Below are 46,070 nucleotides of genomic sequence, written 5' to 3' on the forward strand. Positions count from 1 at the left end.
GGCGCGGAAGTGGGGATGGAGCGGGTCACGATGCCGCCTCCCCTACCCGCAAGCGGCAGCCATCGGAACCCTGCTTGATCGCCGCCGCGCGACGCCCTACGTGTATTGCCCGATCAACACACGAGGCTTGCCATGACCCGCCTGCTGCTCTGCGCCGCTTTGCTTGCGTTGCCGCTCACCGCCTGCGACCGTTCGGGCGAGGGCACGTCGGTGTCGATCAACGCCGACGGCGGCAACGTCCTCGGCGCGGTCGACGCCAAATCGAGTCAGGTGAAGATCGCCGTCCCCGGCTTCTCCGGCCAGATCAAGCTGCCCAAGATCCAGCTCGACGCCGACAATTTCGATCTCAACGGCGTCCACCTCTATCCCGGCTCGACGATCGACAAGCTCGACGTCGCCGGCAGGGACGAGGCGGGCAGCCTGCGCGTCCGCTTCACCAGCCCAGCCCCCGCCGATCAGGTCCGCGGCTGGTTCCAGGACCGGCTCGCCAAGGCCGGCTTCACGCTCAAGCAGGACGGCGCCGGCCTCACCGGCACCACCGACGACCACCAGCCCTTCCACCTCGACCTCGCCAACGACGGCGGCAAGGCGAAGGGCACGATCGTGGTGGGGAGCTGACGACCCAATTCCTCCCCTGCGTTAGCGGGGGAGGGATCAGGTTGCGCTACGCCCCTCGCGCCGCCGCCAGCACTGCCTCGGCATGGCCGGGCACCTTCACCTTGCGCCACGCCCGCACCAGCCGGCCGTCGGCACCGAACAGGAAGGTCGCCCGCTCGATCCCCATATAGGTCTTGCCGTACATCTGCTTCTCGCCCCACACGCCGAACGCATCGCAGGCGCTGCCGTCCTCGTCGCTCGCCAGTCCGACGGTGAGGTCGTATTTGGCGATGAACTTACCGTGTTTGGCGGGCGGGTCCTTGCTGATCCCGAGCACGCTCACCCCGGCTGCGGCGAAATCCGCCGACAGCGCCGAAAAGTCCTGTGCCTCCCGCGTGCACCCGGACGTATCGTCCTTGGGATAGAAATAGATCACCGCCGGCAACGCCAGCGCGTCCAGCCGCACCGGCGAGCCGTCGGGGGCGATCACCGTCACCGCCGGGATCGTCGCGCCGTCATCCATGTCCGTCTCCTGTCGCGTGGGTCCATGCCGCCCCGACCTCCTGCCGCGTCGCGGCCAGCGCGGCAAGCACCGCGGCCCAATCCTCCCGGCGTAGCGCCCGCGCGATCAGCTCGCGCGTCGCCGGCGGCGGCTCCGCGGCATCCGGCGCGACGAGGCGCAGCACGACCAGCAACCGCGTCAGCAGATCGTTCGCCGCCGTCAGCCCGGCGGGCAACAGCTCCTCGCCCACCAGCGCGGCGATCGCCGTGTCGAGATGCGGATCGAGCCCGGTGCGATGCCGCAGCTGCGTCAGATGCACGGTGAATTCCAGATCGACCAGCCCGCCCGGCAGCAGCTTGGCGTCGAGCGGTCCGGTCGGCGGCTTGTGCCGCGCCATCTCGGCGCGCATCGCCACCGCCTCGCCGGCGAGATCGCGCGTCGGTCGCGCGCCGGCGAGCACCTCGGCGACCACCGCCGCCGCCGCCGCCCGCGCCGCCGCCGATCCGAACACCGGCCGCGCACGGGTCAGCGCCATATGCTCCCAGGTCCACGCCTCCTCGCGCTGATACCGCGCGAAGGAATCGAGCGACACGACCAGCGGCCCCTGCGTCCCCGACGGCCGCAGCCGCGTGTCGACCGGATAGAGCGGCCCCGCCGCGGTCGGCACCGACAGCGCCGCGGTCACCCGCTGCGCCAGACGATTGTAGTAGAGCGTCGCGCCCAGCGGCTTCGCGCCATCCGATTCCGCAGTGAAATCGCCGGTGAACAGATAGACGAGGTCGAGGTCGCTGGCATGCGTCAGCGCGCCGCCGCCGAGCCGTCCGAAGGCGAGGATCAGCAGCTCGCTGCCCGGCACCCGACCATGCGCCTGCGCGAATTCGGCGACGGTCGCCTCGGCGAGCACCGCGATCGCCGCTTCGGCGAGCCGCGCATAGCCCGCCGCCGCATCCAGCGGATCGGCCGCCCCCGCCACCACCTGCGATCCCAAAGCGAAGCGTTTCTCGCCGACGATGCGGCGGACATGATCGAGCAGCGCCTGATAGTCGCGCCCCTCGCCGCGCGTCATCTCGGCGGCGAGCGTCGCGACGTCGCCGAGCGGCTCGAACGCGCCGGGGTCGATCAGCCAGTCGATCAGCTCGGGCCGCGTCGCCAGCGCCTCGGCGAGCGGCGCGGCATGGCTGAGGATCGTCGCGAGCAGGCTCGCCAGGCCGGGCCGCGCCTCGAGCAGTCGCAGGATGTTGATCGCGCTCGCCAGCCGTTCGAGCAACACGTCGAGCCGCAGCAGCGCCGCCGCCGGATCGGGAGCACCGGCGAGCGCGGGCATCAGCACCGGCAGCACCGCCTCCAGCGCCGCGCGCGCCGCCGGGCTGCGCAGCGCGGGATAGCGGCCGGCGCGCCAGCCCGCGATCCGCACGGCCGCCGCTTGGCCGTCGGGAAAGCCCGCCTCGCGCAGCCGCTCGGCGAGCGCCTGCGGCTCGTGCGGCAACCCCGTCTCGCGTCCGTCGTCGAGCGCGTCGTAGATACGCCCCGCCCGCTCCACCGGCCCGCGCAGCAGGTCGATCAGCGCACCGCCCTCGTCCAGTCCGTGCAATCGCGCCACCCGATCGAGCGCGTCGCCGGTCGGCAGGCTATGCGTCTGGCGATCGTCGATCATCTGGACGCGATGCTCGATCGTCCGCAGCAAGGCATAAGAGCCGGTCAGCGCCGCCGCCTCGTCCGCGCCGATCCACCCCGCCTCGGCGAGCCGGGCAAGCGCATCGCGCGTCGCCGGCACGCGCAACGCCGGGTCGCGGCCGCCATGGATGAGTTGGTGGATCTGCGCGAAGAACTCCGCCTCGCGGATGCCGCCGCGCCCGCGCTTGAGGTCGTAACCGGGGCCGAACGCCTGACCGCTCGCATAATGGTCGCGGATGCGCCTGGAGAGGTCGCGGATTTCGCCGATCGCGCCGAAATCCAGCCCGCGCCGCCAGACGAACGGCCGGATCGCGTCGAGGAAATACCGGCCGAGTTCGAGGTCGCCCGCCGCCGCCCGCGCCCGGATGAACGCCGCCCGCTCCCAGGTCAGCGCCTGCGATTCATAGTAACCGATCGCGCCGTCGACCGGCAACGCGATCGGCGTCGCCTCGGGCGAAGGCCGCAGCCGCAGGTCGACGCGCAGCACATAGCCATCGCCGTCGCGCGCCTGGAGCAGCTCGACGACGCGCTTGGCGATCCGCACCGCCGCCTCCTCGGGCTCCTCGCGCGCCCGGTGCGGCAGCGTCCGCGGATCGAAGATCAGGATCGGATCGATGTCGGAGGAATAATTGAGCTCGCGGCTGCCCTGTTTGCCGAGCGCGATCGCCGCGAAGCCGCGCGGCTCGGCGCCGGGGGTCCGCTCTTCGATCGCCGCGCGGATCGCCCGGTCGAGCGCGCGGTCGGCGAAGTCGCTCAGCGCCTGCGTCACCGCGGCGAGGTCCATCACCCCGGCGAGGTCGCCGATCGCAACGGTCAGCGCCAGTGCACGCCGGTCGAGGCGCAACTGCCGCGCGACCGCCATATCCGGCGTCGCCGTCGTATAGCCGAGGTCGAACCGCCCCGCCGCGAGCCGCTCCGCCAGCACCGGCTCGCGATCGAGCAACAGCGCTAGGAACGGCGCATTGGCGCGGGCGCGGTCCAGAACATCGGTGACGGGCGGCGGCATCGGCTCATCCTTGCTGTCTGGCGCAACGTTTCCGCCGGACGATCGTTCTAGCCAACATGAATACCGCCATGCACACGTCTGGGAAGGGCCGCAGCGGCGACTATGTCGTCCGCCTTCCGCGTCCGGCGGACCCGCTGGGCAATGCGCTACGCGGCGTGTTCGGCGAAACGCCGATGCCCGACGATCTCCAGGCGCTGCTCAACCGGCTCGACCGTCCCTCCCACTGAGCGGCGGCGCCGGCACGGTTTCGCGCCCCGCAGGCTCGGCCGTCAGCAACCGCCAGCCGCGCGGCAAATAGTCCGTCGACATATAGAAATAAAAGGCACAACTGCCGTCGGGCCGATAGCTGCCCCCCTTGAGGATCCCATAAGCGGTATCGCCGAGGAACACCGGACTGCCGCTGTCGCCGCTCTTGCACACCGGCCCCGCCACCGTCGTCCACGTCGGCAGGCACGCGCCGCCGCACAGATCGCCCGCCGGCGCGAAATCGGTCAGCTCGACCTGCGAACAGCTATAGCCGGTCCGCTCGCCGCGATGGCAGACGACGTCGCCCGCGCGCATCCCCGCACGCCCGCGCGCGCCGACGACCGGCCGGCTGATCGTCTTGGCGGTATCGGCGAAGAACAGCGGCGCCAGCGCCGACGCGCTCGCATTGATCTGCACGTCCTGATGCCCCCAGCCCCATTGCCCGACGAACGGCAGCGCCTGCTCGTGCCCGTCGGCGTCGCGCCCGGTCAGTTCGTCCGGACAATGCGCCGCGGTGGCGAGCCCGGTGCGCAAGCCGTCGGTGACGACGAAACCAGCGGTGCACAGATAGCGATGCGTATCGCCCGGCACCTGCCCGACCACCCGCGCGCCGCCCTGGATGCCCCCCATGTCGAGCGCCGGCTGATCGACCACGCGCAGCCGCACCGGCACATGCGTCAGCGCCGCAAGCCGCTCGGCGAGCGGCCCTGCGCCCTCGCGCGCCACGTCGCGGCCCGAGACGACCGCGACCAGCTCACCACTGCGCTGGTCGATGCCGAGGCCCGGCGGCGCGATCAGGCTGGCGCGGATCGTCGCCTGATAGGCGGTGATCGCCTGCACCAGCCCGGTATGATCGACCGCCGCGCCGGTCCGGAAGGTCACGCGCACCGCACTGCCGTCCAGATCGACGATCTGTTCGGCGACCGGCGCGTCGCCGGTCAGCGTCACGACGATCTCGAAATCGGGGCGATGCTCGACCGCGATTCCCGTCAACCGATCGGCGAAGCGATCGGCGATCGCATCGGTCACCGGCACGCTCGCCTCCTGCAAGCGGAGGTGGCGGATCGCCTCCTCCACCGTCACGCCGAGCCGCTCGGCCACCGCCGCCGCATCCTGCGCCCGCGCCGCCTCGGGCGACTGCACCGCCGCCGCAGCAACGATCGGTGGTGGCGGCGACGGCGGCGCGAGCGACTGCGCCACCGCAGGACCACCCGCCCCCAGCATAAACGCCCACAGCAAGACCCGCCGAAATCGCCCCACATGGTCCTTCTAAGGCGACAAACTGGCCCGTCGATGAATGATCATGCGCAGGCGACGCAAAAAACTCACGGCTGCCAGTTCGGCCGGTAGCTCGGGTCTAGACGCCGGTCGGTGAAATAGGCGGCGCTGATGAAGGCGAGGTGGGTGAGTGCCTGTGGGAAATTGCCGATCGGCTCGCCGCGCAGGTCGAGTTCTTCCGAGAACAGGCCGAGCGGGTTGGCATAAGCGATGCCCTTGGCGAGGATCATCTGCGCCTCGTCGAGCCGGCCGGCCCGCGCGAGGCATTCGGCGTACCAGAAGGTGCAGGTGGTGAACGCGCCTTCCGTCCCCTCCAGCCCGTCGTCGCCGCGGTAGCGATAGACGAGGCCGTCGTCGCGCAGGTGCGTGCCGATCGCGTCGAGCGTCTTGAGCCATACCGGATCGGTCGAGGAGACGAACCGCACCAGCGGCATCATCAACAACGCCGCGTCGAGTTCGGTGCCGCCGCGATCCTGGACGAAATAGCCGTGGTCGGGATGACGGAAGTTGCTCCAGATATCCTCGACGATCGCGTCGCGCGCCTCGCTCCAGGCGACCAGCGGTGCGGGCAGCGAGCGCTTCTTGGCGAGCCGGATCGCCCGGTCGAGCGCCACCCAGCACATCAGCCGCGAATGAAGGAAGTGGCGCGGCTCCGACCGCATCTCCCAGATGCCGGCATCGGGCTGGTCCCAATTAGCGATGACATAGTCGATGACGCCGCGGACGTGCTGCCAGCCGGCGTGATCGATCGCCGCGCCGTATTTGTTCGAGAGATAGACGCTGTCCATCAGCTCGCCGAAGATATCGAGCTGGCTCTGCGCGTGGGCGCCGTTGCCGATCCGCACCGGCCCGCTGTCGGCATAACCGGCGAGATGCGGCAGTTCTTCTTCGTCCACCGCCTCCGATCCGTCGATCGCATACATGATGCCGATCGGATGCTCGCGGTCGGCGGCCATCACCCGCTCGCTGGCCCAGCGGCGGAAATGCTCGGCCTCGTCGATGAAGCCCAATCGCATGAAGGCGTAGACGGTGAACGACGCGTCGCGGATCCAGGTCGCGCGATAATCCCAGTTGCGCCCCGCCCCCACCGCCTCGGGCAGCGAGAAGGTCGCCGCCGCGGCGATCGAGCCGTGGCGGTTCGAGGTGAGCAGCTTGAGGGCGAGCGCCGAGCGCATCATCTCCTCGCGCCAGCGACCCCGATAGCTCGTACGCGACAGCCAGCCGCGCCAGGCGGCCGTGGTCGCGGCGATCTCGGCGACGACGGTCGCATCGTCGGGACGCTCCAGAGCCTCCTCGCCGAACACAAACCATGCGCTTTCGCCCTCGCCGAGGGTGAAGCCCGCCTCCGCCACGCCCTCGCCGCAGATCAGCGGCACCGAGGCATGCAGGCGCAGCGTCAGGTCCCGTCCGATGAAGCGCACGCCGCCGTCCGCCGCAGCCGCCTGCGGCACCTCGCGGGCGTAATCGAAGCGTGGTCGGCAGCGTGCGGCGAAGGCGACCGTGCCGCGCGTCACCGTGACCTGGCGGATCAGGCAGCGCGCCCGATGCTCCGGATGCACGCGCGCGTCGGGATGCGGCATCAGATCGACGATCTCGACGCTGCCGTCCGTCGCCATCCAGCGCGTCGTCAGCACGTTGGTATCGGGAACGTAGATCTGGATCACCCGGGCCGCGTCGAGCGCCGGCCGGATCTCGAACGCGCCGCCGCGCTCGGCGTCGAGCAGCTCGGCGAACACGCTGGGGCTATCGAGCGACGGCCAGCATAGATAATCGATCGTCCCGTCGGCGGCGACCAGCGCCGCGGTCTCCATGTCGCCGATGATGCCGTGATCGCCGATGCGCCGGAGCGGCCCGCCCCCCGCATCATCCATTGTCGCGGAATTCGGGATAGAGCGACATGCCGCCATCGACGAACACGGTGGTGCCGGTGACGTAGTCGGCGGCGTCGGAAGCGAGCCACACCGCGGCGCGCGCGACGTCCTCGGGTTCGCCGATCCGGCCGTACGGGATCAGCTTCAGCAATTTGGTCAACGCCGCCTCCGTCTCCCACGCCTCCTTGTTGATCGGCGTGCGGATCGCGCCGGGCGCGATCGCATTGACGCGGATGCCGTCCGCCGCGACCTCCTGCGCCAGCGTGCGCGTCAGCATCCGTACCCCGCCCTTGGCGGTGGCGTAATTGACGTGGCCGGCCCAGGGGATCAGCTCGTGGACAGAGCTCATCGCGATGATCGTGCCGGCGCTGCGCGCGGGCCGGCCGTCCTGCGGCTGCGCGCGGAAGCGGCGGATCGCCTCGCGCGCGCAGAGGAATTGCCCGGTCAGGTTGATGTCGATGACCGTATTCCAGTCGGCGAGCGTCAGGTCGGCGACCGGCGCGTCCTTCTGCACGCCCGAATTGGAGACGAGCACGTCGATCCGGCCGAACGCGGCCGCCGCGGCGTCGAACAGACGGGCGACGTCCGGCTCCTGCGATACGTCGGCCTGTACCGCGATCGCCTTGCCGCCGGCGCCGGTGATCCGCTGCGCCAGTTCCTCGGCGCTCTCCTCGTCGGAGCGATAGTTGACGACGACCGCGGCGCCGGCATCGGCGAGCCCCACCGCGACGGCATGGCCGATCCCCGAGCTGGCGCCGGTGACGATGGCAGTATGACCTGCAAGGACGGACAAGGACGCATCTCCAATGGCTTCGAATCGCTCCTGAACGGTCGAGCGCGCCAGGGGATGCGTGTCAGTCGATCGGATCGCCGTAGAACAGCCCGCGCCCGTCGGTGCCGACATAGACGCGCCCGGCACGGCGCGGATCGCCGGCGACCACGCGATAGCGCCCGCCCCAAAGATGCGCGGCATCGTCGATCCGCCGCCATGACGCACCGCGGTCGGTCGAACGCCAGACGCCGCGGACACCCGCCCGGCTGCCGATCGCGAACACCGCATCCTTGCCGAGCCCGAACAGCTCGACCGCCAGCCCGCCGCTCGCCGGCACGAACGACGCGCCCCCATCCTCGCTGCGGAACAGCGCGCTGCCGACCTGCAGCCACAGCCGCCCCGTCGCGTCGGGCGCAGCGACGAGCGCGCTTTGCGATTCGCGGTTGCGCGCCTGCGCCGCGGTGAGGTCGCGCGGCAGGCCGCGTCCCGCCACCGGCGCGAAGCTCGCCCCGGCATCGCGCGACACCAGCAGCCGCCCGCCCGCCGCGTCGACCGCGTAGAAGACCGCCGGATCGAGCTTGTCGGACACCGCGCGCGTCCGCGGCGGCAGGCCGCGCACCGGCGACCACGTCCGGCCGCGGTCGCGCGTCACCTGCGGCAGCCGCGCCGCAACGATCATCGTCGCGCCGTCGGCCGATACCGTGATCGCCGCCTCGCCGTTGAGGTCGTCGCGCGCCGGCGGATTACCCTGCGGCGGCAATCGCACCGGCGTCCAGTGGCGGCCGCCGTCCTCGGAACGGGCGAGGCTCGCGTCGCGGGGGCGGTCGAGATACAGGCTGCCGCTGCGGACGATCACGTTCGGCGCCTTGCCGGCATAATCGAGCATGTTGGTGTTGGAGAGATACGGGTTCGCGAACGTCGGCTGCGGCGAGCGATCGAGATCGTCGTGGACGAAGCCGGCGAGGTCGCCGAACCCCGACACGACCGGTGCGCCACCGGTCGGCGAGATCAACGTGATCACCGCGGTCTGCTCGATCCCGCGCACCCACGGCGCCCAATGCACCGTGCCGCGTGCCGGCAGGCGCTGCGCCGTATAGACGGTCGCGCCGGTGGTATAAGCGATATGGCCCGCGTCGAACGGGTCGATCGCCAGCCCCGAGATCCAATGGCCGAAATCGGCGCCCTTGCCCTCGTGGAGCAGGAACGGCGTCGTCGAGACGTCGCGGCGGCTACGGGCGCCGACGTCGTCCCAATGCACACCGTCGTCGCGGCTCAGCCACAGCGAATCACCCGCGCGATAGCGATCGATCGTCGAGACCGCGACGGTGCCCGGCGCCGAGCGCGCCACCGCGACCCCGAGGAAGCCGCCCTCGGCCCCTGCGGCCCGCCACGCCGGCGGCGTGACGTCGCGGCCATGCCCCTGCGGGTCGTAGCGCCAAACCGCGCCGGTCTTGACGTCGCTGGGGCCGATCCCGCTGGCGAAGCCGACCCACAGCACGCCGCGTGCGTCGACCACGCCCTTGGCGGCGAACAGCGCCGGCCCCGCCACCGCGATCCAATGCACCCCGCCGTCGTCGGAGCGATACAGTGCCGGCCCGCCCGGATCGGCGATCCCGGCCCAGATGCGCTGCGAAGCGCCTGCCCTGCCGCTGGTCGGATCGATCGCGACGAAGGCGACGCCGCCGTGGCTGGTGCGCCGCGGCGGCTGGCCCAGCCCCTTGTGCGGGAAACCCGCCACCGGCGACCAGCTCTGCCCCGCATCGCGGCTCTGCCACAGGCCGTCGTGCCGCGACCCGAAGAACAGCCGCCGATGGTCATTGGGGTCGATCGCCAGCCGCTCGCCGAGGCCGCGCCCCGCTTCGTTGCCGCCCATCGCGAACGGCACCGGCACCACCCGCCACGTCCGCCCGCGATCGCCCGAGCGCAGGATCGCCGCGGGCGCGCCGGCGTTCATCCCCGCCGCCATATAGACGACGTCCGCATCGACCGGATCGGCCGCGATGCTCTCGATCCCCATATAACTGGAGACGGCGTTGCCATCCTGCAGCGGCAACCAGCGCGCCGCCGCGGCATCCCAGCGATAGGCGCCGCCCATGTCGGTGCGCAGATAGGCAAGGCCGCGCTCGACCGGGCTGAAGACGATATCGGGCGCATAGCCGCCCGCGCCGACGGTGACGTTGGTCCAGCGATAGCGCGCCGCCGGCTGCGCAGGCGACGCCGCCGGCATGGCCAGCATCGCCAAGGCCATCAGCAGCGCCCGCCCGACGCGGCTTCGTCTCCCAGCCCGTTGGCGCAACCCGCTCAATTCCCCGACGCCACCGGTTGCAGCGTCGCCAGCACCACGTCGTTGCTGCGCATCGGCAGCCGCAGCGTATAGCCGCCGTCGCGACCGACCTGCACGACGCGCGCGATCTCCGGCGTGTCGGTGGTGAGCGCCTGCAATTCGGCGATCTGCGCCGGTGTCAGCGTCTTGGGCGATCCCATCGCCAGATAGCGCGAATGCGCATCGTTGTTCTGATAGCCGGTCCGGTGCACCGTCAGCCGATACCGCCCCGGCGCGAGATGGGTCAGATGCAGGTCCGCCGCCGCGGCGGCCGTCGCCGGCAATTGCCGGGTGAAGAACGGCCGGTTGCTCAGCGTCTGCTTGGGCTGCTGCCAGTTCCAGACCAGCACGTTGGTCCGCCCGCCCTCGGTCGTCGCCAGCGCCTGCGCGTCGGCGAGCGCGATCTCAGGCCCGCTCAGCGCGTGGAGATATTTATATGCGAACCACGCCGGCTTGCGGATGCCCTCGCGGTTCATCAGCCCGAAGCCGCCGTGGAACGGCGTCGGCGGCGGCCCGGCCTCTTCGAACAGGTCGCTATAGGTCCAATAGCTCATCCCCTGCGCGATCCCGCGCGTGGCGAGCAGCTTGGTCAGGATATAAGGCGCGCTGACATAGGAATCGTGCACCGGATCGCGCGGATTGTAGCTCGCGCTCCATTCGGTGAAGTACAGCGGCAGGCCGGGGAATTTCGACGACGCGATCTCCGCGCGGACGCGGCGGACGTCGCCGACGATCGCATCGGGATTGGTCGACAGGCGATTGTCGTCCTCGCCCTTCTCGTCGAGGAAACCGCCGTCGACGCCATAGGTATGCGTCGTGACGAAATCGATCGGCACCTTACGCGCCGCGGCATAATCGAGCAGGTCGGGCACCCACGCAGCCCCCGCCGTCGCCGGCCCGCCGACGCGCAATGCCGGGTCGATCGCCTTGATCGTCCGCGCGCTCGATTCGTACAGGCTGAGATACGCCGCTTTGTCGCCCTTCTCCCAGAAGCCGGCGAGATTGGGCTCGTTCCACACCTCGAAATACCAGCTGCGCACCTCCCCGGCGCCATAACGCTGGCGCAGGTGGCGGACGTAGGCGTCGATCAGCCTGGCCCAGCCCTCGGCCTGCGGGTGCGAGGTATTGCCCTTCCAGTAGAAGATCGTCTGGTTCGAGGTCTTGAGCGCGTCCGGCGTGAAGCCCAGCTCGACGAATGGCTTGATCTTGCGCGCGAGCATCGCGTCGTAGAGCTGGTCGATCTTCGTCCAGTCGTAGACGATGCGGCCGTCGCGCATCTTCACCGTGCCGAGCGCATCGGTGAACACGTCGTGGAAGCGGACGTAACGGAAGCCGAGCTCGCGCACCGCGGTGTCGAGCTGCGCGAGGCTGTCCGGGCGGATCAGCGTCCCGGCGAAGTCCGATCCCACCGACAGATCGAAGGCGCGATCGATCGGCGCAGCCGCCCGCGCGACGTCGACCTCGATCGCCCGGACCGGCTCGGGCGCAGGTGCCGCGGACGCCGCGGCAGCAAGACAGAGCAGCGCACCGGCGCCGAAACGGAACGGGAGCGTGGTCATGGCGGTCCTTCGGATCGGGAGATGGCAGACGCCCCGCCCGCCGGTCGGCGAGCGGGGCGCTGGGTCACTAGAAAGCGAGGCTGATCCCGGTCGAGATGCGGCGATCGCTCTGGAACCAGCTACGGCCGTACAGCTTGCCGCCCGGATAGCCGCCCATCAGCGTGCGCTGCGTCGCGCCGAGGATGTTGGTGAACTGGACACCGAAGGAGAAATTGTCGGTGACCTTGAACCGCGCCCCGCCATCGACCGTGCCATAGGCGTCGCCATAGACGGGCAGCGCGATCTGGATCGCCTGCCCGGTCGCGCCCGGCGCGGAATAGTAAGTATAGGTCGGGTTGGTGCCGTTGCTGTTGGTCGTCTGCAGGTAGCGCGAGCGCCACGAATACGCGACGCGGAACGACACCGCCTGCTTCTCGTAGAGCAACGTGACGTTGGCATTATGCTTCGACAGGCCGATCAGCGGCGCGTCGGCACGCTGGACGCCGTTGATGTCGCGATACAGATCGCCCGGGTTCTTGCTGTCGATGAACGTATAGTTCGCCTCGAAGCCGAGACCTGACAGCACGCCCGGCAGCATGTCGAGGAAGGCACGACCGCCGACCTCGACGCCCTTCACCGTCGCCGCCTTGGTGGCGTTGATGTAATCGGTCGCCGCCGCACTGACGTTCTCGCTGGTGCCGTCGGTATAGACCACGGTCACCTGGCGCTGGGTCAGCGAGTAGATCGGCAGATCGGTCAGCCGCTTGTAGAACGGCGCGAGGTGGAAGGCGGTACCGGGACGCGCATAATATTCGAACGACAGATCGAAGTTGTTCGACATCGTCGGCTTGAGCAACGGATTGCCCGTGTCCGCGGTGAAGTTGGTGAAGATGTTCGGCAGGCTGCTGCCGCCGTTGACGTTGCCGGGGTTGCTCGTCGTCGCGACGCCGATGCTGCCCGACGCACGCAGCGCGTTGAACGTCGGCAGATCCATGGTGATGTTGTAACCGCCGCGGATCTTGATCTTCTCGTTCGGCGCATAGTCGACGTTGATCGACGGCAGCCAGCGGGTGAACTCCGCCTTGCCGCCACGGGCCAGGAACGTCTGCCCCAGCGTCTGCGTCTGGCCGTTGCGGATGAACGTATTGGCGTTCTGCTGGATGTAGCCGCTGCCCTCGTTCTGGATATTGACGACGCGGACGCCGACGTTGCCCGAGATGCCGCCCTCCGGCCGGCCGAAGCGCGCCAGCGCATAGGCCGCCTTGGTGATCGTCTTGTTGTCGACCTGATCGCCCGGCAGCACGAAGCCGGCAGGCCGCGTGATCGCCGAACCACCGCCATATCCGCTGCCGGCCGGGAGCGGGCCCGCGACCGAACAGTCGAACTGCGCGGTGGCGGGGCAGAAGCCCGCCGGCGGCGACGCCACCAGCCCGGTGCGATTCGCCACGAAGCGCTTCGCCAGATCCTCGCTCGCGAACATCAGATTGCCCGGCAGCACCGTCTCGCCGCGGAAGAAGTCCTTGAACGCGTGATAGGTCGTGTCGCCCGGGGCGGCATTGGCATAGGTCAGCTGCGGATCGCCGTTCCAGCCGCGGCCCAGCGCGCTCCAATTGTAACCGTTGCCGAGGTCGCGCTCGGTCCGCTCCGCCGCACGCGCGCCGACCTTGATCGCCTTCAGGAAGCTGTCGTCGAACGAATATTCGGCGTCGAGATTGGCCGAATCGAGCCGCCCCTTGTTGCGCTCGTTATGCGGCATCGACGCCGACCAAAAATAGCTGGCGGGATTGGCGAAGCCCGCCTGTGCGGCGGCAGTCGTGGTGATCTGCGGCAGGTCGTTGGTCAGGTCCATGCCGAAGCCGGTACCGAAGCTGACGTCGCGGAAGATGTCGAGACGATCGTAGATCTGGCGCGAATCGACGCGCTGCAATGCGCCCTTGAGCGACAGATGACTGTCCGTCGGCGCATAATTGAACGCCAGCGAATAGTCGCGGGTGCGCGTGTTGCTATCGACGAAGCCCTTGTTGCCCGAGCTGGTCACGGTGTTGGCGCTGGGGAGGAAGGTGGTGGTGTCGCGGTTGAACAGCGAGCTGGTCTTGGTCAGCACGCCATTGCTGTCGAAGCTGCTGCTCGCCGGATCGACCGCCAGCGTCTGCGAGCTGACCTGCGCGCCGTAATCGCTCGACTGGCTCTTGTAGCGCGACTGGAAGAAGGTGCCGCTGAACGTCAAATCGTCGGTCGGTGCCCACTGCACCGCGCCATAGATGCCGTAGCGGCGATACTGGAACGCCTCGTCGCCATAGGTGAAGCCGCCGGGGATATAGTAATCCTTGCCGCTGATGTTCGTCTTGAAATAGGGCTCGGTGCGGATGAACTGCGACAGCGAGCTGAACTGGCTGTACGCCACGTCGGCGAGGATGCCGATCTTGCCGATCGGCGTGTCGAAGGTCTTGGTCGCGAGCACCGAGGCGACGGGATCGGCCTTCTGCGCCATGTCGCCCATGCCGAGTTCGCCGGTCGCGGCCATGTGGAACTTGCCGTTGAAGTCGAACGGCATCTTGGTGCGCAGATCGATCTGGCCGCCGGTGCCGCCCTCGATCAGGTCGGCGGTGGACGCCTTGTAGACGTCGACCGCTGCCATCAGCTCGGGGGTGACGTCGCTCCACAGGATCGCGCGGCCGTTGTTGGCGCTGAAGATCTCGCGGCCGTTGAGGCGCGAGGCGACGCCGGTCAGGCCGCGCACCTGCACGCCCGAACCCTGCACCGAGAAGTGGTCGGGATCGCCGAGCGCCGCAAAGCGCACGATCGACACGCCCGAGACGCGCTGGAGCACTTCGGTGATGCTGTTGTCGGGCAGCTTGCCCGCCTCGTCGGCGACGACCGAATCGATGATCGTCTCGCTGCGGCGCTTGCGCTCGTCGGCGGCCTGCAACGCGGCGCGGCGGCCGGTGACGACGATCTCTTCGCCGCCCGGCTGGTCGCTGCTCTGGTCGCCGGCGGTGGTCGCCGCCTGGCCGGTGGTCTGGGGGATGGCGCTGGTGTCGGCCTGGCCGATGCCGGCCGCCGCCGCCGGCGATGATACCGCGATCATCCCCAGCACGAGACCCGATACGCCTGCCCGCAGGGCGGCGTTGAATGCCGGACGATATCCGTCCGTGCTCGCGATGTTCGTCATCCCCAGACCCTCTCCGCCCAAATGGCGATAAACCTTGAATTCACGCTTTATGTTAGCGCTAGCATTTTCATTAGTGGATTTTGCTATCAGCAGCAATTACCATTTTGGCACATCGACTCCGAGACGGTCGCTCTGTGACAATTGTGTAACAGTGCCGGCAACAATTTCCCTCTGCGATATTGATAGTCACTTGCAACAGCAGAGCGTCACGCTATGCGGCCAGTGAGTTCAAGGAGTTAGAGAGATGACGGCTTTCATGGCGCTGATGGCGGCCACCGCTGCAGTGACGCCGGCGAGCGACACGGGCGCCGACGATCCGCAGCGCAGCAGCGACGACATCATCGTCACCGGCCAGCGCAGCGAAGGCAGCGACGATTACGGCGTCAAGACGCAACGCACCGCGACCCGCCTGCCGCTCAGCCAGCGCGAAACGCCGCAATCGGTCAGTGTCGTCACCCGCGCGCAGATCGACGATCTTCAGCTCAACGACGTCAACGCGCTGCTCGCGACGGTGCCGGGCATCAACGTGCTCGCCGGCGAGACCGACCGCGTCTATTTCTCGGCGCGCGGCTTCGACATCCAGACCTTCCAGATCGACGGGATCGGCCAGCCCTTCTCGTTCGGCATCCAGACCGGGTCGATCGACACCGCGATCTACGACCGGGTCGAGGTGGTGCGCGGCGCGCCGGGGCTGCTATCGCCGACCGGCAACCCCTCGGCAGTGATCAACTTCATCCGCAAGCGCCCGTATCACGAGCTCAAAGTCTCGGCGAGCGCGCAATATGGCTCGTTCGACAACAAGCGGATCGACGGCGACGTCAGCGTACCGCTCACCGCCGACGGCAGCATCCGCGCCCGCGCGGTCGGCGCGTTGCTCGATACCGACAGCTATCTCGATCGCTACAGCCTGCGGCGCTGGACCGGCTATGGCATCGTCGAGGCCGATCTCGGCGCCAACACCGTGATCAGCGCCGGCTACGGCCATCAGGACCATCAGAGCCGCGGCGCGATGTGGGGCGCGACGCCGCTCTATTACACCGACGGCTCGCGCATCGATTTCGCCCGCTCCGCCAATTACGCGCCGCGCTGGTCGGGCTGGAACGTCGTCGACCGCCAGATCTTCGGCGACCTCACGCACGATTTCGGCAACGGCTGGACCGGCAAGGTGTCGGTGCTGCGCAAGGCGACGAGCGAGAACGACACGCTCTTCTACGTCTATGGCAATCCGGTGCGCGGCGCGCCGGGCGGCATCGACACGCTCGGCACGGCGACCACGGCGGACGACATCGGTATCCGCAGCTATCCCGGCGCATTCAAGGGCGAGGCGCGCAATCTGACGCTCGACGCCTATATCGGTGGCCCGGTATCGGTCGGCGGGCGCCAGCACGACGTCATGGTCGGCGTCATGCGCGGTGCCGAACGCTACCGGCAATATTCCAGCTATGACTATAGCCAAGTCGGCTTGCTGCTGCCGCTCGACACCTTCTTCGACGGAAATTTCCCGAAGACGACCTTCCCCACGCCCTACGACCTCAGCCTCGACCAGCATCGGCAGCGCGAGACGGTCTATGGCCTCGTCCGCCTCAACCTCGCCGATCCGTTCAAGGTGATGCTCGGCGGCAATTACACGCACGCGCAGAGTAACGGCACCTCCTATGGCGAAGCGACCGACTTCGACCGCACGCGCTTCCTGCCGTTCGTCGGCGCCACCTACGACCTGACGTCGACGATCAGCGCCTATGCGAGCTATGCGACGATCTTCAATCCGCAGACCGAATTCGATGCCAACAACCGCCAGCTCGCGCCGATCACCGGCGACAATCTGGAGGCGGGGCTGAAGGGCGCGTGGTTCGGCGGCCGATTCAACGCCAGCGCCGCCGTCTTCCAAGCGCGTCAGAACAACACCGCGCAGGCCGGCGCCTTCCTCAACGGCCGGCAGACCTATGACGCGGTCGACGCCACGTCGCAGGGTATCGAGATCGAGGCGAGCGGCCAGCCCGTCCCCGGCGTGCAGGTGACCGGCGGCTTCACCGTGATGCGCGTGCGCGGCGACGACGACCAGCCGGTGCGCACCTTCGTGCCGCGCAACACCGGCCGCCTCAACCTCTCCTACACGCCGCAGGGTCTGAAGGCGCTCAAGCTCGGCGCTTCGGTGCAATATCAGGGCCGCTTCTATTTCGAGCCCGGCTCGCTGTCCTCGACCACCGGCCAGCCGATCCGCATCACGCAAGGCGGGGTGGCGACGGTCGACCTGTTCGGCCGCTACGCGCTCACCGAGAATGTCTCGGTCGGCGTCAATCTGCAGAACGTCACCAACGCCAAATACCTCACCGCGCTGACCTTCGACCAGAGCCGCTACGCCGCGCCGCGTGCGATCCTCGGCACGATCAGCCTACGCTATTGAGCGACGGGGCGCAGGCGGGCGATGGCACCGCCCTCGCCCCCGGACGTTTTCATCAGCAGCAAAGGAGATGTGCATTGCCCGATGAAAACCACGAAAAGCCCGTCCTTTACATGCCCGACAGCCCCAATGTCGGCGCCGCCGATCCCGACGGCGACCCCGACGATCCCAAGCGCGCCGCCAAGGATCAGGCACGCGCCGACGATCTCGCCGCCAAGGTGGCGATCGGCGACGAATTGTCTGGCTATGAGAAGGTCGCCGGCCGCGGCGTCCCGCGCGACTGACCTTATTCCGGCGCGGCGTCCTGACGCCGCGCCACTCGCAGCACCGTATAGCCCGCGATCCCCGACAGCAGCGACCCGAGCAGCACGCCGAGCTTCGCCTCGCTCTGCAGCAGCGGCGCATCGGGAAAGGCGAGCAGCGTGATGAAGATACTCATCGTAAAGCCGATCCCGCACAACAAGGCGACGCCGAAGAGCTGACCCCGCCCGGCGTGCGCGGGCATGTCGGCGAGGCCGAGCCGGATTGCCAGCATCGCGCAGCCGAACACGCCGGCGACCTTGCCGATCACCAGCCCGCCCAGCACCCCGAGCGTCACCGGTGCGGTCAGTGCCCCGGCGGGCAGCCCGAGCAGCGGCACCGCGGCATTGGCCAGCGCGAACACCGGCACCACCAGAAACGCCACCGGCCGGTGCAGCGCGTGTTCGAGCCGGTGCAACGGGCTGGGATCGTCCGCGTCGGACCGCCCCCGGGTGGGCCGCATCGGGATGGTCAGCGCCAGCACCACCCCGGCCAGCGTCGCATGCACGCCCGAGCGCAGCACGAACACCCAGAGGATCACGCCGATCGCCAGATAGATCGACAATCGCTGCACCCCGTACCGGTTGCAGCCGACCAGCAGCGCGACCGCTACCGCCGCGCCGGCAAGATCGGGCCACGACAGGCCGGCGGTATAGAAGATCGCGATGATCAGCACCGCGCCGAGATCGTCGAGGATCGCCAGCGCCGCGAGGAACACGCGCAGCGACGCCGGCACGCGCTCGCCGAGCAGCGCGATGACGCCCAGCGCAAAGGCGATGTCGGTCGCCGCGGGGATCGCCCAGCCCGATGCCGTCGGCCCGCGGTTGACCGCGAGGAACAGCAAGGCGGGCACGATCATCCCGCCCGCGGCGGCGATGCCGGGCAGCACGCGGCGCGGCCAGGTCGACAATTGCCCGTCGACCATCTCGCGCTTGATCTCCAGCCCGACGAGCAGGAAGAAGACGGCCATCAGCGCATCGTTGATCCAATGGCCGAGCGACAGCGGGCCGATGTCGGCATGCAGCAGCGCGGCATAGCCCGGCCCGAGCGGCGAATTGGCGATGCCCAATGCGACGACCGCGGCCGCCATCAGCACCAGCCCGGCGGAGGATTGCGCGGCGAGGAAGGCGCGGATCGCGCTGGTCCGCGCACGTGTGATAGAGGTCATGCGATCATCGTCCGAAGGCGGGCGGCAGGTCCGCCCGACGCGAAACCCTGCCCGCTTCTGGACCGGCACGCCGCCGTAACCAAGCCGATTGTCGCGTTTATGAGATGCGAAGACCCGATGCCGCGGCACCGGGAGGCCGAAGTGGCTCTATCCGATCCCTCTGGGGTGGAGGGTCCTGTGACGGATAGAGCCAAATCAGAATGGTGGGCGTGGCAAGGATTGAACTTGCGACCCCTGCGATGTCAACACAGTGCTCTACCACTGAGCTACACGCCCGCCGGAGGTGCGCCATTAGCCGGGGTTTTCCGGCCTGGCAAGCGGTCAATTCAATCCGGTGGCACTTCCCGTCTCGAAAACGCGATCCACCTCGGCGACGAGGTCGCGCAGGTGGAAGGGCTTGGACAGGACGCGCGCATTGGGCATCTCGCGCCCCGCCTTCAGCGTCACCGCGGCGAAGCCGGTGATGAACATCACGCGCAGTCCCGGCACCATCTCGGCGGCGCGGCGGGCAAGTTCGATGCCGTCCATCTCGGGCATGACGATGTCGGTGAGCAGCAGGTCGAACGATTCGCTCTCCAGCAGCGGGATCGCCGCCGTGCCGCGGTCCACCGCCGCCACCGCATAGCCCGCGCGCTCCAGCGCACGGGTGAGATATTCGCGCATGACTTGATCGTCTTCGGCCAGCAGGATTCGGATCATCGCCTTGTCGGTCTCCATTCGCGCGCCGTCCTATGATCCGCAGTTGTGAAGATTTCCAGCGCGCCGAACGCGGGAACGCGATAGGACGTGCCATAGATGGACGCATCGTTCGATACGATCGGCGGGCTCGACCGCGACGGTGCGCCGCTCAGCCCGGTGGTCCTGTCGGTGCCACACGCCGGTCGCGACTATCCGACGGCGCTGCTCGGCGCGCTGCGGCTGCCGGCGACCGCACTGACGATCCTCGAAGATCGCTTCGTCGATGAGGTCGCGCACGGCGCGCGGACGCAGGAGACGATACTGGTCCAGCGTCGCGCGCGCGCCTGGATCGACCTCAACCGAGGCGAGGGCGAACGCGACCCGCGCGTCGACGAGGGCGTACGCTCGCACGGCCAGCCCGCCCCTTCCGCCAAGGTGCGCAGCGGACTGGGCCTGGTGCCGCGCCGCGCCGGGGCGGCGGGCGATCTGTGGCGGCGGCGGTTCAGCGCGGTCGAGGTCGCCGCGCGGATCGCGCAGGACTATCGCCCCTATCATGCCGCGCTCGCCGCCGCGCTCGCTGCCGCGCAGGCGCGGTTCGGCGTCGCGGTGCTGCTCGACGTGCATTCGATGCCGCCGCTCGGCGATCACGCCCGTATCGTGCTCGGCGACCGCTTCGGCCATGCCGCGGCGCAGCGCTTCGTCGCGCGGCTGGAGGCGGAGGCGGCGCACGCCGGCGTCCGCACCGCGCTCAACACGCCTTATGCAGGCGGCCATATCCTCGAACGCCATGCCGCCCCGGCGCGCGGCATCCACGCCATCCAGATCGAATTCGACCGCACGCTCTATCTCGATGCCGCGCTCGATCGTCCCGGCACCGGCCTGCCCGCGATCGTCGCGCTGCTCCGGCGGATGATCGCCGCGGCGGCGGACGAAGCGCTCACCGGCGACCGGTTCGCGCTGGCCGCGGAATGACATAAAAAAACCACCCCGTGCAAAAGCACGGAGTGGCCAAGGTTCAGGGAGGAGACACACTGAAAGTGTGTCATACGGGCTCGCGAAAGGGGGGACACGAGCGCCGTACTTTCATAAAATAGTCGAGCGCCCGATTGGTTCAACCCCCGGCCCGCCAGCCGTTCTTTTTTTCCGTTCGGTTCTTTTACTTACCCAGCACGGGCGCGATTCGTACGAGCACCGAATCGCGTAGCAGCAGATGGTGGCGCAGCGCCGCGGCGACGTGCAGCACGACCAGCGCCAGCATCAGCCAGCCGAGCAACCCGTGCGCATCATGGCCCAGATCTGAGGCGCGGCTGCCGACCGGCAACAGCGGCACGTCGAACAGCCCGAACCAGCTCAGCGGCCGCTGCGGCCCGGGGCCGGGGCCCGAGACCATCATCCAGCCGGTCAGCGGCATCGCGACCATCAGCAGATACAGCGTCCAATGCGTGGCATGCGCGACGCCCTTCTCCCACGCCGGCGTTCCAGCGGGCAGCGCCGGCGGACGATGCGTCAGCCGCCAGGCGACGCGGCCGGCGGTCAGCGCCAGTACGGTGATGCCGATCGCCTTGTGCGCCCCCATCAGCGCGCGCAGCGCGGGACTATAGTCGTGGCCGATGCCGATGATCAGATTGGCGACGACCAGCACCGCGATCGTCCAATGGAAGGCGATCGCCACCCGCGAATACCGTTCGCCGTCGGTCCGGTTCGTCATAGCGTGCAACCCCTTGCTAACCCGCGGCAACAGTCGACCGGCGCGAACGACGGGTCAAGCCATGGCGGGGCCCGGACACGACACGGGCGGGAATCGCGTCACGCGACCCCGCCCGTGCGATCGATAACGGTCGAGGGATCAGCCGAACTGCGGCTGCGGCACCTTGTTCTGCTGCGCCTGGCGACCGAAGATCTCGCGCATCAGCGACAGCGAGAACAGATGCGCGTAGAGCAGCGGCAGCATGCCCGACTGCGACATCTTGCGCAGCTGGTCGCCGCGCAGCCCGGCGAGCTTTTCTTCGTTGATCATCTGGAAGCCGCGATAGACGAACGGCTGCTGGTTCTCGTCGATCTGGATGGTGACCTCGCCGTCCATCAGCAATTCCTGCTCGCGCAGCTCGTTCATGAACGCCTGCGTGCGGGCGCCGGCCTGTTCGAACTGCTCGGCGAAGTCGAGGATCGCCTTGGTCACCTGGCTCGGCTGGCCGTTCTCGAACAAGGGCTCGCCGTCGTCATAGGCGCCGAGCGCCTCCGAGGTCGGGTCGAAGCACAGCGACAGCTCCTCGGCGTCGGGACGCAGCCGCGCGAGCATATAGGGGTAGCGGCGGACATAGGCCGGGACGTAGAAATTGGTCTCGGTCAGCTTGCCGTCGTCGCCCATGAAGACGTTGACGCCCTCGTTGAGGCCCATCAGCGCGAGCGGGATCGCATCGTCGCCGACCGAGAAGACGATCGGCATGTGACGCTGCACCAGCGGAAATTCGTCGGTGGTGATCGGAATCGCATGCTGGCCGACGAGGAACGGCGCGCTGTCCTGCTGGCGGACACGCCAATCGGCATGCGTCTCGCTCGAGAGCGGCTCGAGGCCGTTGTAGAACAAAGGAAGCGGCGCACTGGCCATGGGAACTCTCTCCGTGGTGGATAGTTTGCGGCGCAGCCGCTCGCTGGGCGCTGCTCTATTGGGCCACAGCCGAGGGTGCAAGCGCCACGAGCTTGCCGGGGTTGAGGATGCCGAGCGGGTCCATCGCCGCCTTCACCGCGCGCAACGCCATCAGCCGCGCGGGCGACGACAGCCGTTCCAGCTCGTCGCGTTTCATCTGACCGATGCCGTGTTCGGCGGCGATCGAGCCCCCCGCCGCGATCACCAGATCGTCGACGAAGCGCGTCACCACCGGCACTTGCTCGGCATACCAATGCGCTGGATCGGTGCCCGGCGCGGCGCGCACGTGGAAATGGACGTTGCCGTCGCCGAGATGACCGAAGCCGCTCGCGTGGCAACCGGGGAAGCGCGCCTCGCACGCCGCCGCCGCCTCGATCATGAAGGCGGGCATCGCATCGACCGGCACCGACAGATCGTGCTGCGACGCCGGCCCGAGCGCGCGCTCCGAATCGGAGATCGATTCGCGGATACGCCAGAAATCCGCCGCCTGCGCCGCGCTCGCCGCCAGCGTCGCATCCGCGATCAGCCCGTCGGCGAGCGCATCATCCAGCACCCGCTCCATGAGCGCGTCGCCCGCCGGATCGGTATGTTCGATCAGCAGATGCCACGCCGCCGCCCCCGCCACCGGCGCGCGCAGGCCGGGCACATAGGCGAGCACCGCGGCGAGCGATTCGCGCGGCAGGATCTCGAAACTTTCCAGCGCCTCGGTCGCCGCCTGGAAGCGGCGGAGCAGCGCCAGCGCCGCGGCCGGATCGCGCACCGCCGCCCAGGCGGTCGAGCGCGTCGTCGGCACCGCCACCAGCCGCAGCGTCGCCGCGGTGACCACGCCCAACGTCCCCTCCGCGCCGACCAGCAATTGCGTCAGATCGTAACCGCGATTGTCCTTCTTGAGCGGCGCCAGCCCGTCGTGGACGCTGCCGTCGGCGAGCACCACCTCGACCCCCGCGACCAGCCCGCGCATCGAGCCGAAGCGCAGCACCTGCGTGCCGCCGGCGTTGGTCGAGACGAGCCCGCCGATCGTCGCATTGCCCTTGGCGCCGAGCGTCAGCGGAAAGCGCCGGTCGACGGCGAGCGCGGCGTCGTGCAGGTCGGACAGGATCACCCCCGCCTCCGCCACCGCCAGCCCCGCGGCGGCATCGACGCGGCGGATCGCGGTCATCCGCCGCAGCGACAGGATCAGCGCCGAGCCGTCGGCGGGCGGCGTCGCGCCGCCGACCATCGAGCTGTTGCCGCCCTGCGGAACCAGCGCCACGCGATGCCGCGCCGCGGCGGCGACTACCGCGGCGACCTCCGCGGTAGAGGCGGGGGCGAGGATCGCCGGCGCTGCGCCGTGGAAGCGCCGCCGCCAGTCGACCAGCCACGGCGCGATCGCGGCGGGATCGGTGACGATCCCCTTTCGTCCCAATACGGGAGCGAGCGCGTCGAGCATGGCGGTCTGCGCAGGTGTCATGCCGCGTCCGCTAGGCCAAGTTCATCGCGCGTTCAACGATCCGGGCTAAGGGGCGAGGTCTGACATGCTGCATCCCGCGCTTCCCATCCTGCTGATCGCCGTCGCGGCGCCCGCCGTCGCGGCGCTCGGCGACGGCGCGGGCCAGCGTGACGGCACGCTTTTCGCGCAGATGACGATCCACGAGCGCGTCATCATCCGCCTGCCGCGCATGGGCCCGGCGGCGCGCGCGCCGATCCCCGCGCCGATCCGCTACAAGGAGAAGAAGGGGCCGAAATGCGTCGCCGCCGCCAATCTCGGCGGTGCGCTGATCCAGGAACCCGGCGCGGTCGATCTGGTGATGAGCGGCGGCAAGCGGCTGCGCGCCCGGCTCGACAAGGATTGCGGCCCGCTCGATTATTACGGCGGCTTCTACCTGCGCCCCGCCGCCGACGGCCAGGTCTGCGCCGGCCGCGACGTGATCCGCATGCGCTCCGGTGCGAGCTGCGGCATCGCGACGTTCAAGACGCTGGTCCCCGCGAAATAGCCAAAGCCGCCGGTTCGAGCGGAGTAAATAAGTCCTCCCCCGCCAGGGGGAGGTGGCACGGCAAAGCCGTGACGGAGGGGGAGGACAGGGCGGGAGCCCGGTAACGAAGCTCCCGCCCTGTCCTCCCCCTCCACCACTCGGCTTGCGCCGAGCGCCCCCCTTCCCCCTGTCGGGGGAGGACTTGGCGCACCAATTCTTGACTTTTGCGACCAAATCCGCAAGCGCCGGCGACAATGGTCTCGCACGCGCGCGAGGTCGTGCTTATCCGGACCTTTGCATGAGCCTTATGGCATGAGCTTCGCCGACCTCGGCCTCTCCGACGAACTGCTGAAGGCGGTCACCGACGCCGGCTATACCGAGCCGACGCCGATCCAGGCGTCGGCGATCCCGTCGGTGCTGATGATGCGCGACCTGATCGGCATCGCGCAGACGGGGACGGGCAAGACCGCCGCCTTCGTGCTGCCGATGATCGACATCCTGTCGCACGGCCGCAGCCGCGCGCGCATGCCGCGCTCGCTGATCCTCGAGCCGACGCGCGAACTCGCCGCGCAGGTCGCCGAGAATTTCGAGAAATACGGCGCCGGCACCAAGCTGTCGATGGCGCTGCTGATCGGCGGCGTGTCGATGGGCGACCAGATCAAGGCGCTCGAAAAGGGCGTCGACGTGCTGATCGCGACGCCGGGGCGCCTCATGGACCTGTTCGGCCGCGGCAACATCCTGCTCACCGGCTGTTCGATGCTGGTCATCGACGAGGCGGACCGGATGCTCGACATGGGGTTCATCCCCGACATCGAGGAAATCTGCACCAAGCTGCCGAAACAGCGCCAGACTTTGCTCTTCTCGGCGACGATGCCGGCGCCGATCAAGCGGCTCGCCGACAAGTTCCTCGACAATCCCAAGATGATCGAGGTGTCGCGCCCCGCCTCGACCAACCTCAACATCAAGCAGTTCCTCGTCCCCGTCTCCGGCAATGCGATGAAGAAGCGCGAGGGGCTGCGCCAGTTGCTCGGCCAGGACGAGGTGCGCAACGCGATCATTTTCTGCAACCGCAAGACGACGGTGCGCGAGCTCAACAAGAGCCTCAAGAAGCACGGCTTCAAGTCGGGCGAGATCCATGGCGACATGGAACAGGCGCAGCGTATCGCCGAGCTCGACCTGTTCAAGGACGGCAAGATCAACATCCTCGTCGCCTCCGACGTCGCCGCGCGCGGGCTCGACATCAAGGGCGTCAGCCACGTCTTCAACTTCGACGCGCCGTGGCATCCCGACGATTACGTCCACCGCATCGGCCGCACCGGCCGCGGCGGCGCGACCGGCATCGCCTATACGCTGATCACCAGCGAGGATGCCGAGAACATCCAGAATATCGAGAAGCTGACCGGCCAGAAGATCGACCGCCTCGATCTCGGCGCCGCGCCCGAGGCGGAGGCGCCCGCCGCCGCCGCCGCGCCCGCCGGCGAGGAACCACGCCGCGGTCGCCGCGACCGCACGACGCGCGGCGAGGGCCGCCGCGACCGCCCCGCGCGCGCGCCGGTGGTGGCGGAAGCCGCGCCCGAGCCTGTCGAGGCGCCCGCCGCCGTCGAAGAACCGCGCCGCCAGCCCCGTCAGGAGCGCCGCCCGGAACCGGAATTCGCTCCCCCGCCCCGCCGCGACATCCGCCCCGACGGCGGCCGTCGTCCGCGCCGCGACGAGCGCGACGACGGCCCCGACGACGGCTGGAACGGCCCGATCCCGGAGTTCCTGAAGGCGGTGATCGGGGGCTAGCTCTTAAGTCCTCCCTCGCTTTAGCGGGAGCGCAAGGTTGGATTGCCCCCGGCAATCCAAGATCATGCCGGGGGCATGATCGACCTTGCGCTGGGGACCGCCCGCGTCAGCGGGTGGTGGAGGGGGCGTCTCCGCATACGGCGCATTCACCGTATCCTCCCCCTCCGTCAGTGCTTCGCACTGCCACCTCCCCCTGGCGGGGGAGGAATAGAATGTCCTCGGCTCTTGAACGTGCGCTTTCGCGCCCCCTCAAGCCGCCGCCGCGATCGCCGCGTCATCCAGCGCCGCCGCACGCCGATACCCCTCGCGCGCCGTCAACCGCGCGACATAATCCTCGAACGCCCCGCGCTTCGGCAGCGAGCCGAATTGCTGCCCGAACATCACCTGCGATCCGACATAGACGTCCGCCGCGGTGAAGCGGTCGCCCGCGATGAAGTCGTGCGCCGCCACCGCCTGCTCCAGCACATCGACGACCCGATCGTAATCGCCATAGCCGACCATCCGCTGCTGCGCCTCGCTCGGCACCACGCCCAGCGAGCGGTTGGTCACCGCCGCCTCGATCGGACCCGCCGCGAAGAACAGCCAGCGATAATAGTCCGCCCGCTCCTCGTCGCGCGGCGCCAGCTCCGCCGCGGGGAACGCCTCGGCGCAATAGGCGCAGATCGCCGCGCATTCCGTCACGGTCCGGCCGCGGTGGACGATCGCCGGCACCTTCGCCATCGGGTTGATCGACAGATACGGCTCCTGCTTCATCGTCGAGGCGTAATCGAGCACGATCGTGTCATATTCGACCCCCGCCTCCTCGAGCATCCAGCGTGCGATCCGCCCGCGCGACCGCGGGTTGGTGTAGAAGGTCAGTTCGGCCATCACGCGGTTCCCGTCACAGGTTCTTGGCGAACAGGTCGAGCATCCGCGCCCAGGCGCGTTCGGCCTGCGGCGGATTGTAGACCTTGCTGTCGATCACGCACCAACCGTGCATCGCATCGGCATAGACCTCGATCTCCGCCGGCCGCTTCGCCGCGGCGAACGCCTCGCGCAATGCCACCTTGTCGTTGGGGCCGCGCGCGTCGTCGTTGCTAGCGATCGCGATGAGATAGCCGCCCTTGAGCTGCGGCACGAGTTTGTGCGGGCTGTCGGGCGCGTCGCTGACCAGCCCCGCGCCGTGGAAGGACGCACCGGCATGCACCCGCGCCGGCAACGCCGCCGCGGTGCGCAGCACCATCGGCCCGCCCATGCAATAGCCCGCGCTGCCGATGCCTCGCTTGGTGTCGACCTCCTTCTGCAGGTCGAGGAAGGCGAGGAAGACCCTGGCATCGCTGGTCGTCGCCGCCGCGGTCAACGCCGCACGCCACGGCATGATCCGGTCGCGTACCGCGGGCTGGTCGAACGATTCGCCGGCCGCGATGATCGGCGACTTGGCCGAGCGGTAGAATTGGTTGACGACGAGCACCGCATAGCCCGTCTGCGCCAGCCGGTCGGCCATTTTGCGGAACGCCGGCCGCAGCCCCATGATGTCGGGCCACATCAGCACCGCGGGATGCCGGCCCGCACTCGGCGCGGTGAAATAGGCGTCGCACTGCCCGTCGGGCGTGGTGATGACGACGTCGCGCGCCGCGATCGGCTTGGCGTCGGCCGCGGTCGGCAGCACCAGCGTCGCGCCGACCGCCCCCGCCGCCAGCCCGAGCTGCCGCCGCGTCAGCGCGTTGTCCTCGACGGTGAGTTCGTCGCACATGCCTGCTCTCCCAATGCTTTAGGAGAAGCTAGCGCAGCGCGTGACGGGGCACCAGTGGGAAGCCATATTCCCTGCCACCACCCCACCGTCATGCCGGACCTGATCCGGCGTGACGCTTTTCGTCGGCGGGCTCATCGGACATCCGACAGCGGGACCCCGGCGCAAGGTTGGGGTCCCGAACTTCGACGGATGGACGGGAGCGCCCGCCCCCGGTTTCAGCGCTTGAACGGGTCCTGGAACAGCGCCGCCGCGGCCGAGGCCGGGTCTTGGTCCGCCACGTCGACGCCGCGCGCCGCCGCGTCGCGCTCGGCGCGCAGGCTGGCGATCAGCGCCTCGCGGTCGCCCTCCAGCCGGGTATCGGTCGGCGCGGCTTCGTTGCCCGACGCCTTCGACGCCTTGGCCACCGCCGCGTCGAGCTCGCGCTGCGTCGTCAGGCCGAGCGTCACCGGGTCCTTCGGCGTGATGTTGCCGATGTTCCAATGGCTGCGGTCGCGGATCGCGGCGATCGTCGTGCGGGTGGTGCCGATCAGGTTGCTGATCGCGCCGTCGGTGATCTCGGGATGGTTGCGGATGATCCAGGCGATGCCGTCGGGCTTGTCCTGCCGCTTCGACACCGGCGTGTAGCGCGGGCCCTTGGTGCGGCGGACCTGCTCGGGGCCCTTGATCATCTTGAGGCGATAGGCGGGATCGGCCTGGCCCTTGTCGATCTCGTCCTGCGTCAGCTCGTGCGCGCGCACCGGATCGCGGCCGGTCAGCTTGGAGGCGGCGGTGTCGTCGGCGATCGCCTGGATCTCGAGGATATGGAGGCCGCAGAAATCGGCGATCTGGTCGAACGACAGCGACGTATTGTCGACCATCCAGGACGCGGTCGCATGGGGCATAAGGGGCTGGGCCACGGGTGAACTCCGTCGGAACTTTTGGGTCGGAAACAAATAGGGCCGCCCCTTACCGGAGCGGCCACGCCATAACCCCCCGTGTACCCCGCACCGCTGCGAAGGGCAACCCGATCGTTCGGGCCGCCCCCCGCCATCTATTTGGGCAAGGCGTATGCGATGACGTGATCGCCCAGCTTCGTGCCCAGCGAGCCATGCCCGCCCGCGACCACCACGACGAACTGCCGCCCGCTCGCCGCCGAGCGATACGACATCGGCGTCGCCTGCCCGCCGGCGGGCAGCCGCGCCCGCCACAGCACCTTGCCGGTCGCGGTGTCATAGGCACGCACGTAATCGTCGATCGCCGCCGCCATGAATGCGACACCGCCCGCGGTGGTGATCGGCCCGCCGAGCGAGGGCACGCCGAGCTTGAACGGCATAGGCAGGATCGTCTCGTCGCGGATCGTGCCGTTCTTATGCTCCCACACTTTCTTGCCGGTGGTGAGGTCGATCCCGGCGACATAGCCCCATGGCGGCTGCTGGCACGGCAGGCCGGCGAACGACAGGAACGGGTTCATGTCGACCGCGAACGGCGCACCGGTGTTGGGGTTGTAGCCCGATTCATCCGATCCGCGCCGGTCCGATCCGCCCGCGGGCCCCTGCCCGGTGCCGGTGTCGTCGACGCGCGGCACCAGCCGGTCGACGAAGGCGACGTAATTGGGATGCGCGAAGATCACCTGGCGGATCGGATCGATCGACAGCCCGCCCCAGTCCATCACCCCGAAATTGCCCGGGAAGACCAGCGACCCGCGCAGCGACGGCGGCGTGAACGCACCCTTGTAGTCGAGCGACTTGAAGCGGATGCGACACCATAATTGGTCGATCATCGTCATCCCCCACATGTCCTTCTCGCGCGCCGGGGCGGGCATCAGCGAGATCGCGGAGAGCGGCTGCGTCGGCGAGGTCCGGTCGCCCGGCGCCGCGCCGGCCGGCACCGGCGTCTCCGGCGCGGGGAAGACCGGCCGGCCGGTGCGCCGGTCGAGCACGAACAGATTGCCGGTCTTGGTCGACTGGACCAGCGCCGGCACCCGCCCGCGCCCCGGCAGGTCGAGATCGACCAGCGCCGGCTGCGCGGGCACGTCCATGTCCCACAGATCGTGATGCACCGTCTGATAGACCCAGCGCGGCTTGCCGGTCGCGATGTCGAGCGCCAGCACCGAGGTCGCGAACCGCTCGGTCGTCGCCGGGCGATGCCCGCCCCATTGGTCGACCGCGCCCATCCCCATCGGCAGATAGACGAGCCCCAGCGCCTCGTCGGCGGCGGGCGTGCTCCAGCTGTTGGGCGACGACGGCGTATATTGCTTGCCCGCGCCCAAAGGTGCGGTGTCGTCGGGATTGCCCGGATCGAAATTCCACACGAGCTTGCCCGACACCGCGTCATAGCCGCGGATCACGCCGGAGGGCACCTTGGTGGCGATATTGTCGAACACCGCGCCGCCGGTGATCACCAGCCCGCGCGCGACGAGCGGCGCCGAGGTCACCTGATACCAGCCCTGGTTGTAATGCGGCTGGCCCGGCAGCAGGCTGACCGTGCCGCCCTGCCCGAAGCTGCGGCACAGCGCGCCCGTCTTCGGGTCGAGCGCGATCAGCCGGCTGTCATTGGTCGCGAGGAATATCCGCTGCGGACAGTCCCCGACGCCGGCACCGACGCTGGCGCCCGCCCGCGCGCCATCCCAATAGGACACGCCGCGACAGGTGAGATGCTGCATGTTCTTGGCCGAGGTGGCGATCTTGGGATCGAAGCGCCAGCGCTCCTTGCCCGTCTCGGCGTCGACCGCGATCACCCAATTGTGCGGCGTGCACAGGAAGACGGTGTCACCGACCTTGATCGGCGTCATCTCGTACGTCGTCTCGCCGGGATCGCCCTCGCGCTTCATGTCGCCGGTCCGCAACTGCCACGCGACCTTGAGGTTGCCGACGTTCGCCGGTGTGAGCTGCGTCAGCGGCGAGAATTTGTCGCCATACCAGCTGCGCGCATAGGCCTGCCAATCGTCGTCGGGCACGCCGTGCAGATTGGCGGCGAGCGCCTTGCGCGGCCCCGGCAGCGTCCCGTCGAGATTGTGCACGTCGCGGGTCAGCGCCACCGCGCCGAACACCGCCGCGACGCCGAGCGCCGCCGCCAGCGGCCCCGCCGCGCGCAGCCACGTGCTGCGAGGCACCAGCCGCTTCACCGTCCACGGCAGCACCAGCAACGCGCCGAAGATGAAGATCAGGTCGCCGCGCGGCACCAGCGGCCACCAGTCCGCGCCGATCTCCGCCCATGCCCAGATCACCGTGCCGATCACCAGCGCCGCGAACAGATGCAGCGCCGCCGCGTGCCGCCGCCACAACAAGACGGCGGTCGCCAGCATCGCCAGCCCGGCGACGCCATAGAACAGGCTGCCGTGCAGCCCCGCCAGCCACACGCCCCCGGCCAAATTGATCGCCCCCACCGTGCCGATGATCACGGCAAGGATATGGGGCCACCGGGCGGGATGGCGGACATGGGTCATGCGGCAACTCCGGTTCGTTCCCGACAATACCGCCGTCCCGCAGCAATGTTCCGTTACAATAACGATTTCGCGCGGCGCGTTCGGGAGGCCCTCCGCTAGGTGTCTGAAAGAAGGGGATTCAAGCGAAGGCGCACATGCGGGCGGCGATGCCCTTTCGGAAAAAAACCGTCATCCCGGCGAAAGCCGGGACCCATGGTTGCGGAACATCTCGTCGGTGCCGGGTCGCCGGCGACCGCCCGGTCGAGCAGCCGCCGACATCGAAAGAGAATGATCCACGCGAAGCCGCGAAGACGCGAAGAAGAAGAGATCACGCGGAGGCGCGGAGGCGCGGAGATGACCCGCCCGAGGCTCGCGCCCCTCCCACAAGCGCGGCCCTACTCAATCTTCGCGTCTTCGCGTCTTCGCGTCTTCGCGTGAACATATTTTGGGCGCAGAGGACGCAGAGATAGCGCGCGCCTCAGCCCGACGGGCATCGCCCACGTCGGTCGTAAAGCGGCGCCTTCGGCGACGGATACGACACCCCTCTGCGCCCTCTGCGCCTCCGCGCGCAAACCCCTTCTTCTCTCCGCGCCTCCGCGCCTCCGCGTGATCCTATTTCCCGAGCCAACCCTCACGGAACGCGAGTTGTGCCGGCGTCACCGCCACCCCGGCGGTTTCGCCACGCACCACCTCGAACGACGGATCGACGCCCAGCCGCAACGAAGCCTCCCGCTCCACCCCACGCTGGCGGAAGCGCAAGGCGATCCGATCCCCCGGCTTATGCCCCGCGAGCACCGCCTGCGCCGCCGCCGCATCGCGCACCGGCGCCCCGTCGAGCGACAGGATCACGTCCCCCCGCTCCAGCCCCGCAGCATAAGCCGGCGCATCCGGCCGCGGCGCATCGCCGACCGCGACGACGCCATCCTCCGCGCCGACGAAGCTCACCCCCGCCCAGCCGCGCGTCGCGTCGACGGGCCGCACCACCAGCCCCGCCTGCCGCAGCAACGGCGCATAATCGGGCAATCCGCTCGCATGCACGCTGCCGTCGAAGAACGCCTTGGCGAACGCCGGATCGCGCGTCACCTCGGCGAGCCCGCGCTCCAGATCGGCGGGCGTGTACTTCAGCTCGGTGTCGCCGCGCGTCGTCCACAGATGCCGCATATAGGCATCCAGCGACAGCCCCGGATACCGCTGCCGCAACTGCAGATCGAGCGCCAGCGCCACCACCGCGCCATACGGATAATATGACACGAAGATGTTGGGATTGACCTGATCGATCGCCTTGGCGGCATCGACGAACGGCGCGCGCAGGCTCATCTCCTCCGGCCCGCCGTAGCGCCGCGCCGGGCTGTTGACGACGCCGCTCAGCGTGCCGCCCAGCCCGCGCAGGAAATCGTCGACGCTCATCTCGCCGGCGCGGCGGATCAGCAGCGGCCCGTAATATTGCGTGAACCCCTCCGCGAACCACAAGGACGGGGTCGGATTGGCGCGGGTGAAGTCGAACGGCTCCAGCTCCGCCGGCCGCAGCCGCTCGACGTTCCAGCTATGCACGAATTCGTGGCTCAACGTGTTGAGCTGCGCGAACTTCGCCTCGGCCAGCCCGCGCTTGTCGGTGATGATCGTCGAGTTGCGATGCTCCATGCCGTCGCCGGTGATCTGCGGCATGTAATCGGCGATGAACGTATAGGTGCCATAATCGTAGCGCGGCGCCCGCCCGAACAGCGCATAATGCTGCGCGATCACCCGCTTCACCTTGGCAGTATAGGTGTCGAGATCGGCCTCGCTGCCGGCATGATGCACCGCCAGCCGCACGACATAGCTTTTGCCCAGCGCATCGGTGACCGGCCATTCGCGATAGCCGAAGTCGCTGATCTCGGTCGGGCTATCCATGAAATATTGCAGGTTGGGCGCCCAGAACGTGTCGGCGCCCCTGGCGGCGGGAAGCTGCGTCGCGATCCGCCATTTGGGATCGAACGGCCGGAAGCGCACGCGGATCGGCTGCGCGTCATAGCCCTCCGCCCACAGGAAGGTCGCCGGCATGTTGAGGTGCGCGTGGCTGGCGTCGATCTGCGCATAGGTGCCGTCGCCCCAGTCGCCGAACAGCGTATAGGTGACGACGACGGTGCCGTCGTGTCCGGCGACCGTCCAGCCATAGGGATCGCTGCGGATCACCTGCAACGGCCGGCCGGCGCCGTCCTTCGCCGTCACCGAATAGACGTTCTTGGCGAATTCGTGGATCGCATAGCGACCCGGCGACGACCGCGCCATCCGCACCTTGAGCGGCCCCGCCGGCACCCGCGCGAAGGTCGCGGTCACCTGCGCCTCGTGATGCACCGCATTGGGAAAGGCGACGTCATACTGCACCCCCGCCCGCGCCCCCGGATCCTGCGCCTGCTGCGCGACGACCGCCTGCGCGGCGGTCTGCGCCTGCGCCGGCGCCGCCCCGATCGCGATCGCCAGCACCGCTGCGGCCCGTATCATCGATGTCATCCCTGCTTCCCCAATCCTGCCCGACCCGTCCTGCCCGGCACGTCCTGCCCGGCACGTCCTGCCCGCAACGCGGCTGCGCATCTATAATCATGCCGCTCCGATCGGGTCCATCGTCCGGCGGCCGGGAAACTCTGTCCGGCGCGGTCCCGAATGCCGCAACGATGAAGACGAAGGGCCGAAATCGCGATGGTGCGGCGGCCCCGATATTTGGCGACCCGGCGATAATTGCTGCCCCGCGCCTCTATAATTGAGCGGGCGGAAACGTCGTTCCGCCAGCATCAAGGATAGACACTTGCCGCACCGTCGTTTCAACGTCCGCGTCATCGCGCCGCTCATCGGTGCGATCTTGTTGCTGTGGCTGCTGGCGGGCGTGACGTATCGCGACGATCGCGCCGTCGAGGTCGCCAATGTCGAGGCATTGGAAGCGCAGGAGCGGGTCCTCGCCGTATCCGAAGTCCGTTCGATCAGCCGGTCGCTGCAACGTGACGCGCTCAACCTCATCACCGAGAGCGATCCCACCGAACGCGACGTCATCGTCAAGAAGTTCGACGACCGGACGCGGCGGATGCGCGAGATGCTGCGCCATCTGGAGGATACCAAGACGGTCCACGCGCTGCCCGAGGATTATTTCCGCCTTTCCCACACCGTCATCGTCGCCGCTCGGCGAGGTCGCCGCAAAGGCGAACGCCGGCGACCACAAGGCGGCGCTGGACTATCTGCGCAAGGTCGTGCGCCCCGCCGAACGCGCCGCGTCGAAGGTGGCCGATGCGCAGATCGACGCGATGACCGACGAGGTCGCCGCATTGCGCCACACCGCCGCGGTGGCGCAGCGCGCGGCGAACCGCATGCTGCTCGTCGCCGTGATCTTCCTCAGCCTGCTCGCCGTCGCGGTCGGCGCGCTGACCGAGATGATCCGCCGCGAACAGGCCAGGCTGATCGTCCGCAACATCGGCAGTTCGCTGCACAAGCTCGCGGGCGGCGATCTCACCACCCGTATCGAGGCCGCGTTGATCGGCGAATTCTCGAAGCTCAAGAGTGACTTCAATCACGCGGTCGACGCCTTGGGCAATGCGCTCGCCTCGGTGCGGATCAGCGCCAAGGACATCGCCGCCGGCGCGGAGGAATTGATGCAATCCTCCGGCAACCTCTCGGAACGCACCGAGCGGCAGGCGGCCAGCCTGGAAGAGACCGCCGGCGCCCTCCAGCAGCTCAGCGGCGCGCTCTCCGAATCCGCCAACAGCGCGGTCGAGGTGCGCCGCGTGGTCGGCGAGGCGCATCAGGATGCCGAACATTCCGGCGTCCTGCTCAAGGACGCCATCACCGCGATCGGCCGTCTCGAGCAGACGTCCAACGAGATCGCCGAAATCCTCCTCGTGATCGATCGCATCGCCTTCCAGACCAATCTGCTGGCGCTCAACGCCGGCGTCGAGGCGGCACGCGCCGGCGAGGCGGGCAAGGGCTTCGCGGTCGTCGCGCAGGAGGTGCGGGCGCTCGCCGGACGGTCGGCGGAGGCGGCGAGCGACGTCAAGAAGCGGATCGGCCGCTCGGCCGAGCAGATCGGGCTGGGCGTCCGGTCGGTCGGCCATGTCGAGGTCGCGCTCGGCCGGATGATCGACCGCGTCGGCAGCGTCGCGACGCTGACCGCGGGGATCGCGGAGAATGTCGAACAGCAGTCGCTGGCATTGCAACAGATCACCGCCGCGGTCGCCGAACTCGACAACGTTACCCAGCAGAATGCCGCGGTCGCCGAGGAAGAGACCGCCGCCGCGCGCAAGCTGGTCAGCGAAACGCAGATGATGACCGGGCAGATCGAACAATTCCGCTTCGCCGAATGGGAACCGGCCAACGACATGCACGCGGACAACGACCGGCCGGCGCGGGTGGTATGGCCGCAACGCGCCATGGTCACCGCCCTCAAGCAGCGGCTGTCCTAACCCCGATCCTTACCGGAAGCGTCGCGATGCCCCCCTACCCCTTCTTCCCCCCGAACAACCGCCCGAGCAGTGCCTCCGCCGCCTGGCCGACCGCCTCGGCGATCGCCTGCGGATCGGGGTGCGTCTGCGTGCCCTGCGGCGGCTTGGGCGGCTCCGGCGTCTCGCCCGGGGTCGGCGCTGCGGTGGGCGGCGTCGGCGGCACCGGCCGGTCCGCGGCCGCCTCGCGCTTCGTCCGCCCCTTCGCCACCGCCGCGGTCGCCGCGGCCGCCGCCATCGTCAGCCCCGCCGCGAGCATCTCGCGCCCCTGCGGACTGTTGGCCCGCTCCAGCAACGCGCCGCCCGCCTCGCGCAGATCCTTGGGCAATCGGATGCCGAGCACCTCCTTGGGGAGCTTCGCCTTCTTCGTCTTCTTGCCCATGCGCGGCCTCTCTCGTCTGTGTATCGTCGAGATAAGACACGCGATGCGCGTTTCAACGTGGTGCTGGCGAAGCCTCCCGCGCGTTCCTACTTCTCGCTCTAGCCTCCCGAACAGAACAGAAGTAGAACCCGCCACATGCTGACCAAAATCACCGTCCGCGGCGCGCGCGAGCACAACCTCAAGGACGTCGACGTCGACATCCCCCGCGATACGCTGACGGTGATCACCGGCCTGTCGGGTTCGGGCAAGTCGTCCCTCGCCTTCGACACCATCTATGCCGAGGGCCAGCGTCGCTACGTCGAATCGCTCTCCGCCTATGCGCGCCAGTTCCTCGAACTGATGCAGAAGCCCGACGTCGATCATATCGAGGGGCTCAGCCCGGCGATCTCGATCGAGCAGAAGACGACCAGCCGCAATCCGCGCTCGACCGTGGCGACCGTCACCGAGATCTACGATTACATGCGCCTGCTGTGGGCGCGCGTCGGCGTTCCCTACAGCCCCGCGACCGGCGAGCCGATCGCCGCGCAGACCGTCAGCCAGATGGTCGACCGCGTCCTCGCATTGCCCGAGGGCACGCGCCTCTATCTGCTCGCCCCCGTCGTCCGCGGCCGCAAGGGCGAGTATCGCAAGGAGCTGGCCGAATGGCAGAAGGCGGGCTTCACCCGCGTCCGCGTCGACGGCGAGATCCATGAGATCGACGAGGCGCCCGCGCTCGACAAGAAGTTCAAGCACGATATCGAGGTCGTCGTCGACCGCCTCGTCGTCGGCGGCGACATCGCCACCCGCCTCGCCGAGAGTTTCGAGACCGCGCTGAAGCTCGCCGACGGCCTCGCTTATGTCGATCCCGCCGACCCCGTCGAAGCGCATACGCCGAAATCGGAAGTGCTCGGCGACAACGCACCCGCCGGCCGCATCGTCTTCTCGGAAAAGTTCGCCTGCCCGATCAGCGGCTTCACCATCGCCGAGATCGAGCCGCGGCTGTTCTCGTTCAACGCGCCGCAGGGCGCCTGCCCGGCCTGCGACGGCCTCGGCGAGAAACTGCTGTTCGACGAGGATCTCGTCGTCCCCAACCACGGGCTCAGCATCAAGAAGGGCGCGGTCGTCCCCTGGGCCAAGTCCAACCCGCCCAGCCCGTATTACATGCAGGTGCTCGGCAGCCTCGCGCGCGAGTTCGACTTCAGCCTCGACACGCCCTGGGCCGACCTGCCCGAGGCGATCCACGCGCTGATCCTGCACGGCAGCAAGGGCAAGCCCGTCACGCTGACCTTCGTCGACGGCAAGAAGGCGTATGACGTCAAGAAACCGTTCGAGGGCGTCGTCGGCAACCTCAACCGCCGCCTGCTCCAGACCGAGAGCGCGTGGATGCGCGAGGAATTGTCCAAATACCAGAGCTCGCGCCCCTGCGAGGTCTGCCACGGCGCGCGCCTCAAGCCGGAGGCGCTGGCGGTCAAGATCGCGATGCGCGACATCGCCTATGCCACGCATCTCTCGGTGGTCGACGCGCTCGCCTTCTTCACCGATCTGCCCAGCCATCTCGGCGACCAGCAGCGCGCGATCGCCGAGCGTATCCTGAAGGAGATCGTCGAGCGCCTCGGCTTTCTCAACAACGTCGGCCTCGACTATCTCAACCTCGACCGTACCAGCGGCACGCTGTCGGGCGGCGAAAGCCAGCGCATCCGCCTCGCCAGCCAGATCGGCAGCGGCCTGTCGGGCGTGCTCTACGTGCTCGACGAACCCTCGATCGGCCTGCACCAGCGCGACAACGACATGCTGCTCGCGACGCTGCGCCGCCTGCGCGATCTCGGCAACACCGTACTGGTGGTCGAACATGACGAGGACGCCATCCGCACCGCCGATTACGTCATCGACATGGGGCCGGGCGCCGGCGTCCACGGCGGCCAGATCGTCGCGCAGGGCACGCTCAAGCAGATCCTCAAGAGCAAGACGAGCATCACCGCCGACTATCTCAACGGCACCCGCCAGGTCCCCGTGCCGGCCAAGCGCCGCAAGGGCAACGGCAAGCAGCTCACCGTCCACAATGCGCGCGCCAACAACCTCACCGGCGTCACCGCGAGCATCCCGCTCGGCACCTTCACCTGCATCACCGGCGTGTCGGGCTCGGGCAAGTCGAGCTTCACGATCGACACGCTCTATGCCGCCGCGGCGCGCGCGCTCAACGGCGCGCGCATCCTCGCCGGCAAGCACGACAAGGTCAGCGGCCTCCAGCATCTCGACAAGGTGATCGACATCGACCAGTCGCCGATCGGCCGCACCCCGCGCTCGAACCCGGCGACCTACACGGGCAGCTTCACGCAGATCCGCGACTGGTTCGCCGGCCTGCCCGAGAGCCAGGCGCGCGGCTACAAGCCCGGCCGGTTCAGCTTCAACGTCAAGGGCGGCCGCTGCGAGGCGTGCCAGGGCGACGGCGTGCTCAAGATCGAGATGCACTTCCTCCCCGACGTCTACGTCACCTGCGACGTCTGCCACGGCGCGCGCTACAATCGCGAGACGCTGGAGGTGAAGTTCAAGGGCAAGAGCATCGCCGACGTGCTCGACATGACGGTCGAGGATGCGGCGGAATTCTTCAAGGCGGTGCCGCCGATCCGCGACAAGATGGAGATGCTGGTCGAGGTCGGCCTCGGCTACGTCAAGGTCGGCCAGCAGGCGACGACGTTGTCGGGCGGCGAGGCGCAGCGCGTCAAGCTCGCCAAGGAACTCGCCCGCCGCGCGACCGGCAACACTTTGTATATCCTGGACGAGCCGACCACCGGCCTGCATTTCGAGGACGTCCGCAAATTGCTCGAAGTGCTCCACGCCCTGGTCGAGCAGGGCAATACGGTGGTGGTGATCGAGCACAACCTCGACGTCATCAAGACAGCCGACTGGGTGGTCGATCTGGGCCCCGAAGGCGGCGTCAAGGGCGGCGAGATCGTCGCGGTCGGCACGCCCGAAGTGGTCGCGAAGGAACCGCGGAGCTTCACGGGGAAGTATTTGGCGCCGTTGTTGAAGCCGCGTGGCGGGGAGGCGGTGGCGGCGGAGTAGCCGACCAACTGCCTATAAAGGAAATGGCCTCGCCGCCATATGGAGATACGCTTGAGGATCGGGATCATAGGGGCCGGCAACATCGGTCAGGCGTTGGCACGGCTTGCAGTAGCAAGTGGCCATCAGGCGACGCTCAGCAATTCACGCGGACCAGAGACCTTGCACGATCTAGCGGCAGAAATCGGCTGTCATGTGGCTCTAGCGACTGACGTGCCGTCCTCCAGCGATATGGTCGTTCTTACGGTGCCGCTCACGGCCGCATTCGATCTTCCACCCCATCTTCTTGATAACCGGGTCGTTATCGATACGAACAATTACTATCCGGATCGGGACGGCAGGATCGATGCACTCGATCGACATGAAACGACAACGTCTCAGATGATCGCTAACCACTTTCAGGGTGCTACGATCGTCAAGGCATTCAATGCCATTCTGGCAAAAGACCTGCTCGATCCGGCAGTACTTCCGAATGACGTCATGCGCGCTCTACCCATTGCGGGGGATGATGACGCCGCCAAGGCAATCGTAGCAGCCCTGCAAGCTGATTTCGGCTATGATACCGTCGATGCCGGCCTCTTGGCCGATAGCTGGCGTTTCGAACGCGCCAAGCCGGCTTATTGTATCCCGCTAAGCCGGGACGGCCTGATATTTGCGCTTGCCGCCGCAAAAAGAGACGAAGAACTGCCGGAGGGATCGTGGCGACGATAACGCCCACTCGCGCTCTGCCTTTTACAAAACGGCAATCCGTCTTAACATAGCATCGTGACTGCCCTCACCCCCATCGAGTCGGAATTCGCGACCACCGAAGAGGCCGCCGCCTATGACGCGTGGTTCCGCGCCAAAGTAGAGCGGGCGATGGCGTCCACGGCGCCCAAAATCCCGCACGATCAGGTGATGGCGGGCATGTGGGCGATCATCGAGCGCGCCAAGACCAAGTGACGCTTTCCGTCATCTGGGATCCGGATGCGCGCGCCGACCTTTACGAGATCACCAGCTACATCGCCGATCGCAACCCCGCTGCGGCGACACGGATCGGCCTCGCGCTCCAACACGCCGCCGACCGCCTGCCCGATCACCCCTACATCTATCGCCCCGGCCGCATCGCCGGCACGCGAGAGGCGATCGTCCACCCCAATTACATTCTCGTCTATCGCGTCGCGGTGCATGCGATCGAAATACTCGCCGTGCTCCACGCCCGGCAGGAATACCCCTAAAGCCCCGCCGCCTTCCGCAGCGCATCGTTCATCCGCCCCTGCCACCCCGGCCCATCGGAGCGGAAGCGGTCGATCACATCCGGGTCGAGCCGCAACGTCACCTGCCGCTTGGCATGCTCGCGCAGCGGCGGACGACCGCGCACGACGCCGTTCGGGCCGAGATATCCCGTTGCCGGGCGAACGACCTTGCCGCCGACCCGAAGCTCGGCGATCTCCATCATTTCCTCGGTCAGTTCGGGGGCGTCGTCAGGGTCAATCCAGTCCGACATATCTGATCTCCCACTGATGCATGCGCCGCATCGATATCACCCGATACCCGCCATTCCGCTCGGTCCACACGATCGCCACGGCATCCCGCGCCAGCCACCCGTAGGTAATATGTCGCACTTCGCCATAGTCGAACCGGTCGTCGACCACCGTGCGGCTGCGGCCATCGAACACCGTTGCGGCATCCGCAAAATCCAGCCCGCGTTCGCGTAACACCTTGTCGCGCTTCTCGGGATCGAAGCTGATCTCCATATCCGCTCCTTAATGTAGTTACATAAACAGCCACGTCAACAGGCCGTGGACGCAAGGCACCGATTCGCCCCCACCCCCGCACAATGCCGCACCGCTACGGAGACAAACTGTCCTACACCCCCGCATCCGGCATAGGTCTTCCGTCCCTCTATCCGCGGCAAAGGGACGACGATGGCCAAGCAACCCCCACGGTCTAGGAAGGAAGAGAATGATCGCCGCCTCGCGCGGGAAGCGGCGTTGCGTGCGCGAACCGATCGGGTCGTCCTCGCGGGGATCGCCGCGATCGAACGGGGCGAGCATCCCGCCGCGGCGATGGCTGCGGCGGATGCCGAGACGAAGCCGGCGGCACCGGCGGCGGCGACACCCGATCTCACACCGCTGCTCGAACCCCGCAAGGCGCGCGCCGATGGCTGGACGGCGGCGATGCAGCGCGACTTCATCCGGGCGCTCGCCGAAACGGGGTGCGTCAGCCATGCGGCGAAGGCGGTCGGCGTGGCGCGCAACACCGCTTATGCCATGCGCCAACGCGCCACTTATGCGACCTTCGCGCTCGCCTGGGACGTCGCGATCCAGATGGGGCGCAAGCGGCTGCTCGATATCGCGATGGAGCGCGCGATCGAAGGGCGGGAGGTGGCCGTCTGGTATCGTGGCGAACAGGTCGGCACGCGCACGGTGCACAACGACCGGCTGCTCACCTTCCTCATCGCGCACACGCCGGCGCCGGCGCATCCGACGCTGACGCCCGACGAACTCGCCGCCATGTTCCCGCGGATGCTCGACGCGATCGACACGCTGCCGCCGCATCCGCTCGCGGTGCGCCTCGCCGCCGACGCCGCCGACGCTGCGCGGGCCGCGGACGAATATGACGAATAGTGAAACGATCGGGGCGGATCGTTTCCATTAAGGTGTCCAACTTGTCCATGTTGCCCCCCGCCCCCGCCCCTGTCCTGCCGCCGCGATCCATGGCATTCTCCTCGCAACGACATGAGATCGAGAGGATAATGCCATGGCCACCGCGCTCCAGCGTCCCGCCGCGTCCGGCGTTCGCGAATCCGTCAGCGCACAGGAATGGGCGCTGCGCGTCGACCTCGCCGCCGCCTATCGGCTGGTCGCTCATTACGGCTGGGACGATCTGATCTTCACCCACCTCTCGGCGCGCGTGCCGGGGCCGGAGCATCATTTCCTCATCAACCCGTACAATATGATGTTCGAGGAGATCACCGCCTCGTCGCTGGTCAAGATCGACGTCGACGGCAATACGGTGTCGGACAGCCCCGCGCCGGTCAATCGCGCCGGCTTCGTCATCCATTCGGCGATCCATGCGGGTCGCGAGGATGCGGCGGCGGTGCTCCATCTCCACACGCCGCACGGCCAGGCGGTGTCGGCGATGGCGGAGGGGCTGCTGCCGCACACGCAGACCGCGATGATCGCCGGCCACGACGTCGCCTATCACGACTTCGAAGGCATCGCGACCGAACTCGACGAGCGCGAGCGGCTGGTCGCCGACCTGGGGCCGCGGCACACGATGATCCTGCGCAACCACGGCACGCTCACCGTCGGCGCCAGCGTGGCCGAGGCGTTCCTGCGCATGTATTTCCTCGAACGCGCCTGCGAGGCGCAGATCCTGATGCTCAGCGCCGGCCGCGCCAATCTCAACAATCCCAACCAGGGCGTCGCCGAGAAGGTGGAGCAGCAATCGACCGGCCCCGGCATGGCGATGCTCGCCCGCGGCCTCGCCTGGCCCGCCTTGCTCCGCAAGCTCGACCGCATCGATCCGTCTTACCGGGAGTGACGATCGTTCGCGCGAAGACGCAAAGAGGTCCCGAGCGGCGCAGCCTCTTGCATCGTGATGAAGGCGGGACATCGCCGCACCCGCGACATCTTCGCGCCTTCGCGGCTTCGCGGCTTCGCGTGAATCCTGTTCTCCGCGCCGAGGCGCATCATCGAGGCGAGCCATGCCCCATTACGGCGACTATCAGAATGCGATCTACGGCGCCGGCCTCGCCGGAGTGTCGCCCAAGGTGCCGGTCGATTTCGCCACGCTCGAGGCGCGCGCGCTCGCCGCGCTGCCGCCGTCGGTGCGCGATTATGTCCAGGGCGGCTGCGGTGACGAACACACCCAGCGGACCAACGCCGCGGCATTCCGCCACTGGGGCATGACGCCGCGGATGATGGTCGATGCCGCGACGCGCGACCTGTCGGTGCGGCTGTTCGGCCTCACCCTCCCCAGCCCGGTGTTCATGGCGCCGATCGGCGTCACCGGCCTGTGCACGCCGGACGGCCACGGCGACCGCGCCGCCGCGCGCGCCGCGGCGGACACGGGCGTGCCGCTGGTCGCCTCGACGCTGTCCAACGATCCGCTGGAAACGGTGGCGCGCGACTGCGGCGACACGCCCGGCCTCTTCCAGCTCTACACGCCCAAGGACCCCGACCTCGCCGCCAGCCTCGTCTCGCGCGCAGAAGCGGCGGGTTACAAGGCGATCGTCGTGACGCTCGACACCTGGGTCACCGGCTGGCGTCCGCGCGATCTCAACACCGGCAATTTCCCCCAACTCCGCGGCGCGGTGCTCGCCAATTATTTCAGCGACCCGGTCTTCCGCGCGCGGCTGGCCGCGCCACCCGAACAGGACCCCGCCGCCGCGATCCGCCAGTGGATGGGGGTGTTCGGCAAGGTCCTCACCTGGGCGGACATGCCGTGGCTGCGCTCGCTGACCAGATTGCCGCTGATCCTCAAGGGCATCTGCCACCCCGACGACGCACGCCGCGCGATCGATGCCGGCGCCGACGCCATCTATTGCTCGAATCACGGCGGCCGGCAGGCGAATGGCGGCATCGCCGCGATCGACCTGCTCCCCGACGTCGTCGCCGCGGCGGGCGCCACCCCGGTGCTGTTCGATTCGGGCATCCGTTCGGGCACCGACGTGGTCAAGGCATTGGCGCTCGGCGCCGCCGCGGTCGGCATCGGCCGCCCCTATAGCTACGGTCTGGCGCTCGACGGCGCGGCGGGCTGCGCGCACGTCCTGCGCTGCATCCTCGCCGAGGCCGATCTGCTGATGGCGGTCAACGGCTGGCCGACGCTCGCCGCGGTCCGCGACGCCGGCGCGCGGCGGCTGGCATGACCTCTCCGTTCGCCCCGAGCCTGTCGAAGGGCAGGTGCGCCTCATCCACCTCCGGGAAGCGCGGGACGAACGGGTCAGTCGACCACGATATGCGGCACGAAGCGCGCGGTGTTGCCGGTGATCAGCCCGTCCTCGCGGATGCCCATCCCGGCGGGCTCGCCGTCGACCACCCAGCTGCCGATCACCGGGAAACAGCCCGGTGCCGGTTCGGGCAGGCGGTAGATCGCCTGATAGACATAGCCCTCGTCGCCATAGTCCCCCGCCGCCTCGGCGACGATCCGCCCGCCGCGGCGGATCGACACGTTGGCGCCCTCGCGCGCGAGCAACGGCTTGGCGACCGCATCGCCATCGGGGATGTCGAAGCCGGCGGCGAGCAGATTGGGATGCCCCGGAAACAGCTCCCACAGCACCGCCAGCACGCCCTTGTTGCTCCAGATCATCTTCCACACCGGCTCGATCCACAGCGTCCCGCCGCGCGCCAGATCCTCGACCAGCACGTCGGCAAACGCCTCGTTCGCCAGCCATTCCCACGGGTAGAGCTTGAACAGCGCCTCGATCGGCGCGGCCTCGTCGTCGACGAAGCAGCGGCGCTCCTCGTCCCAGCCGATCGTCTCGACCAGCATCGCCACCGTCTCGATCCCCGCCGCCGCCGCGGTGTCGCGCAGATAGGCGGTGGTGACGCCGTCCTCCCCCGCCTCGTCGGCGGCATGCGCGAAATGGACGCGCGCCGGCAGACAGGCGGCGAGGTCGCGCCATTTCGCCACCAGCCGTTCGTGCAGGCTGGTGAACTGGTCCGCAGCGGGGAAACACTCTTCCTTCCAATGCCACTGGATCACCGCCGCCTCGAGCAGCGCGGTCGGCGTGTCGCAGTTGAATTCGAACAGCTTTGGCGGCGACGCGCCGTCATAGCCGAGGTCGAACCGGCCGAAGTTGAGCGCCGGCGGCTCGGCCTCCCAGGCGTCGCGGATCGTCTGGTGGAAGGCGCGCGGGATGCCGAACCGGTCGAGCAGGCGGGCGTCGGCGACGATCGCCTCGCCGGCGGCGAGGAACAGGCGGTAGAGTTCGACGGTCGCCGCCTCGATCTCGGCGACCTGCGCCGCGGAGAAGCGGTAATAGACCGATTCGTCCCAATAGGGCCGGCCGTCGGCGCTATGCCAGATCAGCCCGTCCGCCTCGACCTTCGCCTGCCAGTCGGCGCGCGGGGTCATCGTGGTGCGGATCACGACCGGCCGCTCCCAAAGCTGCGTGCCGAGGCGCCGAAGCCGCCGCGGCTGATCGCGCCGGCGCGCGTCACCTGCGTCGTCGCCGGAGCGAAGCGATACGCCCGGCCCGGCGCCCGCGCATACGATCCGCCGCCGACGCGCTCGCCATATGGCGGGATCATCGCGTTGCGCGCGAGGAAGTACCAGAGGAACGGGCTGACTCCGCCGGCATGCGACTGGCGCGCGCACTGGCTGTCGGCGACGCGGTTGCCGCTGCGGTCGGTGCATACCGCGGTATCGGATTGCGCGACCCAGCCGTCGGCATCGTCGCGCGACTTGCCGCATCCCGCCGCCAGCAAGGCGGCCGCCAGCGCCGTCGTGAACTTCAGCTCGTGCCTCAACATGTCCTCCGTCCGGCCAATCTTGGCCGTTATTGGAGTATGACGCAGGAAATCGAATAGGGTGAGCGTCTTTTTACGGTGCAAAACGCTCATGACTGCGGATCATCCGCTTGACGGTTGCTTTCCCCGGCGTACGGCTGCCATTGGTCAAAGGAGCAAGCTATGACTGACGAAACTACCGATCTTAACGCCGTGGAACTAGCAACCGAGCTGACGATTGCTTGGCTCGGCAACCCCAACACCCGTACTTCCGCCGATGAGGTTCCGGCCTTTCTCGGAAAGATGCACGACACCGTCTCGGCACTGCTTGGCGCCAGCGGTGCGGCACCGGAAGCGCAGCCCGCCACTGAATATACCGCCGCGGTCTCGTCGCGGAAGTCGCTGGCATCGAAGGATCACATCATCTCGATGATCGACGGCAAGCCGTACAAGACCTTGCGTCGTCATCTCGCGACGCACGGCATGACGCCGGCGGAATATCGCGAACGTTATGGCCTGAAGGCCGATTATCCGATGGTCGCCGAGAATTATTCGGAAAGCCGCCGCGCGATGGCCAAGAAGATCGGCCTCGGCCGCAAGCCCGGCGCGCGCAAGGCCGAAAATGGCGCCGAGGGTGCCGCAGCGGCGCGCCGTGGCCGCAAGCCCGCGGATGCCGTCGAGGCCTGATCCGCACCGCCGTCCGGCGA

Annotated in this window: 41 protein-coding genes and 1 tRNA gene (1 of these 42 running past the window's edge); 16 read left to right on the forward strand and 26 right to left on the reverse strand. The window is 68.5% G+C overall.

The window, feature by feature from the left end:
- Positions 1-29 carry the start of a multidrug effflux MFS transporter gene (locus SFC76_RS15100; RefSeq protein WP_322850236.1) on the reverse strand. 1,252 nt of this gene lie to the left of the window's left edge, so the window shows 29 of its 1,281 coding nt (coding positions 1-29); it begins with the start codon at positions 27-29; its stop codon lies beyond the left edge, outside the window.
- A gap of 103 nt (positions 30-132) precedes the next feature.
- Between SFC76_RS15100 and SFC76_RS15105 the strand changes: the two genes are divergently transcribed.
- Positions 133-618: a hypothetical protein gene (locus SFC76_RS15105; protein ID WP_322850237.1), complete on the forward strand. Its 486-nt coding sequence runs from the start codon at positions 133-135 to the stop codon at positions 616-618.
- A gap of 46 nt (positions 619-664) precedes the next feature.
- Here the strand turns inward: SFC76_RS15105 and SFC76_RS15110 are convergent, their stop codons facing one another.
- Both SFC76_RS15110 and SFC76_RS15115 read right to left on the reverse strand, forming a co-directional pair.
- Positions 665-1,120, reverse strand: a complete 456-nt coding sequence (locus SFC76_RS15110; protein ID WP_322850238.1) for a peroxiredoxin — start codon at positions 1,118-1,120, stop codon at positions 665-667.
- Positions 1,113-3,779: a bifunctional [glutamine synthetase] adenylyltransferase/[glutamine synthetase]-adenylyl-L-tyrosine phosphorylase gene (locus SFC76_RS15115; RefSeq protein WP_322850239.1), complete on the reverse strand. Its 2,667-nt coding sequence runs from the start codon at positions 3,777-3,779 to the stop codon at positions 1,113-1,115. The genes SFC76_RS15110 and SFC76_RS15115 overlap by 8 nt, the downstream gene beginning before the upstream one ends.
- A 56-nt stretch (positions 3,780-3,835) precedes the next feature.
- Between SFC76_RS15115 and SFC76_RS15120 the strand changes: the two genes are divergently transcribed.
- Positions 3,836-4,006 carry a hypothetical protein gene (locus SFC76_RS15120; RefSeq protein WP_322850240.1) on the forward strand — a complete coding sequence of 57 codons (171 nt, stop codon included), beginning with the start codon at positions 3,836-3,838 and terminating at the stop codon, positions 4,004-4,006.
- Here the strand turns inward: SFC76_RS15120 and SFC76_RS15125 are convergent.
- The 6 genes from SFC76_RS15125 to SFC76_RS15150 form a co-directional block, all read right to left on the reverse strand.
- On the reverse strand, positions 3,978-5,264 hold the full coding sequence (locus SFC76_RS15125; protein WP_322850241.1) for a hypothetical protein: 1,287 nt from the start codon (positions 5,262-5,264) through the stop codon (positions 3,978-3,980). The genes SFC76_RS15120 and SFC76_RS15125 overlap by 29 nt on opposite strands.
- Positions 5,265-5,350: 86 nt before the next feature.
- The gene (locus SFC76_RS15130) at positions 5,351-7,174 is read right to left on the reverse strand and encodes a glycoside hydrolase family 15 protein (RefSeq protein WP_322850242.1); all 1,824 of its coding nucleotides are present in this window, start codon (positions 7,172-7,174) and stop codon (positions 5,351-5,353) included.
- Entirely contained in the window at positions 7,167-7,967 is an 801-nt protein-coding gene (locus SFC76_RS15135; protein WP_322850243.1) for an SDR family oxidoreductase, read from the reverse strand. Before SFC76_RS15135 ends, SFC76_RS15130 begins: the two co-directional genes overlap by 8 nt.
- A gap of 61 nt (positions 7,968-8,028) precedes the next feature.
- On the reverse strand, positions 8,029-10,194 hold the full coding sequence (locus tag SFC76_RS15140; RefSeq protein WP_322850244.1) for a hypothetical protein: 2,166 nt from the start codon (positions 10,192-10,194) through the stop codon (positions 8,029-8,031).
- A 53-nt stretch (positions 10,195-10,247) separates the two neighbouring features.
- Entirely contained in the window at positions 10,248-11,828 is a 1,581-nt protein-coding gene (locus SFC76_RS15145; RefSeq protein ID WP_322850245.1) for a GH39 family glycosyl hydrolase, read from the reverse strand.
- Between the two features lie 67 nt (positions 11,829-11,895).
- Entirely contained in the window at positions 11,896-14,979 is a 3,084-nt protein-coding gene (locus SFC76_RS15150) for a TonB-dependent receptor (RefSeq protein WP_322850246.1), read from the reverse strand.
- 244 nt (positions 14,980-15,223) lie between these two features.
- Here SFC76_RS15150 and SFC76_RS15155 point away from each other — a divergent pair, with 244 nt between their 5' ends.
- Complete coding sequence (locus SFC76_RS15155; RefSeq protein WP_322850247.1) at positions 15,224-17,383, forward strand: TonB-dependent siderophore receptor; 2,160 nt, start codon at positions 15,224-15,226, stop codon at positions 17,381-17,383.
- A 74-nt stretch (positions 17,384-17,457) separates the two neighbouring features.
- Positions 17,458-17,664, forward strand: coding sequence for a hypothetical protein (locus SFC76_RS15160; RefSeq protein WP_322850248.1), 207 nt, complete (start codon positions 17,458-17,460; stop codon positions 17,662-17,664).
- Between the two features lie 2 nt (positions 17,665-17,666).
- Here the strand turns inward: SFC76_RS15160 and nhaA are convergent, their stop codons facing one another.
- From nhaA to cpdR, 3 genes are all read right to left on the reverse strand, one after another.
- Positions 17,667-18,848, reverse strand: coding sequence for a Na+/H+ antiporter NhaA (nhaA, locus tag SFC76_RS15165; RefSeq protein ID WP_322850249.1), 1,182 nt, complete (start codon positions 18,846-18,848; stop codon positions 17,667-17,669).
- A gap of 201 nt (positions 18,849-19,049) precedes the next feature.
- Positions 19,050-19,124, reverse strand: a tRNA-Val gene (locus SFC76_RS15170).
- A 45-nt stretch (positions 19,125-19,169) separates the two neighbouring features.
- On the reverse strand, positions 19,170-19,547 hold the full coding sequence (gene cpdR / locus SFC76_RS15175) for a cell cycle two-component system response regulator CpdR (protein WP_322850280.1): 378 nt from the start codon (positions 19,545-19,547) through the stop codon (positions 19,170-19,172).
- A 96-nt stretch (positions 19,548-19,643) separates the two neighbouring features.
- On the opposite strand from cpdR, the gene SFC76_RS15180 reads away from it, so the two are divergent.
- A complete protein-coding gene (locus SFC76_RS15180) occupies positions 19,644-20,498 on the forward strand; it encodes an N-formylglutamate amidohydrolase (protein ID WP_322850250.1) in 855 nt (284 codons plus the stop codon).
- Positions 20,499-20,682: 184 nt separating this feature from the next.
- On the opposite strand, the gene SFC76_RS15185 is transcribed toward SFC76_RS15180, so the two are convergent.
- From SFC76_RS15185 to SFC76_RS15195, 3 genes are all read right to left on the reverse strand, one after another.
- Positions 20,683-21,234, reverse strand: coding sequence for a cytochrome b (locus tag SFC76_RS15185; RefSeq protein WP_322850251.1), 552 nt, complete (start codon positions 21,232-21,234; stop codon positions 20,683-20,685).
- Positions 21,235-21,372: 138 nt separating this feature from the next.
- Entirely contained in the window at positions 21,373-22,134 is a 762-nt protein-coding gene (locus SFC76_RS15190) for a SapC family protein (RefSeq protein ID WP_322850252.1), read from the reverse strand.
- A 55-nt stretch (positions 22,135-22,189) separates the two neighbouring features.
- Positions 22,190-23,623: an FAD-binding oxidoreductase gene (locus SFC76_RS15195; RefSeq protein ID WP_322850253.1), complete on the reverse strand. Its 1,434-nt coding sequence runs from the start codon at positions 23,621-23,623 to the stop codon at positions 22,190-22,192.
- A 64-nt stretch (positions 23,624-23,687) separates the two neighbouring features.
- On the opposite strand from SFC76_RS15195, the gene SFC76_RS15200 reads away from it, so the two are divergent.
- Both SFC76_RS15200 and SFC76_RS15205 read left to right on the forward strand, forming a co-directional pair.
- Positions 23,688-24,146, forward strand: a complete 459-nt coding sequence (locus tag SFC76_RS15200; RefSeq protein ID WP_322850254.1) for a hypothetical protein — start codon at positions 23,688-23,690, stop codon at positions 24,144-24,146.
- Positions 24,147-24,437: 291 nt separating this feature from the next.
- Entirely contained in the window at positions 24,438-25,910 is a 1,473-nt protein-coding gene (locus SFC76_RS15205) for a DEAD/DEAH box helicase (protein ID WP_322850255.1), read from the forward strand.
- Positions 25,911-26,159: 249 nt separating this feature from the next.
- Here SFC76_RS15205 and SFC76_RS15210 read toward each other — a convergent pair whose 3' ends face one another.
- The 6 genes from SFC76_RS15210 to SFC76_RS15235 form a co-directional block, all read right to left on the reverse strand.
- Complete coding sequence (locus SFC76_RS15210; RefSeq protein ID WP_322850256.1) at positions 26,160-26,777, reverse strand: glutathione S-transferase family protein; 618 nt, start codon at positions 26,775-26,777, stop codon at positions 26,160-26,162.
- Between the two features lie 13 nt (positions 26,778-26,790).
- Positions 26,791-27,642, reverse strand: a complete 852-nt coding sequence (locus SFC76_RS15215; RefSeq protein ID WP_322850257.1) for a dienelactone hydrolase family protein — start codon at positions 27,640-27,642, stop codon at positions 26,791-26,793.
- Between the two features lie 215 nt (positions 27,643-27,857).
- A complete protein-coding gene (locus SFC76_RS15220) occupies positions 27,858-28,538 on the reverse strand; it encodes a DUF1013 domain-containing protein (RefSeq protein ID WP_322850258.1) in 681 nt (226 codons plus the stop codon).
- Positions 28,539-28,672: 134 nt separating this feature from the next.
- Complete coding sequence (locus SFC76_RS15225; RefSeq protein ID WP_322850259.1) at positions 28,673-31,066, reverse strand: membrane-bound PQQ-dependent dehydrogenase, glucose/quinate/shikimate family; 2,394 nt, start codon at positions 31,064-31,066, stop codon at positions 28,673-28,675.
- Between the two features lie 591 nt (positions 31,067-31,657).
- Positions 31,658-33,526, reverse strand: coding sequence for a M61 family metallopeptidase (locus SFC76_RS15230; protein WP_322850260.1), 1,869 nt, complete (start codon positions 33,524-33,526; stop codon positions 31,658-31,660).
- Between the two features lie 250 nt (positions 33,527-33,776).
- Positions 33,777-34,121 carry a hypothetical protein gene (locus tag SFC76_RS15235; RefSeq protein ID WP_322850261.1) on the reverse strand — a complete coding sequence of 115 codons (345 nt, stop codon included), beginning with the start codon at positions 34,119-34,121 and terminating at the stop codon, positions 33,777-33,779.
- Positions 34,122-34,263: 142 nt separating this feature from the next.
- On the opposite strand from SFC76_RS15235, the gene SFC76_RS15240 reads away from it, so the two are divergent.
- Positions 34,264-35,469 carry a methyl-accepting chemotaxis protein gene (locus SFC76_RS15240; protein WP_322850262.1) on the forward strand — a complete coding sequence of 402 codons (1,206 nt, stop codon included), beginning with the start codon at positions 34,264-34,266 and terminating at the stop codon, positions 35,467-35,469.
- A 34-nt stretch (positions 35,470-35,503) separates the two neighbouring features.
- Here the strand turns inward: SFC76_RS15240 and SFC76_RS15245 are convergent, their stop codons facing one another.
- The gene (locus tag SFC76_RS15245; protein WP_322850263.1) at positions 35,504-35,887 is read right to left on the reverse strand and encodes a hypothetical protein; all 384 of its coding nucleotides are present in this window, start codon (positions 35,885-35,887) and stop codon (positions 35,504-35,506) included.
- Positions 35,888-36,022: 135 nt separating this feature from the next.
- Between SFC76_RS15245 and uvrA the strand changes: the two genes are divergently transcribed.
- The 4 genes from uvrA to SFC76_RS15265 are packed head-to-tail and all read left to right on the forward strand — an operon-like array spanning position 36,023 to position 40,143.
- The gene (gene uvrA / locus SFC76_RS15250) at positions 36,023-38,929 is read left to right on the forward strand and encodes an excinuclease ABC subunit UvrA (protein ID WP_322850264.1); all 2,907 of its coding nucleotides are present in this window, start codon (positions 36,023-36,025) and stop codon (positions 38,927-38,929) included.
- 51 nt (positions 38,930-38,980) lie between these two features.
- Positions 38,981-39,637, forward strand: coding sequence for an NADPH-dependent F420 reductase (locus tag SFC76_RS15255; RefSeq protein ID WP_322850265.1), 657 nt, complete (start codon positions 38,981-38,983; stop codon positions 39,635-39,637).
- A 54-nt stretch (positions 39,638-39,691) separates the two neighbouring features.
- Positions 39,692-39,868, forward strand: coding sequence for a stability determinant (locus tag SFC76_RS15260; protein ID WP_322850266.1), 177 nt, complete (start codon positions 39,692-39,694; stop codon positions 39,866-39,868).
- Positions 39,865-40,143 carry a type II toxin-antitoxin system RelE/ParE family toxin gene (locus SFC76_RS15265; RefSeq protein WP_322850267.1) on the forward strand — a complete coding sequence of 93 codons (279 nt, stop codon included), beginning with the start codon at positions 39,865-39,867 and terminating at the stop codon, positions 40,141-40,143. Before SFC76_RS15260 ends, SFC76_RS15265 begins: the two co-directional genes overlap by 4 nt.
- Here the strand turns inward: SFC76_RS15265 and SFC76_RS15270 are convergent.
- A complete protein-coding gene (locus tag SFC76_RS15270) occupies positions 40,140-40,412 on the reverse strand; it encodes a BrnA antitoxin family protein (RefSeq protein WP_322850268.1) in 273 nt (90 codons plus the stop codon). The genes SFC76_RS15265 and SFC76_RS15270 overlap by 4 nt on opposite strands.
- Positions 40,396-40,662, reverse strand: coding sequence for a BrnT family toxin (locus SFC76_RS15275; protein WP_322850269.1), 267 nt, complete (start codon positions 40,660-40,662; stop codon positions 40,396-40,398). Before SFC76_RS15275 ends, SFC76_RS15270 begins: the two co-directional genes overlap by 17 nt.
- A gap of 171 nt (positions 40,663-40,833) precedes the next feature.
- Here SFC76_RS15275 and SFC76_RS15280 point away from each other — a divergent pair, with 171 nt between their 5' ends.
- The 3 genes from SFC76_RS15280 (at position 40,834) to SFC76_RS15290 (ending at position 43,781) form a co-directional block, all read left to right on the forward strand.
- Entirely contained in the window at positions 40,834-41,535 is a 702-nt protein-coding gene (locus tag SFC76_RS15280) for a hypothetical protein (protein WP_322850270.1), read from the forward strand.
- Between the two features lie 133 nt (positions 41,536-41,668).
- Entirely contained in the window at positions 41,669-42,454 is a 786-nt protein-coding gene (locus tag SFC76_RS15285; protein WP_322850271.1) for a class II aldolase/adducin family protein, read from the forward strand.
- Between the two features lie 163 nt (positions 42,455-42,617).
- Entirely contained in the window at positions 42,618-43,781 is a 1,164-nt protein-coding gene (locus SFC76_RS15290) for an alpha-hydroxy-acid oxidizing protein (RefSeq protein ID WP_322850272.1), read from the forward strand.
- Between the two features lie 74 nt (positions 43,782-43,855).
- On the opposite strand, the gene SFC76_RS15295 is transcribed toward SFC76_RS15290, so the two are convergent.
- Both SFC76_RS15295 and SFC76_RS15300 read right to left on the reverse strand, forming a co-directional pair.
- Complete coding sequence (locus SFC76_RS15295) at positions 43,856-44,989, reverse strand: glutathionylspermidine synthase family protein (RefSeq protein ID WP_322850281.1); 1,134 nt, start codon at positions 44,987-44,989, stop codon at positions 43,856-43,858.
- A gap of 11 nt (positions 44,990-45,000) precedes the next feature.
- Positions 45,001-45,387, reverse strand: coding sequence for a hypothetical protein (locus tag SFC76_RS15300; RefSeq protein ID WP_322850273.1), 387 nt, complete (start codon positions 45,385-45,387; stop codon positions 45,001-45,003).
- 159 nt (positions 45,388-45,546) lie between these two features.
- Between SFC76_RS15300 and SFC76_RS15305 the strand changes: the two genes are divergently transcribed.
- Complete coding sequence (locus tag SFC76_RS15305; RefSeq protein WP_322850274.1) at positions 45,547-46,050, forward strand: MucR family transcriptional regulator; 504 nt, start codon at positions 45,547-45,549, stop codon at positions 46,048-46,050.
- Positions 46,051-46,070 lie beyond the last annotated feature (20 nt).

Source organism: Sphingomonas sp. CD22 (genome assembly GCF_034556155.1).
GTDB lineage: Bacteria > Pseudomonadota > Alphaproteobacteria > Sphingomonadales > Sphingomonadaceae > Sphingomonas.

Excerpts from the sequence above, each read along its gene's own strand:
- cpdR (WP_322850280.1), bottom strand. The coding sequence starts at position 19,547 with ATGATCCGAATCCTGCTGGCCGAAGACGATCAAGTCATGCGCGAATAT.
- SFC76_RS15205 (WP_322850255.1), top strand. The coding sequence starts at position 24,438 with ATGAGCTTCGCCGACCTCGGCCTCTCCGACGAACTGCTGAAGGCGGTC.
- SFC76_RS15275 (WP_322850269.1), bottom strand. The coding sequence starts at position 40,662 with ATGGAGATCAGCTTCGATCCCGAGAAGCGCGACAAGGTGTTACGCGAA.
- SFC76_RS15105 (WP_322850237.1), top strand. The coding sequence starts at position 133 with ATGACCCGCCTGCTGCTCTGCGCCGCTTTGCTTGCGTTGCCGCTCACC.
- SFC76_RS15305 (WP_322850274.1), top strand. The coding sequence starts at position 45,547 with ATGACTGACGAAACTACCGATCTTAACGCCGTGGAACTAGCAACCGAG.
- SFC76_RS15215 (WP_322850257.1), bottom strand. The coding sequence starts at position 27,642 with ATGTGCGACGAACTCACCGTCGAGGACAACGCGCTGACGCGGCGGCAG.
- SFC76_RS15295 (WP_322850281.1), bottom strand. The coding sequence starts at position 44,989 with ATGACCCCGCGCGCCGACTGGCAGGCGAAGGTCGAGGCGGACGGGCTG.
- SFC76_RS15190 (WP_322850252.1), bottom strand. The coding sequence starts at position 22,134 with ATGGCCAGTGCGCCGCTTCCTTTGTTCTACAACGGCCTCGAGCCGCTC.
- SFC76_RS15230 (WP_322850260.1), bottom strand. The coding sequence starts at position 33,526 with ATGATACGGGCCGCAGCGGTGCTGGCGATCGCGATCGGGGCGGCGCCG.
- SFC76_RS15140 (WP_322850244.1), bottom strand. The coding sequence starts at position 10,194 with ATGGCCTTGGCGATGCTGGCCATGCCGGCGGCGTCGCCTGCGCAGCCG.
- uvrA (WP_322850264.1), top strand. The coding sequence starts at position 36,023 with ATGCTGACCAAAATCACCGTCCGCGGCGCGCGCGAGCACAACCTCAAG.
- SFC76_RS15185 (WP_322850251.1), bottom strand. The coding sequence starts at position 21,234 with ATGACGAACCGGACCGACGGCGAACGGTATTCGCGGGTGGCGATCGCC.
- SFC76_RS15285 (WP_322850271.1), top strand. The coding sequence starts at position 41,669 with ATGGCCACCGCGCTCCAGCGTCCCGCCGCGTCCGGCGTTCGCGAATCC.
- SFC76_RS15270 (WP_322850268.1), bottom strand. The coding sequence starts at position 40,412 with ATGTCGGACTGGATTGACCCTGACGACGCCCCCGAACTGACCGAGGAA.
- SFC76_RS15280 (WP_322850270.1), top strand. The coding sequence starts at position 40,834 with ATGGCCAAGCAACCCCCACGGTCTAGGAAGGAAGAGAATGATCGCCGC.
- SFC76_RS15195 (WP_322850253.1), bottom strand. The coding sequence starts at position 23,623 with ATGACACCTGCGCAGACCGCCATGCTCGACGCGCTCGCTCCCGTATTG.
- SFC76_RS15290 (WP_322850272.1), top strand. The coding sequence starts at position 42,618 with ATGCCCCATTACGGCGACTATCAGAATGCGATCTACGGCGCCGGCCTC.
- SFC76_RS15225 (WP_322850259.1), bottom strand. The coding sequence starts at position 31,066 with ATGACCCATGTCCGCCATCCCGCCCGGTGGCCCCATATCCTTGCCGTG.
- SFC76_RS15145 (WP_322850245.1), bottom strand. The coding sequence starts at position 11,828 with ATGACCACGCTCCCGTTCCGTTTCGGCGCCGGTGCGCTGCTCTGTCTT.
- SFC76_RS15120 (WP_322850240.1), top strand. The coding sequence starts at position 3,836 with ATGAATACCGCCATGCACACGTCTGGGAAGGGCCGCAGCGGCGACTAT.
- SFC76_RS15180 (WP_322850250.1), top strand. The coding sequence starts at position 19,644 with ATGGACGCATCGTTCGATACGATCGGCGGGCTCGACCGCGACGGTGCG.
- SFC76_RS15200 (WP_322850254.1), top strand. The coding sequence starts at position 23,688 with ATGCTGCATCCCGCGCTTCCCATCCTGCTGATCGCCGTCGCGGCGCCC.
- SFC76_RS15300 (WP_322850273.1), bottom strand. The coding sequence starts at position 45,387 with ATGTTGAGGCACGAGCTGAAGTTCACGACGGCGCTGGCGGCCGCCTTG.
- nhaA (WP_322850249.1), bottom strand. The coding sequence starts at position 18,848 with ATGACCTCTATCACACGTGCGCGGACCAGCGCGATCCGCGCCTTCCTC.
- SFC76_RS15155 (WP_322850247.1), top strand. The coding sequence starts at position 15,224 with ATGACGGCTTTCATGGCGCTGATGGCGGCCACCGCTGCAGTGACGCCG.
- SFC76_RS15235 (WP_322850261.1), bottom strand. The coding sequence starts at position 34,121 with ATGGCGCAGCATCTCGCGCATCCGCCGCGTCCGGTCGTCGAACTTCTT.
- SFC76_RS15115 (WP_322850239.1), bottom strand. The coding sequence starts at position 3,779 with ATGCCGCCGCCCGTCACCGATGTTCTGGACCGCGCCCGCGCCAATGCG.
- SFC76_RS15150 (WP_322850246.1), bottom strand. The coding sequence starts at position 14,979 with ATGACGAACATCGCGAGCACGGACGGATATCGTCCGGCATTCAACGCC.
- SFC76_RS15130 (WP_322850242.1), bottom strand. The coding sequence starts at position 7,174 with ATGGATGATGCGGGGGGCGGGCCGCTCCGGCGCATCGGCGATCACGGC.
- SFC76_RS15110 (WP_322850238.1), bottom strand. The coding sequence starts at position 1,120 with ATGGATGACGGCGCGACGATCCCGGCGGTGACGGTGATCGCCCCCGAC.
- SFC76_RS15210 (WP_322850256.1), bottom strand. The coding sequence starts at position 26,777 with ATGGCCGAACTGACCTTCTACACCAACCCGCGGTCGCGCGGGCGGATC.
- SFC76_RS15245 (WP_322850263.1), bottom strand. The coding sequence starts at position 35,887 with ATGGGCAAGAAGACGAAGAAGGCGAAGCTCCCCAAGGAGGTGCTCGGC.